Below are 56,792 nucleotides of genomic sequence, written 5' to 3' on the forward strand. Positions count from 1 at the left end.
ACCTTCGATCGGTGAACGAAGGTCGATATGCGACCCCTCACAGGCGGAAACGGTCGTGAGACACGTCCGGCCGGCCCCGAGGAGGGACCGGCCGGCGATGAAAAGGGTTACGCGAACTGGCGTACCCGAACTGGCGTTACGCGAACAGACGCTGCAAGCGCTGGATGCCCTCCAGCAGAGGCGCGTCGCCGAGCGCGTACGAGAAGCGCAGGTAACCACTCGGGCCGAATGCCTCGCCGGGCACCGCAGCCACCTCGGCCTGGTCGAGGATCAGGTCGGCCAGCTCCAGCGACGTGGTCGGCGTGACGCCGCCCCAGGTGCGACCGAGCAGACCCGAGACATCCGGGTACACGTAGAACGCGCCCTGCGGCGTCGGTGTGATCATGCCGGGAATCTTGTTGAGCTCGCCGACGATCAGCTTGCGGCGGCGGTCGAAGGCGTCTCGCATCGCGAGCGCGGCATCCTGAGGCCCGTTCAACGCGGCGATCGCCGCGCGCTGCGAGATGTTCGACACGTTCGACGAGAGGTGCGACTGCAGGTTCGAGGCGGCCTTGATGGCATCGGCCGGGCCGACCATCCAGCCCAGGCGCCAACCGGTCATGGCGTAGGTCTTCGCGACACCGTTGACCAGGATGGTGCGGTCGGCGAGTGCAGGAACAGCCTCGACGATCGAGACCGCGCGCACGCCGTCATAGGTGAGGTTCTGATAGATCTCATCGGAGATGACCCAGAGGCCGTGCTCCTCAGCCCATTCGCCGATCGCCTTCGTCTGCTCCGGGGAGTAGACCGAGCCGGTCGGGTTCGACGGCGAGACGAAGAGCAGCACCTTGCTGCGCGGGGTGCGCGCGGCCTCCAGCTGCTCGACGGTGACCAGGTAGTTCTGGTCGCTGCCGGCGAAGACATCGACCTGCACGCCGCCGGCGAGCTTGATGGCCTCTGGATAGGTGGTCCAGTACGGCGTCGGAACCAGAACCTCGTCGCCCGGGTCGAGCAGCGTGGCGAAGGCCTGGTACACGGCCTGCTTGCCACCGTTGGTCACGACGACCTGGCTGGGGGAGACCTCCAGGCCGCTATCGCGCAGCGTCTTCGCGGCGATGGCCTCGCGCAGCTCGGGAAGGCCGGCCGCCGGGGTGTAGCGGTGGTTCTTCGGGTCAACCACCGCGGCCAGCGCGGCGTCGATGATGTGCTGCGGCGTCGGGAAGTCAGGCTCCCCGGCCGCGAAGCTGATCACCGGACGACCGGCAGCCTGAAGTGCTTTCGCTTTACCGTCGACTTTGAGGGTTGCCGACTCTGCAATGGAGCCGACGCGGGTAGAAATTCGCTTGAGTTCGTGTGTCACGGTACGAGCATACGGGGGCGTGCGGCTCTCCCATAGAGCGGTTACGATAGAAGCTGCACCGTGCGTATGGCTCCCCGAAGAATATTTCGGATCAGGAGTGATCCGCCGGGGTTCAGGTGTAGCAACAGCCACGGATGCCCGGGGCTGGGTGACCTGGCCGGCGGCTCAGCTTTACAGAGCCGGCTGAGTAACCTACACTTGACCGAGGTAGTTGAAATCGACCATGCTTTTTTGCGCCCTTTTTGACCTCGTCAAGATTGCGCAGAACGACATACTGGTTTCTCCTCCATAGGGTGGTGGCTCAATTGGTAGAGCAGCGGTCTCCAAAACCGCAGGTTGCAGGTTCGAGTCCTGTCCGCCCTGCAAGTCGGTGGTCTTTCTACCGGCCCATGAAAGGTGTAATAGGTGGCCCGCAAAGTTATCGACGAACCCAGTGAGGAAATCGTCGCCAACGCGAAGACGGCCCGCGACTCCAAACGCGGCCCCTTCGGGCGGTTCTCCGTGTTCATCAAGCAGGTTATGGCTGAACTCCGCAAGGTAGTGACGCCGACTCGCAAAGAACTCCTGAGCTACACCGGCGTTGTGCTGGTCTTCGTGACCATCGTGATGGCCCTGGTCTACGCAATGGACTGGGTGTTCGCGCTTGCCGTGACATGGGTGTTCGGAACTCCGGGCGGTTAACCAACCGCTGCCTGCGGCGGCTTGCGAACGATCGTCAACCGTAGTCATGGCAACGCTGTTCGGGACACGCATTCGTGCCCTGTGCAATAGAGAAGAATTGAGATTTTGTGTCTGAGACGAATCACGACGACGTTGACTGGGCCACTGCTGCTGAGCAGTCTGCCGAGGACGACGAAGCGCAAGAGGGCAACATCCTTGCGGCCGACGAGAAGTCTGTAGAGGCCGCCGAGCAGGTTGCCGTACACATCATCGACGAGAGCGAAGACGGCCTGGACGGCCTCGACGCCGCGCTTGACGCACTCGCCGGGTCAGCAGATCCCGAAGCCGACGCCATCGTCAACGATGCGCTCGACATCGACTCCCTCGACGAGGCGAACGCCGCCGTCGAAGCCGTCGAAGACGAAGACGAAGTTTCCGACGACCCCTACGACGAGTTCCGCAAGGAACTGCGCTTCGCACCGGGCAAGTGGTACGTGATTCACTCCTACGCCGGCTTCGAACGCCGCGTGAAGTCGAACATCGAGAACCGCAAGCAGTCGATGGCCATGGAAGATTACATCTACCAGGTCGAGGTCCCGATGGAAGATGTCGTCGAGATCAAGAACGGCCAGCGCAAGATGGTCACCCGCGTGCGCATCCCCGGATACGTGCTCGTTCGCATGGACCTGAACGAAGACAGCTGGTCTGTTGTTCGTCACACGCCCGGCGTCACCGGCTTCGTGGGCAACGCCCACAACCCGACGCCGCTGCGTTTCGAAGAGGCCTTCGGCATGCTGAAGAGCCTGGTTGAGATCAAGGATGTCCCGTCGGCCAAGGGCGGAAGCGCTCAGGGCGGCAAGGCTCCGGTTCGCGTCATCGCAGCCGAGATCGACTTCGAAATTGGCGAGACGATCACCATCAAGGAAGGCTCCTTTGCGGGCCTGCCCGGTTCGATCAGCGAAATCAAGCCGGAGAGCGGCAAGCTCATCGTGCTCGTCTCGCTCTTCGAGCGTGAGACCCCGGTCGAGCTCAGCTTCGACCAGGTCACCAAGCTCTAGTACCGCAGGGGCTCATGCCCCACTCGGTTTCTGAACCACCGGGGCCCATCCGGGTACCGGGAGAGCGGTCCTTGTGGCCACTCGAACATCAAAAGAAGGAAGAACAATGGCACCGAAGAAGAAGGTTACTGGTCTGATCAAACTTCAGATCAAGGCCGGCGCCGCCAACCCCGCACCGCCCATTGGTCCGGCGCTCGGTCAGCACGGCGTCAACATCATGGAGTTCTGCAAGGCGTACAACGCAGCGACCGAATCACAGCGCGGCAATGTTGTCCCCGTTGAGATCACCGTCTACGAAGACCGCTCGTTCACGTTCGTTCTGAAGACCCCGCCCGCAGCGGAGCTCATCAAGAAGGCCGCCGGCGTCGCCAAGGGCAGCGGAACCCCGCACACCGTCAAGGTTGCCAAGCTCACGCAGGCTCAGGTCCGCGAAATCGCCGAGGCCAAGATGGTTGACCTCAACGCCAACGACCTCGACGCTGCGTCGAAGATCATCGCCGGCACCGCCCGTTCCATGGGCATCACGGTCGAGGGCTAACCCCTCCACCTCCACCAGCATTCCGCCGACCGGCATTTCGCCGACAGGCACGTGGAAGAGCCAGCCAGGCTCGCACCACACTCTCAAGTTCCATTACAGGAGATTCAAATGGCACAGAAGTCAAAGGCCTACCGGGCCGCGGCCGAGAAGATCGAAGCCGACAAGTTCTACACCCCGTCTGCTGCAGTCGCTCTCGCCAAAGAGACCGGCTCAGCTAAGTTCAACTCGACCGTTGAGGTTGCCCTCAAGCTCGGTGTCGACCCGCGCAAGGCAGACCAGATGGTCCGCGGCACCGTGATTCTTCCTCACGGTACCGGTAAGACCGCCCGCGTCATCGTCTTCGCAACCGGCCCGGCCGCTGAAGCTGCAATCGCAGCCGGCGCCGACGAGGTTGGTGGCGACGAGCTCATCGAGAAGGTTGCCGCCGGTTACACCGCGTTCGACTCCGCCGTCTCGACCCCCGAGCTCATGGGTAAGGTCGGCCGTTTGGGTAAGGTTCTTGGTCCGCGTGGCCTCATGCCGAACCCGAAGACCGGCACCGTGACGCCCGACGTCGCGAAGGCCGTTTCTGACATCAAGGGTGGAAAGATCGAGTTCCGCGTCGACAAGCACTCCAACGTGCACTTCGTCGTGGGCAAGGCATCCTTCTCCGCCGAGCAGCTGGACGAGAACATCTCGGCAGCACTCGAAGAGATCGTGCGTTTGAAGCCGAGCTCCTCCAAGGGCCGCTACATCATGAAGGGTGCAGTCTCGACCACGTTCGGTCCTGGCATCCCGCTCGATGTGAACAGCATCTAAGCAGTCGCATTACAGTTCGAAGGGCCCGTCGCGAGACGGGCCCTTCGTCGTTAATGCCGCTGATTCAACGCCGTTGATTCAACGCCAGCGTGTCAACGCGACCGGATGCGTGCGGTCACGTGCACGGTCGCGTGCGCGTTGCGCGCTCAGTCGGCCAGCGCCCGCAATTTCTCGGCCACGAGGATGGCGTCGCCCTCCGGCGCATCCGACTTCTTGTCAGGCCGGGCGAGGAACAGATAGAGCAGGCCGGTTCCGGCCACGATGCCGAGTCCGATCAACACGACATAGTCGGTGAAGAAGTCGCCGGTGCTTCCCGGGACTGCCAACAGGACGATCGCGAAGATGCCGTAGGCCAGGGCAAGCACATTCACGATGATTCCCCAGCGGCCAAGGGAGAACGGCCCGGCCGGCTTCCAGCCCTTGAACCGTTGGCGCAGCGCGCCGAGCACGACCATCTGGAACGCGACGTAGATGCCCAGCACCGCGAACGAGGTCACGGGAACAAGCAGATCGTTGTTGACCCAGATGAGCACGCAGATGAGGGCGGGCACGGTGCAGGCGACGATGAGCGCGTTCCGCGGCACCTTGCTCGTCGGCGACACTTTGGCGAGCCAACGGTGGCCGGGAATCATCCCGTCGCGGGCGAACGAGAAGAGCAGGCGGCTCGCCGCGGCCTGCAGGCTCAGCACGCAGGAGAGGAACGCGGTGATGGCGATGACGAGGAACAGTTTCGCCCCCACCGGCCCGAGGCTCGCCTCGAGGATGCCGGGGATCGGGTCGGTGTCGGTTCCGTTGACGATCGATGCCAGATCCGGCGCCGCCATCACGTAGCCGCCGAATGCGAGCAGGCCGGAGACCCCGCCGACGAGGATCGTCATCATCATCGCGACCGGAATGCGACGGGCCGGATTCTCGACCTCCTCTGCGACGTCGCCGCAGGCCTCGAAGCCGTAGAACAGGAACAGACCGGCGAGAGCCGCGCCGAGGAAGGCGGGAAGATAGCTGCCGTCGCCCTGCACTCCCATCGGGTCGAAGAAGACGCTGAACTCCTGCTTGCGCTGGAAGATGAGCAGGTAGAGCCCGACGCCGATCACACCAATGAGCTCGGCGGCCAGGCCGATGCGGGCGACCCGGGCGAGTGACTTGGTGCCGGTGAAGTTGATGGCCAGCGCGACAAGCAGAAACCCGAGCGTGATGAAGAGGGTGGTCTCGTTCGTGTGCTCGATGCCGAAGAGGCTCGCGGCGAACCCCGAACCGAACTCGGCCACGGCGGTGATCGTCACGATCATGGCCCAGATGTAGACCCAGGCGGCCATCCACGCATACCGCCGACCCCACAGGCGCCGTGTCCAGGGGTAGATGCCGCCGTGGATCGGATACTGCGAGACGACCTCGCCGAAGACGAGGGAGACGAGCAGCTGCCCGGCTCCGACGATGACGAGCCACCAGATCGAGGGCGGGCCGCCGATCGAGAGTGCCACCGCGAAGAGCGAGTACACGCCGACCAGCGGCGACAGATAGGTGAAACCGAGGGCGAAATTCGACCAGAGAGTCATGGAACGGTTGAAGGAATCGTCGTATCCGAGAACCTTGAGGTGCTCGCTGTCGCCGAGTCCTTCCTGGGCTGGCACTTTCACTGACATGGTGACCTTTCGGTTCAAGCCGCAAGGTGCTGCTGCCGAAAATGCCGGCGACACCTCATTGTGTGTGCCAAACATACTGCCCGTACAGCTCGCAAAGCTATAGAACCGGATGATTGGATTCCTCGGTGGTGCTCCTGCTGGTCGAAAATGCAGCCTCACAGGGCCGCGGCCGGACCGTAGACTCGGGAACGACAACGCGAAGGAGCGAGATGCGCATCGGAATGGCGATCAATTACTCCAGCGGCTTCCGTGAGGCGGCGGCTGAAGTGGCCGAACTCGAGAAGGCCGGACTCGACCAGATCTCGGTGCCGGAGGCGTATTCCTTCGACGCGGTGAGCCAACTGGGCTATCTCGCGGCGGTCACCGACACCATCACCATCGCCTCGGGCATCGTTCAGATCTTCACCCGCACGCCCACGCTGACGGCGATGACCGCGGCCGGCCTCGACTATGTGTCTGACGGGCGATTCGCGCTCGGCCTCGGGGCATCCGGACCACAGGTCGTCGAAGGATTCCACGGCGTTCCCTATGACGCCCCGGTGTCACGCATTCGCGAGATCGTCGAGATCTGCCGGATGGTGTGGCGTCGGGAAAAGGTCGAGTATCACGGCGAGCATTACACGATTCCGCTGCCGGCGGGCCAGGGCACTGGGCTCGGCAAGCCGCTCAAGCTGATCAACCAGCCAGTGCGGGAACGCATCCCGGTCATCATCGCGGCGCTCGGGCCGAAAAGCGTCGCCCAGGCGGCCGAGATCGCCGAAGGCTGGCAGCCGCTCTTCTTCCACCCGGAGAAGGCGCAGTCCGTCTGGGGTGCGTCTCTCGCCGCCGGCGCGGCGAAACGGGATGCCGCGTTGCCGCCGCTGGACATCCATGCCAGCCCGGCACTCTTTATCGGCGAGCACACCGAGGCGCTGCTGGCGGCGCAGAAGCCGCAGCTGGCGCTTTACATCGGCGGAATGGGCGCGCGGGGAAAGAACTTCTACAACGACCTCGTGTGCTCGTACGGCTATGAGGCCGAGGCCGAGGTGATTCAGGATCTCTATCTCGCCGGGCGCCGCGAGGAGGCGGCAGCCGCCGTGCCCGACGAACTGGTCAGGGCGATCTCGCTGATCGGCCCGCAGAGCTTCGTCGCGGAGCGGCTGGCCGCGTTCGCCGAGGCCGGGGTGACCACCCTCAACGTCGCCCCGCTCGCTCCGGATGCCGTGGGTCGGCTGCAGCAGATCTCGCTGCTCAAGGAGCTGACGGACGCTCTGTAGCTCATCACTGATCGAGACGCGTCTGTCGGTCATGCGCGCTCACGCCGGTCAGGGGTCGTGCCTCGGCTCGTGACTGACCAAGCCGACGGTATTGCCTTCGCTGTCGCGGATGAACGCCATCCACTCATCGGTGCCGGCCGGCCCGAGTGAGTCGTCGGTGTGGCTGAAAATGACGTGCGGGGCGTCGACGATCTCCACCCCGCGAGCACGCAGCGCGTCGGTGGTGGCGCGCACATCGTCGACCTGCAGGTAGATCAGCGCTGAGGCGGCAGCCTTCTCGAGCAGCAGCCGGGAGCGACCCACGTTGAAGAAGAGCAGCCCGGGTGGGTCGAATCGTGCGGCGGGCGGGCCACCGAGCAGGGCTTCATAGAACGCGGCGGCGCGGTCGAGATCGTCGGCGTGCTGGGCGACCTGCAGAATCTCCATGGTGACCTCCCTCGAGTCGTCACCCTGATCATCCGCCCCGATGGTGCTGTGTGTCGAGGTCTGCCTGTCGCAGGGACCACCATCTCGTTGGTTGAGGAGCGCCCGACGGAGTCGGCCGCGTCTCGAAACCAGGCGAGCCGATCTCAGAAGTTGGGTTGGGTTTGAGGGTTGGCTCGCGAGGTTTCGAGACGCTCGCTGGCGCTCGCTCCTCAACCAACGAAAGAGCCCGCCCTCTCCGCACGGGGCGGGGAAGACGGGCTCATTTCTGATTCGGTGTTAGCCGATACGGATCATCTTCTTGTTCACGAACTCGTCGGCGCCGAAACGGCCGAGCTCGCGGCCCGAACCGGACCGCTTGACGCCACCGAACGGAAGTTCAGCGCCGTCGGCGCCGACCAGGTTGATGAAGACCATGCCGGCCTCGATGCCGTCGGCGACACGCAGTGCCTGCTCGGGATCGGTCGTGAAGACGTACGATCCAAGGCCGAACGGGGTGTCGTTGGCGAGTGCGATGGCCGCCGCCTCGTCGGCGACACGGAACACCTGGGCGACCGGGCCGAAGAACTCCTCATGGAAGGCGTCGGAGCCCGGCTGAACGTCGGTGAGCACGGTGCCGGCGTAGTAGTTGCCGTCCGCGGTTCCGCCGGTGACCAAGGTGGCGCCCTGGGCGACGGCGCGCTGGACCTGCTCGACGAGCGTGGCGGTGGCCTTCGACGAGGAGAGCGGGCCGAGAACGGTGCCGTCCTTGCTCGGGTCGCCCAACTCGGCGCCGGCGATCGCCGCGGTGAACTTCTCGAGGAACGGTTCGTACAGCTCCTCGACGACGATGAAGCGCTTGGCGGCGTTGCAGGCCTGGCCGTTGTTGTCGAGGCGGGCGAAGGCAGCGGCGCCGACGGTGGCGTCGAGGTCGTCGGTCGACAACAGGATGAACGGGTCAGAGCCGCCGAGCTCCAGCACGACCTTCTTCAGGTTGCGGCCGGCGATTTCGGCGATGGCCGCACCGGCGCGCTCCGAGCCGGTGAGGGAGACACCCTGCACGCGCTTGTCGGCGATGATCGTGGCGATCTGCTCGTGCGACGCGTAGATGTTCGTGTACGCCCCGGCGGGGAAGCCGGCATCGTGCATGATCTGGCCGATCGCAGCGGCCGATTCGGGGCACTGCTCGGCGTGCTTGAGCAGGATGGTGTTGCCGATGATCAGGTTCGGTCCGGCGAAACGGGCGACCTGGTAGTACGGGAAGTTCCACGGCATGATGCCGAGCAACACACCGAGCGAGCTGCGACGGATCAGGGCCGAGCCTTCGCCTGCGAGCAGGTTGATGGCTTCGTCCTTCAAGAGGTCTGCCGCGTTGTCGGCGTAGTAGGCGTAGATGTCGGCGCTGAAGTCGACCTCGCCCAAGGCCTGCTCGAGCGGCTTGCCCATTTCACGCACGATGATCTCGGCGAGCTCCTGACGGCGCTCCAGGTGCAGTTCGCTGACCCGGCGGATGAGCGCTGCGCGCTCCTCAATGGTCGTGCTGCGCGACCAGGTGCGGTGCGCCTCATCGGCTGCCGCAATCGCGGCGTCGAGCTCGACATCCGTGATCGTCGGGTATGTCTTGACGGTCTCTCCGGTGGCCGGGTTGATGACAGCGTAGTCACTCATAGGCTTCTCCTTCTCAGGTCTGTGCGCCCGAGGGAACTGGCGCCGGTGCAAAACTCTCCTGCGTCAAAGATATATCAACGGATGATTAAACTCGCGACTGTGACGCAGGGCTGAGAATAACCCGAAAGGGAACGCCCGAACAGGCCACCGCGCCGCCGTGACGCGGGGCCAGCTGACCGGCCTGCACCGTTGGTTCGGTTGAGATCACTACCCGGTCGACCGCGTTCACGAGGGCGAGCGGGTGGTCAGCCGCGAGAAAAAGCGGGAGCAGGGCGGTTTCGATGCGGCGCACCGAGACATCCGCCCCGACGACGCCGATCATGTCGTCGCCGACCCGCACCGGCATGGTCAGCGTGAAGATGTAGTCACAGGTGCAGAGGTGGTCGACGTAGGGGCCGGTGACGTGGCGTTGGTGCGTCGATTCCGGGATTGAATACCATTCCAGCGCCCGAAAATCACGCAGGTAATCGGTGTAGACCCGAGCGCCGAGGTCGAGGCGCGTCGGCACCGTCGTGATGCCGAGCAACGGATTCGATTCGAGCGGGCCGAGCCACCAGGAGAAGTGCACATCGCGCCCGTGCACGAACTCCGGCGCGGCAATGAACCCTGCGCCGATCAGGACCGGGTTCGGCAGGAGGAGCGACGGAACGACGAGGGCCTCGACCAGGGCATCGAGCGCTGAGGGGCGCGCCGACGGCCCGGTGCGGGCGATCTCCTCGCGCCAGGACTCCAGATCGCGAAAAATTCCGTCGAACAGCTCGCTCATCGCGGCCGCGCACTGTTCAGTCGTCGACGATGGATGCGTCATCCAGCTGGCCTCCTCGCTCAATATGCGCCTTCGCGGCAAGCAACCACTCCGATAAAGCCTGCACCTGGTCACCGACCAGGCGGCGCGCGAGTGCGCTGTCGCCGGCCTCGAGTGCGGGGGCGACCAAACCGAATCCGTCGGCGACGCGCGCACGAAGGGCCGGATCGCCCATGCCCAGAAAGAGAAGGGGTCCGAACTCTGCCTGCACCCGAATCTGCTCGCGCACGAGGCGGGCCGACTGGGTGAGCACTGCCAGTTCGAGAAAGAAGCCGCCGGCATTCGAACGGGCTCCCGCGGTCGACGCGAAATCCGCGTTCTGCAACCAGGTGGCCAGGCGTTCGGCATCGAGCGGCGAGGTGTGCAGGGCGGCCCGCGTGGCGCACCCCTCCGCGATCACGCCGAAATACACCGCAATGTCAGAGAGCTCAACCTGGGCGAGCCCATGGATCCGGGCGCGGAGCAGCGTGCTGTGCGGGGCATCCGCGGCAATCACAAAGCTGCCGCCCTCCCGGCCGCGCCGGGTTTCGACCAGGCCGGTGTCGCGTAGGATCACGAGCCCCTCGCGCACGGTGATCAGAGCGACGCCGAAGCGTCGGGCCAGTTCCGGCTCGCTCGGCAGTCGTTCGCCCGGCGACAGCACGCCGAGAATGATGGCGTCGGTGAGCCGTTGGGTCACCTGTTCGGCGCGCCCGGCGTCATTGAGCTGAGCGAAGACTGCTTCGCGTGCTCCGGGTCGTCGGTCTGCGGCCATGAGGACAATCTACTGGGCGCGCAAAGATTCGGTATAGGATCTATCCCACGCGCCGGGTGAGATGTGTGATCCTGGGCGCAGTGCACGACACGGTTGGCCAATGGTGGAGGACTCGATGCAGAAGAACGCGACGGGCGCCGACGCCGCGCGTGCCGACCTCCGCGGACCGCTCGCCGGCATCCGCGTCGCCGATTTCTCTCGCGTGCTGGCCGGGCCCTACGCCACCATGATGCTCGCCGACTTCGGGGCCGACGTGATCAAGATCGAGAGCCCAGCCGGCGACGACACCCGGCACTGGCGTCCGCCGGTCGATGCACAGGGCGATTCGACCTATTTCGGCAGCGTCAACCGCAACAAGCGCGGGGTCGTCTGTGACTTCGGGGCCGAGGCCGGGCTGGCCGAGGCCCGCCGGCTGGCCGCATCCGCCGATGTGGTGATCGAGAACTTCAGACCGGGTGTGATGGCGAAGTTCGGGCTCGACTACGACAGTGTGCGCGCGCTGAACCCGGGCGTGATCTATTGCAGCGTCACCGGGTTCGGCTCCGGCGCGGGCGCTGCGCTGCCCGGCTACGACTTGCTCGTGCAGGCGGTCGGCGGGCTGATGAGTGTGACCGGCCAGGCCGATTCCGAGCCGAGCAAAGTGGGTGTGGCCCTCGTCGACGTGCTCACCGGGCAGAACGCGCTCGCCGGCATCCTGATCGCGTTGCGCGATCGCGATGGCTCGGCCGATGGCGCCGGGCGCCTGGTCGAGATCGACCTGCTGACCACGCTGCTCTCCGCGCTCACCAACCAGGCGGCCGGCACCCTGGCCACGGGCGTCGCCCCGGCGCGCCTCGGCAACGCGCACCCGAGCATCGCGCCCTATGAGCTGTTTCAGGCGGCCGACCGTGAGCTGGTCATCGCCGTCGGCAACGATCGACAGTTTCGCACTCTGATGCGGCTGCTCGGAGCTCCCGACCTGGCCGATGACGAGCGGTTCGCGTCGAACAGCTCCCGCGTTGCGCACCGGCTGGAGCTACGCGAGAACATCAACAGTCTGCTGGCGGCTCAGGGCGCAGCGCAGTGGGCTGACATTCTGACGGATGCCGGTGTGCCGGCTGGTCTGGTCAACTCGGTCGACGAGGCGTTCGCCTTTGCCGCCCAGCTGGGGCTGGAGGCGGTCGTCGAGATGCAGGCCGGTGCCGCCGGTGATGCCAACGCCGCTGGCGCTGCCGCTTCCGCCGACATCCGTCGGCCCCGGATCAGCCGTCAGGTTGCCAACCCCATTCATGTCACCGGGCTTCCCGCCGGCTATCGCCTCCTGCCGCCTCGGCTGGGCGAGCATGCCGGTGCAGACTGGCTCGATCGACCTGCCACCAACATCGCACCTGCCACCAACATCGCACCCGCCACCAACATCGCACCCGCCACCGCGCCCCCGAAGAACGAAGGAACACCGTGACCACAGCTGCCGCTCCCACGACGTCGAACTCCCCGAACCGCCCTGCCCCGGCACCGCTCGTCGACGCTGTCTTCGACCTCGATGCCCTGCTCAGTAACGAAGAACGCGACTGGCAACTGAAGGCGCGTGAGTTCGCGACAGCGCTCATCCTGCCGACGATTGAACAGGACTTCGAGGACAAGTACTTTCGCCGTGAGCTCGTCGCCGAACTCGGCGCGGCCGGTTTTCTGGGCATGCACCTCACCGGTTACGGCTGCGCGGGCGCCGGGGCCGTGAGCTACGGGCTCGTCTGCCTCGAACTCGAGGCGGCGGACAGCGGCTGGCGCACCTTCGTGTCGGTGCAGGGTTCGCTGGCGATGTCGGCGATCCACAAGTACGGCTCCGAGGAGCAGAAGCAGCGCTGGCTGCCGGGCATGGCCGCAGGCGAGCTGATCGGCTGCTTCGCCTTGACCGAGCCGAGTGGCGGCAGCGACCCGGCCGGGATGCTCACGACGGCCAGGCACGACGGTGACGGCTGGGTGATCGACGGCTCCAAGCGCTGGATCGGCCTGGCCAGCATCGCCGATGTTGCGGTCGTCTGGGCGAAGACCGACGAGGGTGTGCGTGGCTTTCTGGTGCCGACCGACACCGCAGGCTTCACCGCGACCCCGATTGACACGAAACTCTCGATGCGCGCGTCGATCCAATGTGACGTGGTGCTCGACGGCGTGCGGGTGCCGGGCGACGCGATGTTGCCGGAGGCGCGCGGCCTGTCCGGACCGTTCGGCTGCCTGAACGAGGCCCGGTTCGGCATCGTCTGGGGCGCGATGGGGGCGGCCCGCAGCTGCCTCGACGCGGCGATCGGCCGGTCGACCTCGCGCACTGTGTTCGGCAAGCCGATCGGGGCGATGCAGCTGATCCAGGCCAAGCTGGCCGACATGTTCGTCGAATACGAGAAGGGCGTGCTGCTGGCCCTGCACCTCGGCCGGCTGAAAGAACGCGGTGCGCTCACCCCCGCCCAGATCAGCGCGGGCAAACTCAACAGCGTGCGGGAGGCCATCCGGATCGCGGGGGAGGCCCGCGGCATCCTCGGCGGCGACGGCATCACGAGTGAGTTCCCGGTGATGCGGCACCTCGCCAACCTCGAATCGGTGCGCACCTATGAGGGAACCGACGAGATTCACCAGCTGGTGCTCGGTCGGGCGCTGACGGGTCTGAACGCGTTCGCGTAGGCCGCCCCTCTCCATACTTTCCCGCCGCTGCGACGATTGACAGGCTGCGTGTGTGGCTAACTCCGGTAATCGCCGGGACGGGCGGCAGAGTTGCTTGATTTTCCGGGGTGGCAGAATCTGGCAGAGCAGGATTGCCGGAGTTAGCAACCGACAGCCGGGGAGAATGCACGGGCGCGTGCGCGATAATTCTCGGATGGAGACACCRTGTTCGTGAAGATCTGCGGGCTGCGCGAGCCCGTCACCCTCGACGTGGCGCTCGAAGCCGGGGCGGATGCCGTCGGTTTCGTGTTCGCGCCGGGGAGCCCACGCACGATCGAGCCATCCGTGGCGCGGCAACTGGTGCTGGGCGTGCCCGGGTCGGTGCAGACCGTCGGCGTTTTTCGCAGGCAGCCGATCGACGAGGTCCTGCGGATGGCGAGCGAGGCCGGCGTGAACACGGTGCAGCTGCATGGCGGTGAAACCCTGGCCGACTTCGAGCGGGTGCAGGAGGCCGGATTCGGCACGATCCGCGCGCTCTCGATTGACGAGTACTTGCGGGAGGTCGAACACGACCCGCTCGGCATCCGCGCTCATCGACTGCTGATCGACGCCCCGATGCCGGGCGCCGGCGAGGTGTTCGACACGTCGCAGCTGCAGGCGAACCCGCCGCAGGGCGATTGGTTGCTGGCCGGCGGCCTGAATCCGGGCAACGTGGCGGAGCTGATTCGCGCCGCGCGTCCGGGCGGCGTCGATGTGTCGAGCGGCGTTGAAACGACTCGCGGGCAGAAAGACGCCGCACTGATTCGCGAGTTCGTGGCTGCGGCGCGTTCCGCGCTCTGATCGGACTAGTGCCCGGCGCTGCCGGGCCGGCCGGCGTGCGTCGGCTGCCGCATCCGTCTGTTCGGGCGTCGATAAAGTTCAGCTGTGGGCACCCGCAGCCCTCCCCGAGCGATGGGTGCCGCTGGGGCTGAACATTACCGACGAAACCTTCTGACCCGGCACGACGAAGGCCCCGACGCAGTACGCCGGGGCCTTCGAAAGACGAGCTGAGAGTTATGCGCTCGCGCGGGCCGACAGGGCCTTGGCGATCTCGGCGCCGAGTTCCACGTTGCCGCGGTACACGTTGACGTTCACGTTCAGGCTCTCGCCCTTGGTCTCGCGCTGGATGAAGTCGAGCAAGAACGGCGTGGTGTCGTGCCCGATGATTCCGGCGTCAGCGGATGCGGCCCAGGCCTTCTCGAGAACGGCTTCGAGAACGGCGGGGTCGAGCTGCTTGTCCTTCGCAATGGGGTTGGCCACGAGCAGGGTCGAGCTGATCTCGAGTGCGTCGCGGGCCTCGACCATCGCGGCCACCTCATCGGGGCTGTCGACGGAGTACTCGATGTCGTAGCCGGAGTCGGTGATGTAGAAACCCGGGAAGTCGGTGGTCTTGTAGCCGACGACGGCGAGGTTGAGGGTCTCGAAGCGCTCGAGGGTGAGGGGGATGTCGAGGATCGACTTCACGCCCGCACTCACGACGACGAGAGGCAGGGTGGCGAGGATCGGCAGGTCGGCCGACTCGTCGAAGGTGGTCTCTGCGCCGCGGTGCACGCCGCCGAGGCCACCGGTGGAGAAGACGCGGATGCCCGCACGGTGGGCGAGGTAGGCGGTGGCTGCGACGGTGGTTCCACCGTGCAGCTTCTTGCCCATGGCGACGGCGAGGTCGCGCACGGACACCTTGATGACGTGGTCGGCGTTCGAGAGGGTCTCGATCTCGGCGGCGCTGAGGCCGACGGTCGGAACGCCGTCGATGATGCCGATCGTGGCCGGCACGACGCCGAGCTCACGGAGGCGGGCTTCGGCTTCGAGGGCGACCTCGAGGTTGCGCGGACGCGGCAGTCCGTGGGTGAAGATCGTCGACTCGAGGGCGAGAACCGGCTTGCCCTCGGCGATTGCCTGGCGAACCTCGTCGGATACGCGGAATGACTGCGTCATGGAAATGCTCTCAATCTGTCTAGGTGTTTCCACTCTAGGTCGATGCTTTTCACACAACAATCGAAACATTCGCGCCAATTGATAAGATTCATTTATGAGTCTCACCCTGCGTCAAGTGCAGTTTTTCACCACCGTCGCGCGCACTCTGCACTTCGGGCGGGCCGCCGAAGAGCTCTTCGTCTCGCAGCCGGTCGTCAGCCAAGAGATCGCCCGGTTGGAGCGTGTGCTCGGCTTCGAGCTGTTCGACCGGTCAAAACGGCAGATCAGTCTGACCGCCGCCGGCGAAGCACTGCGGGGGCCCGCGCTCGAACTCACGGATGCCGCGCTGCACTTCGAGCAGTTCGCCGTGCGTTTCTCGAAGGGCCGCGCCGCAACGCTGACGATGGTGGGCACCCCGAGCGCGATGGACTATTTCATTCCGCTCATTCTGCAGGGCGCCGAAGCGAGCATTCCGTGGCTGCAGATCGAAGACGTCGGCGTCGAGACCGGCGAGGTGGCGGCGAGTCTGGAATCCGGGGCCGCCGACCTCGGGCTGGGGCGCTACGTGTCGATCTCCGACCGGTTCCGCTCCGAGATCGTGTTTCGGGAGCCCCTGATGGTGGCGCTGAGTGAGAGTCATCCGCTGGCCGGCTCCGGGTCGATCCACCTGGGCGACTTGGCCGACCTGCCTCTGCTGCTCTGGCCGCGGGAGCGCAACCGCGCCTATTACGACCGGCTGATGGACATCTGCTCGGCCGGCGGTCTCGACCCCCTCGTGGTGGTGAGCCGACCGCGAGTCATCGGCACGCGCTCCTACCTGATCGCCGACGGCCGGGCATTCGGCCTGGTGCCGGCGTCGTCGGCGGCCCAACTTCCTGCGGGAATCGTTGCGCTTCCGCTGGATGCACCCGAAGAGCTCCCGTTGTCGCTCGTCTGGCGCGCGGATGACCAACGGCCGGCGGTCAGCGAACTCGTCGCGCTCATCCGTCAGCTCGGGGCGTCGGCGTCGCGGGCGTCGCGACCGGGGTCGTGACAGGGTGCTGACTGCGCTGCCGGTGGTCGAGCTTGTCGAGACCGCGCGTGCCAGTCTTTGAACGTAGGTTGCGTCTGAGGGTCGGCGTGCGTGATTTCGACAGGCTCAATCAACGAACCGCATCCATTGACGGATCTGCCGGATTCATCTAAGAAAGTGAGGTAATCGCCCCACGGCGTGCTCGGCGATCTGCGTAGCGTCGAAGGTGAGCCTTCATCGGTTCCCTCAGGAGGCACCCATCAGAACCCAGCAGAGCCAGACGTCGCCCGCGACATCCGCCGCGACGTCACCCGCAGCATCCGCCACAGCCCTCAGCTCCTTCATCGGCTTGGCCGGGCGGGCCTACTTCCCCATCGCCTTCTTCAGCCGCCTCCCCGCGGCGATGGCGATCGTCGGCGTGCTCATGCTCGTGATGAGCACCCGCGGCTCGATCGCCGAGGCCGGATTGGTCTCCGCTGTGGCTGGAATCGGCACCGCTCTCGCCGCTCCCTTTGTCGGACGCCTCGCCGACCGCCGCGGCCAGCGCTGGGTGCTCGTCGTCTGCGCCGCCGTCAACACCGCGGCCCTGGCCGGATTCGTCGTCCTCGCCTACGCCGACGTTCCGATCGCCCCGCTGCTGATCGGCGGTCTCGTGATCGGCGCCAGCGCCCCGCAGGCCGCCCCGATGTCCCGCTCACGCCTCGTATCCCTGGCCGCGGCCAAGGCCGATCCCGGCCAGCGCACCACCCTCACGAAGATGATCATGAGCTACGAGTCGGTGGCCGATGAGTCGGCGTTCGTGCTCGGGCCGGTGCTGGTCGGCGCCCTCGCCTCCACCCTCGGCGCTTGGGCGCCGCTCGTCGCGGCCGGTGCCATCACCCTGATCTTCGTCACCCTGTTCGCCTTCCATCCGACAGCCGTGCTGGCGGATGCGACGTGGGAGGACGAACTGCAGACAGAGCCGCCGGCATCCCCCTTCACCCCACGCTTGTTCGTGCTCGTCGCCGGAATGTTCGCGGTCGGCGCGTTCTTCGGAACCACGCTCACGTCACTGACCACGTTCATGTCGGCGCAGGGCAACGAATCGCTCACCGGAATTCTCTATGGCGGGCTGAGCGTCGGCTCGGTGGTGTTCGCCGTCGTGATGGCGATTCTGCCCGCGCGGTTCAGCCTGCGCAGCAGATGGCTGGTGTTCGCCATCGTGGTTCTCGGTGCCGCACTCACCTTCCCCTTCATCACCGGGCTTCCGCTGATGGCCGTGATGCTCATCGTCGCCGGCTGTGGTGTGGGCGCCGTGCTCGTCTCGCTGTTCAGCCTGGCTGCCGCGGGGGCACCGACCGGCCGATCGACCACCGTCATGACGATGATGGTCGGCGGACTCGTCGTCGGTCRGGCCCTCTTCACCGCGATCGGCGGCGCCGTCGCCGAGGCCTCCGGTTCACAAGCGGGATTCTTCGTCACGGTGGCGGCCGGAGCGGCACTGCTGCTGCTGGCCCTCGGCAACCTGGCGTTTCGGCGCATGCCTAACGCTGTCGAGCCCAGCGCCGTCTAGCCCGACGCCGTCTACTTGGCCAGGCTCGCCCGGGCGCCGGCAGCAAGCAGCTCCCAGAGCTGCATGGTGCGCACATTGTCGCGGGCGCTGCTCGACGGGGACACTCCAGTGTCGACGGCATCGCGAAACGCCTGAAGTTCGCCCACGAATCCGCGCAGCTGCAGGTCGCGCTCGACCCCCGACATGGCGCTCTCCGCCGGAGCGCGGGTCGTCGTGACCTCGCTGAGCGCGCGCCAGGATGCAACGTCGCCGGGTTTCTGCAGATGCGTCGTCAGGCGGGACACCTCATTGACGACGGCCCAACCCTGATCGCCGGAGACCCGCAGCGTCTCGGTTTCGCTCGAGTACGAGGGCAGCCCGGAGAGCGCCAGGGTGCCGACGACCCCGGCCCTGGTGCGCACAGTGATCGCGAGCGACACATTCGGACCGCTTGAGCTGGACAGGGTGTGAGCCACTTCGACCTCGCCGAAGAGAAAGCGCACGAGGTCGACGACGTGGATGGCCGCGAGCAACAGGTACTCGGCATCGTCGGCGCAGAACGGGGTGCTGTCGCAGCCGAAACTCAACTCGAACGAGCGGATCGTGCCCAACTCGTCCTCGTCGAGCAGTGCCTTCAGCTCTCGGTAGGCCGGGGCATACCGTTTCATGAACCCGACCATCGCGATCACACCGCGGGAGTCGGCTTCCGTCGCAATCTGCTGCGCTTCGGCCGCGGTGCAGCCGAGTGGTTTGTCGATGAAAACGTTCTTGCCAGCGCGAATCGCCGCCAGGGCCAGTTGCGCTTGGTCGGCCGGCTGGGCGACGATGACGACGTCGCGCACGCCGGGGTCGGCCAGAAGCGCGGTCGCACTGTCGAACGGCCGACCGCTTGAGCCGAAGCGGCGGAGTGCTGCCGCCGAGCGGGCCGTGTCACGCGTCGCGAGCGCCAGAATCGGGATGCCGGCCAGCACGATCGCGGGAAGGATGTTCGACGTCGCGTGGAACCCGGCCCCAATCATCCCGATGCCCGGCGAGGTGGTGGAGATCTCGGTCACTCGGGGTCCTTCAGATCGGGGATGGCGGATGCCGCACCAGCATGGTGCGCGAGAAGGCGGGCGGCCTGAAGCCTGATCACGGCGATCAGCTCGCCGACGAACGGACGCGGATCTTCACTGCGGGAAAGCATCTCCATCGGAAGCAGTCCCGGAACGGAGAGCGGCACGGCACGCAGGTCGTCGGGCAGGTGCGCCCGAGCCGAGCCGGGCACCAACGTGAACGCCCGGTTCTCACCGATCAGATAGGAGCGGGATCCCACGATTCGAGCCGGAGCCTCGATCACTGCCGGGTCGAGCCCGCGCTCGCCGCAGAGGGCAAGGATCGCATCGTAATAACGGGGGCTCCGTTCCCGCGGCCAGAGCAGGAGCGGTAGCCCGGCCAGGTCGGACAGGGTGAGGGTCTGATCGGCGGCGTGGGGGTTGCCGCGGCTGAGCACGACGAACACCTCCTCCTGCGCGAGGGTTTCGACCTGAAACCCGGGGAGCGGGTCGAGAAAACGACCGAGTCCGATATCGGCGTCCTCAGCCGACAACACGGCGGTGACGGTTCCGGTGTCGGCGGAGATCTCATCGATCACGAGATCCGGCAACGCCTTCTCGGCCTTGCCGATCACGGCCGGAAGCAAACGGTCGATCACGCTGGGCGAGGCCACCACCTTGACCGTGCGGTCGGACATCCGGGCGAACAACCGGGCCGAGTCTTCGAACGAGACCAGCTGCGCGTGAATCCGGTCGGCCTCAGCGAGGAGCGCCGATCCGGCCTCGCTCAGCAGGGTGGTGCGGGTGGATCGTTCGAAGAGCTCGACGCCGAGCGCCTCCTCCAGCTTGCGAATCTCCAGGCTCACGGTCGGTTGAGACAGGTGCAAGGCCTTGGCGGCGTGGGCGAAGTGCAGTTCCCTGGCCATCACGATGAAGACCTCGAGCTGCCGAACGGTGATGTGAACCTGACGCATCGCGGCATCACCCGGCCTAGCCATGGTGGGTCGCGCGCAGGGTGTCAGGGCCGGCAGCAGTGACCGCGGCGTGCGGGGCGGCCGGGCCGGTGGATGCGCGCACGACAAGACGTGAACGCCAGATCACGCTGTCCGCCTTCCCGGTCGACACACGCTCGCGCAGTGTGCGGCCGGCCGCCTCACCCAGCGCACGCGCATTGAAATCCACGGTGGTCAGGGGCGGATTGGTGAGTGCCGAAAACTGAAGGTCGTTGAATCCGCTCACGCTCAGCTGCCCGGGAACGCTCACCCCGGCGGCGGCGGCACCGAGCAGCACCCCGTAGGCCACGAGGTCGTCGGCGCAGACGACCGCAGTGATGCCGTCGGCCAGCCAGCCGGCGGCATGCGCCTCGGCGTAGTCGGTTGCGGTGGCGATATCGGCCACCCTCACCCGGTCAACGGTCATTGTTGCTCCGCCGGCGGTCAGCGCGGTGTTGACCACCGTGCGCCGCTGCTGGAATGTTGATTTGGCCCGATCCACGTCGAGGTAGGCCACCCGGCGGTGACCGAGTTTCAACAGGTGCTCGGCGAGCTCCGTCGCTGCGCCACTCACATCGGGATTCACCGTGGGGATTCCATCGAACCGGGCGAGTGAATCGATCAGCACCATCGGAACGGAGGGATGCAACGAGTCGAGTACGCGCGCCGACGGGCTGGCCAGAATCAGTCCGCTGATCTTGTTGGCTTGCACTTGACGCACGGCAGCGGGCCCGTAGTCGAAATCCTCGGTGCCGACGACGATGTTGACGACGAAATCGGGCGCGAGCGCATCGGTCAGGCCATGAAAGAGCTCACCGAAGAACGGATTGCGGATGTCGGGGCAGAGCAATGAGACCTGATTCGGGTGCGACGAGGCGAGCCCCTGGGCCTGAGCGTTCGGCGCATAGTTCAGCGCTTCGACGGCGTCGAGAATGCGCGCGCGCAGCTCGGGGCTGATCCGGCCGGCGTCCCGCCCGTTCACGACGAGCGAGACCGCGGTGGTCGAGCAGCCCGCGCGGCGAGCGACATCCTGCGCTGTGGAGATGGCCATCAGATCAGAGTATCCGCACGGCGGATGCCGTCAGTCGGCTTTGACCGCGTGTGCGAGCAGAGTGGCGCCCGGGTTCTGCAGAACCTGGGCGGCGACGGTGGCCCCGGTCTCGACACAGGTGCGGGTGGAGGCGCCGAGGATCGCCTGCGAGAGATAACCGGCCGCGAAGCTGTCGCCGGCACCCGTGCTGTCTTTCACATCGGTCACCGGAGTCACCGCCACCTCGAAGTTCTCGACGTCGCTCTGCACGAGCACGGCGGAGGCACCGCGCTTGAGGATGAGCGTGCGCCCGGCCACATGTGGCCAGGAGTCCATCTCAAGGTGGGCGGCCTCGTCGGCGTTGGCGAAGATCACGGCGGGGTTGATCTCGGCGATCAACCGGGGAGCCTCCTCGGCTCCGAGGTGTTCGAGCAGCGACACGGAGGACACGTCGATGCTGACGCTGATCCCGCGCGCATGAGCTGTCGCCGTCAGCGCGAGCAACGCGCGACGGGTCTGCGCGGTTTCGAAGCCGTACATCGGCAGGTGCAGCCAGTTGACGCCGTCGAGCCAGGCCGGATCGATCGCATCCATCTCGGCCGCCGCGGCGCGGTCGGGGTACATGGTGCGCTCGCCGCTCGGATCGACGAGGATCACGACGGTGCCGGTGGAGCCGCCTCGCTGCAGGCGCACATCGACGCCCAACTCGGTCAGGCCTGCGCCGAGGCTGTCGCCCGACGCGTCGTTGCCGACCTTGCCGATGAAACGCACCGGCATCAGGGCGGCGGCGATGGCCGCCACGTTGGCGGCGCTGCCGCCACGGGTGCGGAAGATGCGGGCGGGATTGTCGGTGGCGTGCTTCTGCACACCGTTGCCCCACACGATGACGTCTTCAAGCAGATCGCCGGCAACGGCCAAAACGGGGGAACTCGACACTGTGCGCCCTTTCACGTAGCCCTCGTAGAGGGCGTTGAATCACCGCTTCAACGTCGAGCGGCTTATCCATTGTGCGGAGCAATGCGCGGGAAAGTCAAGCGCTTGATGTGTTGCAAATGCTGGGAGTTTGTCGTTTTGCTCAGGCTCGCCCGGGGTGGTGCGATTTTCCGTAATGAACTTCAGGGTCATATGAGCCTGAAGTTCATTACGGAAAATGGGCCACCCTCGGTCGACGGGCTGGCCGGGAGCGGCGGGGGTGAGGGAAAACGAAAACGCCGGCGGTGGGAGCGTGTAGCTCCCACCGCCGGCGTTTTGGTGTGGCAGGTGTCTGCGTTAGACGACGTAGCCGTCGGCCACGGTGAGCGCCTCGTCGATGATGGCGAGACCGCGCACCAGCTCCTCCTCGGTGATCACGAGCGGCGGCGCGATGTGCAGGCGGTTGAAGTGCACGAACGGCCAGAGACCGGCTGCCTTGCAGGCGGCGGCAACAGCGTTCATCGGAGCCGCAGCGGCACCCGACGCGTTGAACGGCACGAGCGGCTCGCGGGTCTCCGGGTTGCTCACGAGCTCGAGAGCCCAGAACAGTCCGGTACCGCGCACGTCGCCGAGCGACGGGTGCTTGTCGAGCCAGCCGCGCACGGTGGGCTCGACGATGCGGCTGCCGAGGTCCTTCACGCGCTCCAGGATGCCGTCACGTTCGAAGACGTCGAAGGTCGCGACGCCCGGCGCACAGGCCAGCGGGTGTCCGCTGTAGGTGAGCCCGCCCGGGAACGGCACGTCATCGAAGAACGACGAGATGGTGTCAGAGATGACGACGCCGCCGAGCGGAACGTAACCCGAGTTGACGCCCTTGGCGAAGGTGATCAGATCGGGAGTGACGTCGAACGCGTTGACCGCGAACCACTCGCCGATGCGGCCGAAACCGACCATGACCTCGTCGGCGATGTAGACGATGCCGTACTTGTCGCAGAGCGCGCGCACGCCGGGCAGGTAGCCGGCCGGCGGCACCAGAACGCCGTTGGTGCCGACGATCGTCTCGATGATGATTGCGGCGATCGTCTGGGCGCCCTCGAGCACGATGACCTGCTCGAGGTGTTCGAGCGCACGGGCGGACTCTTCAGCCTCGGTGCTCGCGTGGAACGCGGAGCGGTAGAGGTAGGGGCCGAAGAAGTGAGCGACCGAACCGTCGCTCGGCTCGTTGGCCCAGCGACGCGGGTCGCCGGTCAGCGAGATGGCGGTCGCCGTCGACCCGTGGTAGCTGCGGTACATCGAGAGCACCTTGCGCTTGCCGGTGACCCGGCGAGCCATGCGCACGGCGTACTCGTTGGCATCCGTTCCACCGTTGGTGAAGAACACCTTGTTGAGGTCGCCGGGGGCGACCTCGGTGATGCGGCGGGCGAGTTCGCCGCGCACATCGTTGGCCATGGCCGGCTGGATGGTGGCCAGGCGGCCGGCCTGGTTCTGGATGGCCGCGACGAGGTCGGGGTGCTGGTGGCCGAGGTTCAGGTTGACCAGCTGCGAGCTGAAGTCGAGGTAGGAGTTGCCTTCGTAGTCCCAGAAGGTGGAACCCTGGCCCGAGGCGACGGGCAGCGGGTTGATCTGGGCCTGTGCGCTCCAGGAATGGAACACGTGGCCGCGGTCGTTGGCGCGAACTTCGGCCTCGGTGGCGAGATCGTCGGCCTGGGTGGTGGTGACGTCGATGGTCATCAGGCGCTCCTTAGTGGTTGCTCGGGAAGCCGAGGTTGATCTGCGACTCGGACGGCTTCGGCCAGCGGGTGGTGATGACCTTGTTGCGGGTGTAGAACTTCACGCTGTCGGGGCCGTAGATGTGGGCGTCGCCGAACAGCGAGTCCTTCCAGCCACCGAAGGAGTACACGCCGGCCGGTACGGGGATCGGCACGTTGATGCCGACCATGCCGACCTCGATGTCGAACTCGAACTGGCGAGCGGTGGCACCGTCACGGGTGAAGATGGCCACGCCGTTGCCGAACTGGTTCGAGTTGATCAGCGCGACGGCCTCGTCGTAGTTCTCGACGCGGACCACGGCCAGAACCGGTCCGAAGATCTCGTCCTGGTAGACCTTCATGTCGGTGGTGACGTTGTCGATCAGGCTGACGCCGACGAAGAAGCCGTCGTTGTCGAACTGCTGCTTGGTGCCGTCGACGACGACGGTTGCGCCCTCGGCAGGAGCGTTGGTCACGTAGGAGGCAACCTTGTCGCGGTGCTCGCGGGTGATCAGCGGGCCCATCTCGCTGGCGGAGTCGGTGCCGTCGCCGATGACGAGGCCGCCCATGCGCGAGCGCACGGCTTCGACGAGCTCGTCGGCCACGTCGCCGACGGCGACGAGAACGCTGACGGCCATGCAGCGCTCGCCGGCCGAGCCGTACGCGGCGGAGATCGCGGCGTCCGCGGCGCCCGGGATGTCGGCATCCGGCATGACGACCATGTGGTTCTTGGCGCCACCGAGAGCCTGAACGCGCTTGCCGTTCTCGGCTGCACGCTTGTAGATCGACTTGGCGATCGGGGTGGAGCCGACGAAGCTGATGGCCGCGACATCGGGGGAGTCGAGGATGGTGTCGACGGCGAGCTTGTCACCGTGAACGACGTTGAGCACGCCGTCGGGCAGGCCGGCCTCCTGGAACAGCTTGGCGAGGAAGAGCGCGGCGGACGGGTCCTTCTCGCTGGGCTTCAGCACAACGGTGTTGCCACAGGCGATGGCTGAGGCGATCATCCACAGCGGAACCATGACCGGGAAGTTGAACGGGGTGATGCAGGCGACGACGCCGACGGGCTGCTTGACCGAGTGCACGTCGACACCGGTGGAGACCTGCTCGGAGTGCTCGCCCTTCAGCAGGTGGGTGAGGCCGGATGCGAATTCCACGTTCTCGAGGCCGCGCGAGATCTCGCCCGCGGCGTCGGAGAGAACCTTGCCGTGCTCGCTCGTGACGATGGCGGCGAGCTCAGGGGTGCGCTCCTTGAGCAGGTGACGCAGACGGAAGAAGACGTCGGAGCGCTTGACCAGGCTGGTGCGGCGCCACGCCGGCAAGGCTGCCTTGGCAGCGGCGATGGCGGACTCGACATCGGCGACCGAACCGAGCACCAGATCATGCTGGGCCTCGCCGGTTGCCGGGTTGTAAATGACGCCGGTGCGGGTCGGCTCGCCGACCTCCTGGCCGTTGATGAAATGGCGCACAAGTGCCATGGGGTCTCCTCTGATCTGGATTGCGTCTGCCCGCCGCATGAATTGCGCAAGGCGGAGCCGGCTGCCGGACACTCTGCCCGATTGGGCGCGTATCCTTATTCTGCAATGCTTGCAGACTGACTGAGGTGGAATCGATGCCAGACCGTCCCGTATTCGGCCGCGATCAAACAGATCGTCCGGACGCCTCGAGCGCCCAGAGGGTCGGTCTGCCGACCGTGCGCGACATTCTTCGTCTGCCCGTGCTTTCCGCGGCCCTTCCCGAGGTTCTGGCCGGCGAGGAATCGCTCGGTGTGCGGGTGCGCTGGGTGCACGTCAGCGACAGTCTGGGAGTCGCCACACTGCTCGACGGTGGGGAGTTGCTGCTCTCGACGGGTGCCGGCTGGTCGGCTGACGACGCCCTGCTCACCCAATACGTCGAGGACCTCGTTCAGGTCGGCGCCGCCGGTCTGGTTCTGGAGCTGACCCACGGGCTCGAGCGGGCTCCGCGCGCGGTGCAGGATGCCTGCACTCGGCTCGGCTTCCCACTGATCGTCCTGCACAAGGTGATCAAGTTCGTCGCTGTCACCGAGGCAGTGCACAGCCGCATCATCACCGACCAGACCGAGGCGCTGCGGGCGCGCGATGCCCTGCACGACCTGTTCATCGGGCTGAGCCTGCGCGGCAGTCCCGCCGACTACATCGTCTCCCAGCTCGGCCGGGTGCTGAATGCCCCGGTCGTGCTCGAAAACATCAATCACCAGGTTGTCGCCGTGGAGACCCTGGCGGCCGGCGATGAGCTGCTCGCCCAGTGGGAGCAGCGTTCCCGGGCCGCGCGGCGTGAGGTTGCGGCGCGCGCGGCGGGCCGCAGCGCGAGCGGTGAGCTGACCGCGGTTGAGCGATCGGGCCAGGTCGGTTCGTCGGGCGCCCGCACCTCGGCCGGCTGGGACATTGTTCCCGTCGAGGCGCGCGGGGTGCGCTGGGGCTACCTGGTCGCCCTACCGGGCGAGCCGCATCCGGCCGGTCGGCTGCAGGTTATGGAGCAGGCCGCCGTGGCCCTGGCGCTCGGCCGGTTGGCCGACCGTGATGCCGATGAATGGACCAGGCGCGGCCACGAACAGCTGCTCGTCGGCTTGCTCGGCGGACGTTACGTCTCCGAGCTCGGGGTGACCCTCCGGCTGGAGGCGGCCGGACTGCGCGTGCGCGATCGGATGCTGCTCGGCTTGGTTCTGGCCGTCACCCCCGACGGCGCCGCCGTGGCCGCAGCGCTCGCCGCGGCCGAGGCCAGTGGCGCCGACGCCATCGCCGCCGCCTACCCCAGTTCGAACCCGAACGGCAGGTCGGCCCAGCTGATGGTGGCGCTGTCACTTCCGGCCGAGGCACGGTTTCCGGATGCCGCCGCGTCGGCCTTCGCCAAGGATGTCGCCCAGGCGCTGCGTCCGTCGGTCACCGACATCGCCATCGCGGTCGGTGGTGAGGCGCACGACGCGGCAAGTCTGCTCGCCTCACTCGAAGAGGCCGCGGAGCTGCTGCGGCGCAATTCCGCCCTGCCCCGCCGTGGAGTCGCGGTGCACCGGGTCGAGAATCGACCGCTGCTCCGGCTCGTCACCGCGCTCGGCAGTGATCCGCGATTGCAAGCGCACAGTGAACAGATGCTGCGCCCGCTGATCGATCACGATCTTGAGTTCGGCAGTGGCCTGCTGGCCGTGCTGACCGCTTTCGCGGCGCATCCGGGCAACCGCACGAAGGCCGCGACGGCCAGCCACCTCTCCCGCTCGGTCTTCTACCAGCGCATCGCGCTGATCGAAGACCTGCTCGACGTGGACCTCGATGACGGCGAAACCGTGAGCGCCCTGCACACGGCCTTGCTCGCCAGGGGCTCGGCGCGCTGATTCGGCGGTCGAGCCGATCCGGTGGTCGAGCTTGTCGAGACCCCGCCGGCCGTTCCTCAGACGTAACCAGCGTTCAGAGATTGGCTCGCGTGATCTCGACAGGCTCGATCACCGGTCCGGTGGTCGAGCCTGTCGAGACCCCGTACGACGCTAGACGAGCGCCGGCGACGCGGCCGACGTGGTCGACGGATCCGGCACCTGTTCCGACGATGGGTTCGCCACCGCGACGGCGCGCGGCAGATCGAAGCTCACGCTGACCCGGTCGCCGCGGCTCGCGACGGTCGCGGCATGCACCGTGCAGCTGATCGGCCGGGCGACCCCTGGCACCTCGACCGAGACGGTCGAGGATCCGCCGAGAAAGAAGGTGTCGACCACGGTTCCGACGAGCGCCGGCCCCGTCGGCCTGCCCGCTTCGCCGAGAGGCGCTAGACGCACATCTTCGGGGCGCACCACGAGCGTGGCGTTGCTGCGTGTCGGAAGCGAATGCGCGACCGGAAAGACTCCCAGGCCCGCAATCTCAACGGCATTCTCGAGCGCCACCCCATCGAAGAGGTTCGCCGTACCGATGAAGCTGGCGACGAATCGGCTTGACGGTCGTGAGTAGAGTCCGACCGGGGTGTCGAGTTGCTCGACGGCGCCGCGATTCAAGATCGCGACCCGGTCTGCCATCGACATGGCCTCCTCTTGGTCATGGGTCACGACGACGAAGGTCATCCCCACTTCGTGCTGCATCCGCTTGAGTTCCTGCTGCATCTCAGCACGCACCTTGCGGTCGAGCGCGGAGAGCGGTTCGTCGAGCAACAGCAGCCGGGGGCGTTTGATGATGGCGCGAGCCAACGCCACGCGCTGCCGCTGGCCGCCCGAGAGCTTGGCAGGACGTCGCTTCGCGAATTCCTGCAGTCCCACGACGTCCAGCGTCTCGCCGACGCGTCGCCGGATCTCCACACGATCGACCCCCTCGGCCTCGAGCCCGTACGCCACGTTCTTCTCCACGCTCATGTGCGGAAAGAGCGCATACGACTGGAACATCATGTTCACCGGTCGTTTGTGCGCCGGCTGAGCGATCAGGTCTGTGCCATCGAGCAGGATACTTCCCTCACTCGGCGTCTCGAACCCGGCGATCGAGCGCAACAGGGTGGTCTTTCCGCACCCGGATGGCCCAAGCAGAGCGAAGAACTCATTGTCGGCGATCGCGAGATTCACGTTGTTCAGCGCGACGACATCCCCATAGGAATGACGCACTCCGCGGATATCGAGCAGGGGAGCGGCGGAATCGGTTGTCACGTGTGCGGTGGTCATAGGGCGTCCGTTACTTTGGCGAAGCGTTGCGCGCCGATCACGGCGAACACGCTGACGAAAAGGAGCATGGTGGCGAGAGCGTTGATCTCGGGGGTGACCCCGAATCGCACCATCGAGTAGATCGCGATCGGCAGAGTCGGCGTGGTCGGCGCCGTCGTGAAGAATGCGATCACGAATTCATCGAGCGACAGGGTGAAAGACAGGAGTGCGCCGGCAACCATCGCCGGTGCGAGCTGCGGGAGCGTGACACGCAGAAACGTGCGCACGGCGCTGGCACCGAGGTCACGCGAGGCTTCCTCCAAGCTCGGGTCGAGGTTGGCCAACCGGGCCAACACGATGGCCGTGACAAACGCCATCGCGAACGTCGTGTGGGCGATGATGACGGTGTGCAACCCCAGGGTGATCGACAGCAGCGAGAAGAGGCTGAGCAGCCCGATCGCGAGAAGTAGATCCGGGAGGAGTGCCGGCGCGATGGCGAAGGCCCGAACCAGCCCGCCACGGGTGTAGCGGTGGATGCCTACCGCCAGCAGCGTGCCCAGCACCGTCGCGAGCAGGGTCACCGACGTCGCAACGATGAGGGTATTGCGAAGCCCCACCATCACCGCCTCGTCGGCGAAGACCGCCGGATACCATTCGAGCGAGAATCCCCGCCAGACGAAGAGATTCTTCGACGAGTTGAACGACATGATGACGACCACGAGGATCGGCAGGTAGAGGAAGGCGTAGGTCAGCCACAACGGCACCTTCATCAGTCGGGAGTTACGCACGGGTAGCCACCTTCTTTGTGCGGGATCCTTCGGTCAATCGCCGCGAGGCGCTCTGCTGGGCAACGAGCAAGGCGATGAGTAGGATCGTCAGCACCAGTGCGAGCGCCGCTCCGAACGGCCAGTCCCTGGCCTTCAAGAACTGGTCGCGAACCAGGTTGCCCACCAAGACGGTCTTGCCGCCGCCGAGCAATTCGGGAATCACGAAGTTGCTCATCGCCGGCACGAACACGAACACGCATCCGGTCAATGCACCCGGAATCGACAGTGGCAGCGTCACGGTACGAAACACCCTCCACGGGCCGGACCCGAGATTGGTGGCGGCCTCGGTCAGCTGCGCATCCTGGGAGGCGAGTGACGCGTAGAGCGGAAGGATCATCAAGGGGAGATACATGTAGAGCAGCCCGACGACAACCGCCGGCTGTGTGTAGAGCATCTTGATCGGCTCATCGATGAGTCCGATCGCCTCCAGGCCTTGATTGATCCAGCCTGCGTTGTTGAGCAACAGGATCCAGGCGTAGGTGCGGATCAAGAAGTTTGTCCAGAACGGCAGGAGCACTGCGACCAGCGCGATGGTGCGCCATTTGTCCGGAAGCCGCACGATCGCGAGTGCGGTCGGATAGCCGATCAGAAGGGCGAGAACGGTCACGACCGTGGCGATGCCGACGGATGTCGCGATCACGTTCAGGTAGAGCGGATCGGCGAGGCGAACGAAGTTGTCGAAGCTGAAGGTGAACAGGACGCCGCCGAAGCGACCCCGCTTGAAGAACGAATAGCCCAGGATCAGGAGGAGGGGAACGAGAACGAAGAGGACGAGCATGAGCGTTCCCGGGGCCAGGAACGGCAGCGCCGCCCACCCCCGGCGCGTTCTGCGAGGAACGACGCCGGGGGAGGTTGGAGTGGTCGAAGTCACGATTCGAATGCCTGAATTCTCTAGCCGGCGGCCATGACTTCGGTGGCGAGCTTCGTGTACTGCGGGCTGAACTCGCCGAGGTCCACGATGACTTCCTGCTTCGTGAGTTCGGCCGGGGTCATCGCCAGGTTCGGGTAGGCCGCGATCACAGCGGGGTCAACCAACTTCATCGCCGCTTCGTTCGGAACCTTGTAGAGGATGTTCTCGGCCACCCAGGCCTGCACCTCCGGCTCCATGATGTAGTTGACGAAAGCCATTGCCGCTTCCTTGTTCTTCGACGTCTTCAGCACCGTCATCGTGTCTGTCCAGAGGTCGCTGCCTTCAGAGGGAACGACGAACTTGATGTTGGGGTCGTCGGTGATGCCGTAGTTGCACCAGCCGTCCCACGCCTCTGTCATAGCTGCTTCGCCGGAGACGAGCTTCGTGTAGAAGGTCGTGTCGTCGAAGGCGAGGAGGGTGTCCTTTGTCTCCATCAGCTGCGTCTTCGCCTCGGCGAGATCGGCGGGTTCGGTGGAGTTGACCGACTTGCCGTTTGCCTTGAGTGCGGGCAGGGCCATCCACCGCTCCGTCGAGAGCATGGTGGTCTTGCCGACGAGCTCGGGTGCCGGTTTCAGAAGGTCGTTCCAGGATGTCGGTTCGGCCGGCACGAGGTCAGAGCGGTAGCAGAGGCCAGTGGTTCCCCAGGCATACGGCTCTGAATACTTGTTGCCCTTGTCGTAGGCGAGCTCCGTCGCCTCGGGGTAGAGGTTCTTCTCGTTCGGGACCAGGGTCTTGTCGATCGGCTCGAGCAGTCCCGCCTCGTTGAGGGCCTGCGCATACTGACCGGACACGAAGGCCACGTCGATGCCGGAATCCGCTCCGGTCGTCAGCTTGCCCATCACGTCTTCATTCGTCGCGTGGTTCACGATCGTGACGGGAACGCCGGTCGCCTTCTCGAAGGTCTCGGCCAGGTCTTCGGGGTAGTAGTCGGCCCAGATGCTGACGACAAGCTTCTGCTTGGTGATGTCAGCTTTCGGATCGAGGGTCTGCTCACTCGATGCGCCGCTCGCGCATGAGGTGAGGGCGAGAGTCGCAACAGCCAGAGTTGCAAGGAGCGGAACTGCTTTGTACCGCATGGTGCCTCCTGTGATTGGGGACGCAAAGTCCCTCAGTGGACGTGCCTGCTTGTGTGTGAGTAAGTATGGCCACGCCACGCCGACATATCAACAAGTTTTTCGACTTCTTTTGCGCATTGCGCAAATCTTTCATCATTTGATTGCGTATTCTTGTTGACATTGGGTGTGGAGTCATTAGTGTGAGAATCCGGCAGACGGCACAACAGCGTGTCGGCCGATCGCGAGGCAACGGAGCTTCGCTTTGACAGAGAGGTAGCTCGTGAATTCAACGCCCATTCCACCGAGGCAGCAGCTCTACATCGACGGCCAGTTCACCGATGGCACGTCTGGCACGTCAGTGGATGTGATCAGCCCCGTCACCGGAGAACGCATCGCGACGCTCCCCGTGCCCAGCTCTGCCGATCTGGATCGCGCCGTCACGGCGGCCCGCGCCGCACAACGCGAATGGCGTCAGGTCGGGGTCTGGCAGCGCGCCGCGGTGTGCCACCGCATCGGAGACGAGCTGCTGAAGCGCGTCGACGAACTCGCTCGCCTGCAGACTCTGGAGCAGGGCAAGCCCCTCGCCGAGTCGATCGCCGATATCAAGGAAGCCGCGCAGCTGTTCCACCTGCACGCCGAAGACGCCGTGCGTCTGCACGGTGAGACGTTCCCCTCGAACGACACCCACAAGCGCATGTTCAGCTTCTACAAGCCGGTTGGTACCTGGGCGATCATCACCCCCTGGAACTTTCCGCTGCTCATGATGGCCGAGTTCGTGGCGCCCGGCCTTGCCACCGGAAACGCTCACGTTCTGAAGCCCCCGACCCACACCTCGTTGACGGTGCTCGCCGCCCTCGAGGCGTTCGACGCGGCCGGCGTCCCGAAGGGGCTCGTCAACGTGCTCCCTGGCGAGGGCGACTTCGGTTCGAAGCTCGTGTCGCACCCGGGCATCGACGCCATCGGCTTCATCGGTTCATCGGCAACCGGTGAGCGCATCAACGCGATCTCGGGCCTCAAGCGCTCGATCATGGAGCTGTCCGGCAACGGACCCGTCATCGTTCTCGAAGACGCCGACCTCAAGCGTGCCGCGCAGGCCGCCGCCGACGGTGCGTACTTCTGTGCCGGTCAGGTTTGCTGCGCGACCGAGCGTGTGCTCGTGCACGAGAACGTGCACGACGCCTTCATCGAGGAACTGCTGAAGACGGTCCCGGGCGTCACCCTCGGCAACCCGTTCGACCCGGCCGTCAACCTCGGCCCGCTCAACAACGAGGGCGTCGCGGCGAAGATGGACCGTCACATGGCGGACGCCCGCACTCGTGGCTTCGACATCCTCGCCGGTGGCGGCCGTCGTGCCGGCTTCCAGACGAACCTCTACTACGAGTTCACGATCGTCGACGGTGTCTCCGAAGACAGCCTGCTCAGCGTCGAAGAGTCGTTCGGCCCGGTCGTCCCGGTGATTACCGGGAAGTCAGACGACGACCTGCTGCGCATCGCCAACGCCGACGCGCTCGGTCTGCAGTCGGCCGTCTTCACGAACGACATCTCTAAGGCCTACCGCTTCATCGAGGAGATCGAGACCGGCCAGGTCGTCGTGAACGACAGCAACGGCTTCTGGGACGTCAACATGCCGTTCGGCGGCGCCGGCGGCAAGAACACCGGATGGGGTCGCATCGGCGGCAAGCACACTCTGATCGACATGAGCGATCTGCGCACCGGCGTTATCCACCTGAACAACTAGCACCACGCGCGGGCTCCACGTGCCGGTGCACGCGGAGCCCGCGCTGTCTTCTCACGCAACAAGAAAGTGAATTATGGCCGCCACATCACTGGGCCTCGAACAGGCTCGACCGCTCCCAATCTGGATGGACAGCGCCCCGGCGCCGACGCGCCAGCCACGGCTCAGCGGCGAGATCGAGGCCGACCTCCTCATCGTAGGAGGCGGCTACACCGGACTCTGGACGGCCATCCTGGCCAAAGAAGAGAACCCCGAAGCGCGCGTTGTGATTCTCGAAGCCGAAAGCCTTGGCCACGCGGCGAGCGGCCGCAACGGCGGTTTCTGTTCGCCGAGCCTGACCCACGGCTTGTCGAACGGTCTCGAGCGCTGGCCGAAGGAGATCGACACCCTGGTGCGCCTGGGCCTCGACAACCTGCGCGAGATCGAAGAGACGATCGCCAAGTACAACATCGACGCCGACTTTCGGCTCACCGGAAAGGTCGCCTTTGCCCGCACGGCGTGGGAGGCAGAGGGGCTGAAGCACGCTGCCGAAGCCGCCACCGTGCACGGTGACCCGGCCACATTCATCCCGCAGTCCGAGATCGGCAAGTGGACCACCTCCACCGCCTATGTGGCAGGCATGCACTCCGTGAACTACGGTCTCGTCGACCCGTACAAGCTCGTTGTCGGCCTTCGCCGGGTGTGCCTTGAGCTGGGAGTGCAGATCTACGAAGACTCCGCGGTCACCCGTCTTGACACCACCGACAAGGTGCAGGTCGTCGCAGGTACCGCGTCGGGGGCCGTGCGCGCGCCTCGCGTCGCCCTCGCGACCAATGCCTTCCAGCCGCTGCTGCGTCGTCTCTCCCTGGTCACGATCCCGGTCTACGACTACGCCATCGTCACCGAACCGCTGACCGACGAGCAGTTCGCGAGCATCGGCTGGACCGCGGACTACGGTCTCACCGACGCCGGAAACCAGTTTCACTACTACCGCAAAACCGAGGATGGCCGCATTCTCTGGGGCGGGTACGACGCGATCTACCACTACGCCTCGGCGCGGGGCGAAGACCTCACCCAGCGCCCCGAAACCTTCGACAAGCTCGCCGCCCAGTTCTACGAGACCTACCCGCAGCTGGCCGGCGTCACCTTCACGCACAAATGGGGAGGCATCGTCGACTCGTCGACCCGGTTCTGCCTGACCACCGGCACCGCGGCCGGAGGTCGCATCGCCTATGCCCTCGGTTTCACCGGGCTCGGGGTGACCGCGACCCGCTTCGGTGGCCGGGTGATGCTCGACTTGCTGGCCGGTCGGAGTACCGAGCGCACCCGTCTGAGCATGATCCGGCGTCGTCCGGTGCCGTTCCCACCCGAGCCCGTTCGCTACATCGGCGTTCAGCTCACTCGGTGGGCGATGGCCAAGCAAGACGAGACCGGGCGTCGAAACCTGTGGCTGCGTCTGATGGACGCCCTGGGACTGGGCTTTGATTCATAAGCCCATCCACGGCGCTAACGTGGGAAGCATGAGCCCCGCACCGACCATGGATGACATCGACCGCCAGATCATCACTGCGTTGCAGTCTGATGGTCGACGGGCATTCACGCAGATCGCCGAGGACCTCGGCATCCCGGCCTCCTCGGTGCGCTACCGCACGAGGAGGCTCGAGGAACTCGGCATCCTGCAGGTCGTCGGCATTGCCAACCCGTTGGCGATCGGCTTCGACCGACTGGCGATGATCGGTATCCGCACGGCGCCGGGCAAGGCACGTGCGGTGTGCAGCGCGCTCGCTCTCCTGCCGGAGACGAGCTACGTGATCTTGACGACCGGCCAGTTCGACGTGATGGCCGAGGTGATCTGCCGCGACATCGAGCACTTCACGAACGTGGTCAACGACCGGATGCATGAGATCGACGGTGTGGTCTCGACCGAATCGTTCTTCGTTCTCGAGGCGCATAAGCTGGCCTACGGCTGGGGGGTCGGCAACGTGCCGGGCCCGGTCGAGGCCGACGTCGTCTAACACAGAGCCGGCGGTCGAGCAGCGCTCAGGCGAAGTAGACCTTGCGCAGCGTCTGCGTGACGGTCCAGACCGTGCGCTGGCCCTCGCGCAGGCGCATCACGTCGCCGGCCCCGAGCAGCACGGTTTCGCCGGTCTCTTCGAATTCGACGGTTCCGGCGCCGAAGAGCACGATGAAGATCTCGTCGGCTTCGACGTCGCTCATGGCACCGGGGGTCATCTCCCAGACGCCGATCTCGCTGCCATTGAACTCGCCGAGCGTGGCGGAGCCGGTGTGCGGCTGGCCGGCCAAACGCTGCTCAGCCGACACGGCTTCGAGTTCGATGCCGAGTTCGGTCGCGGCAATTTTCAGGGTGTTGTCGAAGTTCGCGGTGGTGTCAAGCATGGGCATCCGTTTCTCGAAGGGCGACGAAGCAACGCTGCGGTTGCAGCGATGAGCAAAAACTAGGCGGCGGCCAGCGTCTTGGCGATCTCTTCGGGCGACTGGTCACTGCGGCGCAGCACCATGGCAACCACGAAGAGCGCGAAGAGGGTCAGCAGGAACATCACCGTCGAGACGGCGGCGATCTCGGGCCGGAGCCCGACCCGCAGCGCGCTGAAGATGTAGACCGGCCACGGGGTGGAGCCGGGCACCTGGATGAAGCTGGAAATGATCGTGTTGTCGAGGCTCAGCGTGAATGACATCAATGCACCGGCCCAGATCGCCGGGGCGGCGACGGGCAGCGTGATCTGAGTGAACCGGCGGTACGGCGTCGCATACAGGTCGGCTGCCGCCTCCTCGAGCGAGGCATCCAGGCCCTGCATGCGTGCCCGCACGATGAACGTGACAACCGCCACCGACAAGACGGCGTGGGCGATCACGAGACGCACCATACCGTTGTTGAGTGGAGCGATGCCGGCGTCGGTGCCGAGGCTCACGAACCAGGGAAGCATCGACACGGCGTCAACGATTTCAGGCGTGAACAGGGTGATGCCGAGCAGTCCGGTCGCCAGCAGCACGCTGAGCGACCCGACGCGCGAGCGGGCCAGAGCGATGCCGCCGAGGGTGCCGAGAAACGTCGACACGATCGCCGCGCCGACCGCCGCGCCGATGGAGGTCATCACCGAGCCGCGAATGATCGGGTTGTCGATCGCCGACAGGTAGGAGTCGAAGCCGAAGCCTTCCCACGACGCGAGCAGGCGGCCCGTGTTGAAGGAGTAGGCGATCATCACGATGATCGGCAGGAACAGGAAGATGAAGACGAGCACGCCCCACACTGCGAGTGCGATGTGCACCGGGTCGCGGCGTTTGCGGTGCTGGGTTACTGCCTGACTCATGCCGCACCTCCTGAGAACACGACGCGGCGTGAGCGCCGCACGAAGTGACCGATGACAAATGCCACGAGGGCGCAGACGCCCACCGCCGCACCGATGAAGAGCATCAACAGCACGGCCATGGCCGAGCCGAGTGCCCAGTTTTGCGCGGTGTTGAACTGGCTCGCCACGAGCTGACCGATCATGTTGCCCTGCGCCCCACCGAGCACCGAGGCGGTGATGTAGTCACCCATCAGCGGGATGAAGACGAGAAGGCTGCCGGCGGCGATACCGGGGGCAGCCAGCGGCAGCGTCACCTGAAAGAGCGTGCGAATTCGGTTGGCGCCGAGGTCGGCACTTGCTTCGCGCAGCGGCCGGCCCGCCCGGTCGATCGCCACGTAGAGCGGCAGAATCATCAGCGGCAGGTAGTTGTAGACGACACCGAGTTGCACGGCCGTCTGCGTATAGAGGATGTCGAGGCGACCGTCGATGAGACCGACGTTCTGCAGGAAGTCCGACAGGAACCCGCGCGGCGACAGAATGATCTGCCAGCCCAGGGTGCGCACGAGAAAGTTGGTCCAGAACGGCACGAGCACGAGCGCGAGCGCGAGTGGGCGCCACTTCGGGTTCAGCTTGACGGCCAGCCAATAGGCGAACGGAATCGCGATGATCAGACAGAGCGCGGTTCCGATGAAACCGATCTTGAGCGTGTTCCAGAACGTGCCGATGAACGTGGCGTCGAGTGCTTCGGCATAGCGATCGAACGACAGGATGTCGTTCGCATGTGCGGTGAACAAGTCAGGCTTGTAGCCGAAGCTGTACCAGAGCACGAGCAGCAGCGGCATGACGAAGAAGAACACCACGAAGGCCCAGGTGGGAAATCCGAGCATCGAGGCTCGATCGAATTTCTTGCGTCTCATCACGAACCTGCCTTTGCCATCATCCGGTTCATAATCGCGACGAGGCGTTCGGATGCCTCGTTGACGACGGCGGGAGTGAGTCGCTGCACGACCTCCGCCGAGGGGAAGACCAGATCAGGACGCTCGAACTCACGCTCCCTCGCCATCTTCTCGACGCCCGTGACTCCGGTGTTGTAGCCGATGTAGTCGAGTTCGCGGAATGATACCTCCGGCTCGAGCATGAAATCGATGAACGCATAGGCGGCATCCATGTTCTGGGAGCCCATGGCAATCGCCCAGGTGTCCATCCAGATGTTCGCAGTCGGCGTCGGATAGACGAACTTCCACGCTTCGGGAACGTCACTGACGAGAAGACCCTGCCGCACGTCTCCATTGAAAGCCTGCATCAGCACGAAGGTCTCTTCCGGCATACCGCTTTGCACGGCCGACGAGTTGAAGGCCTTGATGTGCGGCGCAAGCTTGTTCACGAGAAATTCTTCGGCGGCATCGAGGTCGGCCTTCTTCGTGGTGTTCGGGTCGATGCCGTTGGCCGCGAAGTACATGCTCGTCACCTCCCACGGGTCTTCGAGCACCGACAGATTCTTGCTGGCCTCGTTCTGGGCGACCTCCAAGAAGTCGGCCCAGGATGTCAACTCGCGGGTGATCACACGGCTGTCGTAGACATACCCCGTGGTTCCCCAGTTCTTGCACACCGAATACTTGTTTCCCGGGTCCCAGGACTGGTCGCGGTAGAGCGGGTCGATGTTCTCGAAGTTCGTGAGATAGGAGTGGTCGAGCTCCTGCAGCAGGCCGTTGGCCGACATCATCGGAATGTAGTTTCCGGTCGGAACCACCACGTCGTAGCCACTGGTGCCGCGGGTGGCGCCGAGTTTGGCGATCAACTCTTCGTTCGAGCCGAAACTGTCGAGCTGCACCGTTGTTCCGGACTTCTGGAACTTCGCGATGTTCGCCGGGTCGCTGTAGTCGCCCCAGCTGTAGACGTTGAGGTGGTCTTCGACCGCGCCGTCTGGCAGCGCCGAGGAGGCGAACGCGGTGCTGCGGCTGCACGACGTCAGAGCGCCGGTGGCGCCGAGCACCACGAAGCCGGAGAGCACGGCACGCCGGCTGATTCGGCCGACACTGGCGGCGGGAACGAGGGCGCGCAGCCCTTCGGGGCCGGCCAACTCAGGCCACCGGTTCGGGTTCGAAGACCCGCAGGTCGGCGAGATCCCAGGCGCACCACACCGGCGCGCCGGTGCTGAGCGGCTCGGACTGGGCCGGCGCCGTGCGGGCGATGATCTCCTGACCCGATGGGGTGATCACGACGTACTGCATCACATCACCGAGGAACGAGATTCCGGCGAGCGTGCCCACAAGGGCGGGGATGCCGGAGGCCGGCTGCCCACTGGTCACGCGCACTGCTTCGGCGCGCACCGCGGCGCGCACCGCGGTGCCGGGGGCGAGCCCGTCGGGCATCCGGCTGGTGATCAATTCTGCGTCGGCGCTCTGCAGCACACCCGGGCTGACGACGACGGCGTCGATGAAGTTCTGCTTGCCGATGAAGCCGGCGACGAAGGCGTTGGCCGGCTCCGAGTAGACCTGCTCGGTGCTTCCAAGCTGCTGGATGGCCCCGCCCTGCATCACGACGATGCGGTCGCTCATCGAGAGCGCTTCCTGCTGGTCGTGCGTGACGAAGATGAAGGTGATTCCGAGCTGACGCTGCAACAGCTTCAACTCGATCTGCATCTCTTCGCGCAGCTTGCGGTCGAGTGCGCTCATCGGCTCGTCGAGAAGCAGCACCTTGGGGCGGTTCACGAGCGCGCGGGCGAGGGCGACGCGCTGCTGCTGACCACCGGAGAGCTTCTGCGGGGTGCGGTCGGCGAAAGTCTCCATGCGGGACAGGGAGAGCGACTCGTAAACGCGCTCGGCGATCTCCGCCTTCGGGACCCGCTTCTGGCGCAGGCCGTATGCCACGTTCTCGGCCACGGTCATGTGCGGAAACAGAGCGTAGGACTGGAACACGGTGTTGACCGGGCGCTTGTGCGGCGGGACATCAAGCATTGACTTGCCGGCGACGACGATGTCGCCCGCGTCGGGGTGCTCGAATCCGGCGATCATACGCAGCAGGGTGGTCTTGCCGCAGCCAGAAGGTCCGAGCAGCGAGATGAATTCACCGGACTGAACGTCAAGATCAACCCCCGCGACAGCCGGGGCGTTCCCGTAGCTCTTAGTGACGGAGCGCAGGTGCACCGACCCGGTGTCATCGTTCACGACGCTGTTCACGATGGGTTTGACTGACGTGTCACTCACTAGATATCACTCCTTGGGAGTTCGCCGAAGCGGGGTGGGGGCACCGGCCGGAAGGCCGGTGCCCACTGTGTGGATGGAGGTTCTGACGAAGACGCGCGAAGCGCCGGGATCGCCGGTTAGGAATCGAAGCCGAGGCCGAGGGCATCCAGGGTTTTCAGGATGACGTTGCGCTTGCCCTTGTTGTGGTCGGCACGGTTGAGCGACCAGCGGGTCACCTGCACGCCCATGGATGCGATGGGCTCGGGCGGGAAGGGAAGCGGGGTCTCGCGCACCATCGCCAGGCGGGTGCGTTCAGTCTCTTTACCTTCGAGCTTGTCGAGCATCACATCGGCGGCGAAGTGCGTAGCCGCGACGCCGAGACCGGTGAAGCCGGTTGCGTAGGCGATGCGTCCGCCGCGAGCCGTGCCGAAGAAGGCGCAGAATCGGGTGGATGTGTCGATGGCGCCGGCCCAGCGGTGGCTGAACTTCAGGCCTTCGAGCTGCGGGAACGTGGTGAAGAAGTGGTGGCCGAGGGTGTCGTAGGTCTCCTGGCGGTCTTCATACTCTTCGCGCACGCGGCGACCGTAGTGGTAGATCGCGTCGTAGCCGCCGAAGAGGATGCGGTTGTCGGCGCTCATCCGGTAGTAGTGGAACTGGTTGGCCATGTCGCTGAGGCCCTGGCGGTTGGTCCAGCCGATGTCCGCGAGCTGCGTCGCATCCAGTGGCTCGGTCATCAGTGCGTAGTCGTAGACCGGAACGGTCGAGAGACGGTTGCGCTTCAGCAGCGACGGGAAGACGTTGGTCGCCAGGGCGGTCTTTTTCGCCAGGACGCGAGCCTTGCTCGTGCGCACGGCGGTGCCCTGGGCAGGGGTCAATCCGGAGGTGTCCAGGTCGGTGACCGGGGAGTGCTCGAAGATTTCGACACCGAGCTCGGTGGCTGCACGCGCGAGTTCGGAGGCGAACTTGGCGGGGTGCACCAGCGCCGACGAGCGCTTGCTCCAGACGGCGGCGAGGTAGGTGGGGGAGTTGACCTCTTTGCGCACCGCGTCAGCGTCGAGGTAAACCTCGTCGGTGTTGCCGTGCTGGGCAGCCTCGGCGGCCATCTCTTTCAGCCAGTCGACCTGGTGGTCTTCGACGGCGAGGGAGAGGGTGCCGGTGCGTTCGAAGTCACAGTCGAGGCCGAGGTCGGTCACGGCCTGCTCGATTGCGTCGAGGTTCTCGAGGCCCAGCTCGTTCAGGCGGTCGATTTCCTTCGGCCAACGAGTCTGGCCGTTCTCCTCACCGTGGGTGAGGCTGGCTTCGACGAATCCGCCGTTGCGACCGGATGCGGCCCAGCCGACGGTCTTCGCTTCAAGCAGCACCACGCGGGCGGAGGGGTTGCGCTGCTTGGCCTTGATGGCCGTCCAAAGACCGCAGTAGCCACCGCCGACGACGGCGAGATCGCAGTCGATGTCGGCCGTGAGCGTGGGGTAACGCTGAGCGGGAGCGATGTCGTCAAGCCAGAAGGGTGAGAGCTTGGAGCCGCTCAGGGCGTGATCGACGACGGAGGTCTTCGGGCGAGACCTCTCGAAAACTGTGCTTTCCACGGGGGAATCTCGCTCTCTCTGTCTCAGCTTTGAGACCGTTGGTGGAGCCCGATTTCCGGGCTTCTGCCCATTCTGCCAACACCGGAGAGCCCGTGTCTGCGCAAAACGTCGGGAAACGTTGTGCAATCCGCGCAATCCGTGCGAATCCGTGGCGGACGTACCGGGAAAGTATCGAAATCGTAACTTCACTGACACAATCCTGCTCGTTGGTCGAGCCTGTCGAGACCTGGTGCGCGATCCGCTCGTGTGTCGCGTCTAGAGGTCGGCCGGCGGTGGTCTCGACAAGCTCGACCAGCGGTCGGTTCGACCGGAAGAGCCGCACTCAGCGTGGCGCGTGTGCCTCGAGAAATTGGTAGACCTCGGTGGGGTCGACGCCGGGGAACGTTCCGGTCGGCAGAGCGGCGAGCAGGCTCGTCGGGGTGCGGGCGGCCGGCCACGATTCCCCGGCCCAGCGCTCGGCGAGTTCGTCGGGGGCACGCCGGCAGCACGAGTCGTCGGGGCAACGCGACACCGCCCGGTTCGTGGTCTCGCGGCCGCGGAACCACTTGACGTGCGCGAACGGCACGCCGACGCTCACCGAGTAGTCGCCTTCCTTCGCCTTCTCGATACGCGAGGTGCACCAGAAGGTTCCGGCCGGGGTGTCGGTGTATTGGTACCAGGGGCTGAACCGGTCGGCCACATCGAACACGGTGCGGGCCGTCCAGCTGCGGCACACCGTCGTGCCCTCGACCGCGCCGAGCGCATCGCTCGGGAATCGCACGGCGTCGTTCTCGTAGGCCTTGATGATGGTGCCCGACTCGTGCACCTTCATGAAATGCACTGGGATGCCGAGCCGGGCCGTCGCCAAGTTCGTGAACCGGTGCGCGGCCGTCTCATAGGAGACAGCGAACGCGTCGCGCAGGTCTTCCATCGAGATGCGCCGCAGGTTCTTCGCCTCGGTGAGCAGCTTCACGGCCGGCTTTTCCGGCAACAGGATGGCGGCGGTCAGGTAGTTAGTCTCGACCCGCTGGCGCAGAAATTCGGCATAATTTCTCGGTTCCTCATGACCGCAGAGATGGCTGGAGAATGCCTGCAGAATCGGCGAACGCGAATCGCGGGACGCGGACTGTTCGGTGGGGAGATAGATGCGATGGTTACGTTTGTCGGTGACCGACCGGGTGGAGTGCGGCAGGTCGCTCACGTAGTGCAGCGAGTAGCCCAAGTGGGAGGCCATGTCGGCGACGACCTGGTGCGAGACCGGGCCGCCCGTGTGGCCGACGGCGCTGAGGAGTTCGGCGGCGAGCTGCTCGAGTTCAGGAAAGAAGTTGTCGTGGTCACGCATCTCGGTGCGCAGCGCCGAGTTCGCCCGCCTGGCTTCTTCGGGGGTGGCCGCCCGCTCGCGATTCAGTCGATCGATCTCATTGTGCAGAGTGAGGATCGTCTGCAGAACGTCGTCGTTTTGGCTTTTGYCGACCCGGATGCGCGGCAGGCCGAGCGCGGTGAAGACCGGTCCGCGTTGCGCTTTCTCGACGGCGATTTCAAGGGCGGCCCGCTCCGACGGCGCATCCGTCTTCAGCAGATCGTCGACGGTTGTGCCGAGCGCCAGCGCGATCAGACGCAGCATCGACAGGCGCGGCTCGCGGTTGCCGTTCTCAATCATCGACACCTGCGACGGTGCACGGTCGACGGCCGTCGCGAGCTGCTCGAGGGTCATCCCACGCTGCGTGCGCAGTTCACGGATGCGCCGCCCGAGAGTGAGCGCATCGAGCTCGGTCTCGTCGGCGTCACTCTGGGCCTCACTCTCCGGGGCGAGCGCCCGGGCGCGTGAAGGTTCAGAGCGAGTGGCGGAAATGGCTGGATCGGCGGCGACCATGATTCATGCTCACATGGCGGCTCAGGTCGCGCAAACAGAAATTGTGCGATCTTTCTGTCTCGTCCTGACAGAACGCCCGCCGGGCAGCACGATTTCTGCGCGGGAGAAGAACGGCTCTATTTCTGCCCGGCAATCTTCACCAGGCTCTGGCCGGGCGGCGCAGAGTTGCCTCACAGACGAAGAAGGCCGGGTCAGGAAGACCCGCCTCGCACATCCTGGAGGCACTGATGAGCACGACCCCGAACCCGAACAACTCCGCATCGACTCGACCGGGACAGCAGACCCAGACCGCGGAAGAGCTCGCACTCGAGTGGGCCGCCGACCCGCGCTGGGAAGGCATCCGTCGCGACTACACCGCAGACGACGTGATCGCACTGCGCGGCACGGTGCGCGAGGAGCGCACGCTGGCCCGCCGCGGTGCGGAGAAGCTGTGGGAGCTCGTCAACCAGAACGGCACCCCCGAGAACCCCGAATGGGTTTCTGCGCTCGGTGCGCTCACCGGCAACCAGGCCGTGCAGCAGGTGCGCGCCGGGCTGAAGGCCATCTACCTGTCGGGCTGGCAGGTCGCCGCCGACGCCAACCTGTCGGGACAGACCTACCCCGACCAGTCGCTCTACCCGGCCAACTCGGTGCCGGCCGTCGTGCGCCGCATCAACAACGCGCTGCTGCGCGCCGACCAGATTGAGGCGTCGGAGGGCGACACGTCTCGCGACTGGCTGGCTCCGATCGTGGCGGATGCTGAGGCCGGGTTCGGTGGTGCGCTGAACGCCTACGAGCTGATGCAGTCGATGATCGAGGCCGGCGCCGCCGGTGTGCACTGGGAAGACCAGCTCGCCAGCGAGAAGAAGTGCGGCCACATGGGCGGCAAAGTTCTCATCCCCACCGGTCAGCACATCCGCACCCTCAACGCGGCACGCCTCGCCGCGGATGTCGCGGGCGTGCCCTCGATCGTCATCGCCCGCACCGATGCGCTCGCCGCGACGCTGCTCACGAGCGACATCGACCCGCGCGACGCCCCGTTCCTGACCGGCGAACGCACCGCCGAAGGCTTCTACGAGGTGACGAACGGCATCGACACCGTGATCGCGCGCGGACTCGCCTACGCTCCGTACGCCGACCTGATCTGGGTAGAAAGCTCCGAGCCCGACCTCGAACTGGCGCAGCGCTTCGCCGCTCGCATCCACCAAGACTTTCCAGGCAAGAAACTCGCCTACAACTGCTCGCCGTCGTTCAACTGGAAATCCCACCTCAACGACGAGCAGATCGCCGCGTTCCAACGGGAACTCGCGGCCTGTGGCTACACCTTCCAGTTCATCACGCTGGCCGGTTTCCACTCGCTCAACCACTCGATGTTCACGCTTGCCGCCGACTACGCGGAGCGCCAGATGAGTGCATATGTCGACCTGCAGGAAGCCGAGTTCGCATCAGAGAGCGCCGGCTACACCGCAACCCGCCACCAGCGGGAGGTCGGCACCGGCTACTTCGACCGGATTGCCACCGCGCTGAACCCGAACAGCGCAACTCTCGCCCTCGTCGGTTCGACCGAGGCCGAGCAGTTTTAGCCCTACTTTCGAAGGAATGACGACATGAATACTGCAACGACCGCGACCCTGGACCGGGCTGCGACAGGCACGACCACCGCGACAGGATCGGCTCGCGGGGTCTCGACAGGCTCGACCACCGGGGGAGCCCACCTGGAGGTGATCGGCGAGTTCGGGGAGCGTTACGCCGAGATCCTCACTCCCGCGGCGCTCGACTTTCTGGCCGAATTGCACGACCGGTTCGCCGGCACCCGGCACGACCTGCTGGCCGCCCGGCTTCAGACGGGAGTGGACGCCGCGAACGGTCGCGACCCTCATTTTCTGAGCGAAACCGAGCACATCCGTGTCGACCGCACCTGGCGTGTGGCCGGCGCAGGGCCCGGCCTCGAAGACCGCCGTGTCGAGATCACCGGACCGACCGACCGCAAGATGGCGATCAACGCGCTGAACTCCGATGCGAAGGTCTGGCTGGCCGACCAGGAAGACGCGACAAGCCCGACCTGGGCGAACGTCATCGAGGGGCAGATCACGCTCTTCGACGCCGTGCGCGGGCAGCTGAGCTTCGACAGCCCGGAGGGCAAAAGCTACCGGGTCACCGGTGGCGCGAGGGGTGCGACCCCGACCATCGTGATGCGCCCCCGTGGCTGGCACCTGGCCGAGAAACACATCATGTTCGTTGATCGTTCGAAGAGACGGATGGCCGCATCCGGCAGTCTGATCGACTTCGGACTGTATTTCTTTCACAACGCACAGGCGCTGATCGACTCCGGCAAGGGGCCGTATTTCTACCTGCCGAAGCTCGAGAGCCACCGTGAAGCCCGACTCTGGAACGAGATCTTCACCTTCGCCGAGGAGCGCGTCGGAATCGCCCACGGCACGATTCGGGCGACGGTGCTGATCGAGACAATCCAGGCCGCCTTCCAGATGCAGGAGATTCTCTACGAGCTGCGCGAGCACTGCGCCGGCTTGAACGCGGGCCGCTGGGACTACATCTTCAGCATCATCAAGACGTTCCGTGCCCGCGGTCGGCGATTCGTTTTCCCCGACCGCAAGCAGATCACCATGGCCGTGCCGTTCATGAGGGACTACACCGAGCTGCTCGTCGCCACCTGCCACCAGCGTGGGGCCTATGCCATTGGCGGCATGAGTGCGTTCATCCCGAACCGGCGTGACCCCGCGGTCACCGAACGCGCCCTCGAGCAGGTCGCTGCCGACAAGCGCCGCGAGGCGATCGACGGCTTCGACGGCACCTGGGTGGCCCACCCCGACCTGATTCCGACCGCGCAGGCCGAGTTCGACCGGGTGCTCGGCGAGCGGCCGAACCAGCTCGAGCGCACTCGTGACTGGGTGCGGGTCACCGCGGAACAGCTGCTGGATGTCGCGGGCATCGGTGGCGAGATCACCGAAACGGGTGTGCGCGACAACGTCGTGATCGCCCTGCGGTACATCGAATCGTGGCTCCGAGGGATCGGTGCGGCGGCGATCGACAATCTGATGGAGGACGCGGCAACCGCCGAGATCTCCCGCTCCCAGATCTGGCAGTGGATTCACGACAACTCTGTCACCGCCGAGGGGCGTCGGATCGACGAAGCCTGGATCGAGACTCTGGTCGCCGAGGTCTTCGCGGGCCTGTCGCGCACGCCGGGGGACCGCTTCGACGACGCGCTCGAGGTGTTTCGGGCATCCGCTCTGGAGCCGGAGTTCCCCGCTTTTCTGACGGTGGGGGCGTACGCCCGGTTCCTGTAGCCGCACCCTCTCCGCACGATCCGTTTCACCGCGGTACCCAATTCAGGAACGGAGGTGTGTCGTGCCGCTCGCGGCCCCGGAACTTCCCGGGTCGGTCGGACCGACACACACTCCGTTCCTGAATTCGGTACCCCTTCCGCGCATCGCTAGCTATGCTGGCGCGATGACGGCGATCATCCGGGCCGCCGAACCGGCCGATGTTGCAGAGCTAGCCGAGGTTGCCGCTGCAACCTTCGTGCTGGCCTGCCCGCCGGGAACGCCACCGGCCGCGATCTCCGCGTTCATCGCCGAGCACCTCTCACCGGCCCGCTTCGCCTCCTATCTCACCGACCCTGCCCGCGACATCCGCGTGGCTGTGCGGGGCGGCGACATTGTCGGCTACACCATGCTGGTTTTCGGTGAACCGGGCACCCCCGCCGTGGCCGCCTCGCTCAGGTTTCGGCCGACGGTTGAGCTCAGCAAGGTCTATCTGCTCGGCGACCACCACGGGGCCGGGTTGGCCGCCACTTTGATGAACGCGACTCTGGATGCCGCTCGCGCGCGAGGCGCTTCGGGCGTCTGGCTCGGCGTTAACAATCAGAACATTCGGGCGATCCGTTTCTATGAGAAGAGCGGGTTCGCCATCGTCGGCGCCAAGACGTTTCAGGTCGGCGATCAGACCTACAACGATCACGTGATGGAGCGTTCGCTCTAGCGACGCTTGCGTCTCCCGGCACGTCTCTCCGGCCTGCTTCTTGGGCAAGGCTCTGTCGCTCGCCGTCGGTTCGCCGCCATGCGCTTCGACGTCGTTCCATCGCGCCCGCCGGAAACCCTTCTAGGGGCTCACCACCGGTCCCCGGGGAGCCGACCGCGCCACTCTTCAGCGTTCTTCGCTTCGCCTGCCTCAGTTGGCGGGTAGAACGTTCCGTCTGTGAAAACTTGCGCGAGCGCAATGAGGGGGCAAAATCTGTGCTTTTCGTCGTGATGCTACGTAGAAACGCGCGAAATCGTGAGATCTCGCTCTCACGATGCCTGAAATCTGAGCCCCGCACTGGGGGTATTGGCGGGACAGACAAATCGGTCTGTCCGCCAATAGAGTCTGAAGGCCGGATCGGAAACTTTCTCACTTTTGCCTCGCATCCGGCTCTCACGCATTTGTCCCTCTGCCCGAACAGCAGGCCACAATCGGCATCTTTTGCGATGCTTCGAAAGGATTCTCATGAACAAGCTCCTCAAAGGTTCAATCGCGGGCGCGGCCGGCATCGCACTCCTCATGGGCGGCGCCGGTACCTTCGCCCTCTGGAACGACACGGCGGCTCTCTCGGGTGGCACCGTATCGGCCGGCACCTTGACGGCCGTTCCGGCAGCGACCGGTTCCTGGTCGGTGACGCACGGCTCATCGACATCCGCCACGACGATTGCCGACATCAACACCTTCAAGATCGTTCCGGGCGACAAGCTGACCTACACGCAGAACGTCGCGATCACCGCAACCGGCGCGAACCTGACGGCCGCCGTGTCCCTTGCTCCCGGATCGATCACTGCCGCAACGGCGCCCGTTGGCACGCCGCAGTTGGCCGCGAATACAGCTCTCGCCGGGTTCCTCAACACCACGGGTGCGCAGGTCAGCGCAGTCATCCAGGGCACGGCCACGCCGCTCCCGACAGCGGTTCCCCAGGGGACGACGAACGCGACAGTCACGGCCGTTCTGACCTTCCCGAGCGGCGCAGTCGGCGCTGAAAACGCGTCAAAGACCGGCATCGTCAACTTGTCCGGACTGGGCCTGACCGTCACCCAGAACTAGTCAGTGACTCGGCGTGCCCGTCGTCTTCGGCGGGCGCGCCGCCGCCCCGTTTTCTCGTTCTGAATCATCCCCCTCTTCTCGCGAAAGGCGGTGTCCCTCATGCTCGGTTCACGTGAAGCTCCCCAGAAGGCCGGCAGTGCACGCACAACTGCTGCGAGACTCACCGCCGCATTCTCCATCCGCTCGATGAGCATCACCGCTCTCTCACTTCTCGCCGCCGTCGGCCTGGCGACTGCCGCCGCGGGTGGCAGCTATGCCTACCTCAATGCAGCTGCGCCGCTCTCCGGAGGCACCGTCATTGCCGGAACAGCCTCACTCACGATCGCCTCGCCCGTTCAGATATCGACGAACAAGCTGTACCCGGGACAATCGGTCTACGGCTCAGTGACTGTGACAAACACCGGCAACGTAGCCCTGGCTCTCGATGCGAAGGTGACGGGAAGCACCCCCCTGTCCCAGGAGCTCACGATCGCGCTGCGGGTGGTTTCATCAGCGTCGGACTGCGCTGCTACTCCGGTCACTCCCGCCTGGTCGGTGGGAACCATCCCGGCGCCGGGATTGCCAGCCATGGGCACGCTCCCCGCTGGCAGTTCGGCATTCCTGTGCGTGTCGGCAGCCCTGCCGCTCGTCACCAACGCAGGGCAGGGGCAGACGACCTCATTCAATGTTCAGCTTGACGGGACACAGGTCTAGACGATGACACAGGCACCGAGCACGAAGCCGCGCACGCGTTTCACGAGGTTCAACGTCTCGGTCGCAGCGGTCGTCTTTCTGACCCTTGCCGGAACCAGCGCGGCCACCGCATCCTGGACCGCGCCAGCAGCGATCACGTCTGCCACGGTGACGACAGGAACTCTCACCGTCTCGCAGGCAACGACACCGTCACTCAACAAGGACTTCAACTCCACCGGAACAGCGACGCAGTTAAGGACTGTCGCCGTCACTGTGACGAATAGCGGTTCAATCCCCGCCCCGTTCACCCTGACTCTCGGTGGTACATCAGCAAACGGACTCGCCGCGGCAATCACCGTGAACTCGTGGCCGGCCACATCCGCCTCACAATGCACCGACGCGGCAACGCTCGGCGGCGCTGCGAAGAATTGGACGACTGCGGCGTCACAGACGGGCACTCTCGCCGCCGGGGTGTCGGCATTCTTCTGCGTTCGCACGTCGTTGACCCCGAGCCAGATCTCGGAAACCGTCATCGGAACGGTGGCAGCCACAGTGACTGTTGCGTCGAATATCGGCAGCTGGACATCGGGCAACTCGACAGCGGTCGTTCAGAAGGCACTCGACACGACAGCCCCGACAGTGCCGGGCAAACCGGTGGCCTCGGCCACCACGGGCTCACAAACGACTCTCACCTGGGCTGCGTCGACCGACAACGTCAAGGTCGTCGCATATGACATTTATCGAAACAACGTCTTGGTCGGGAGTTCGACGACGAACTCGTACACCGACGCGGGGCTCACGGCTTTGACGGCGTACAGCTACACAGTGAAGGCGCGCGATGACGCACCGCTCTCTTCGGCGGCATCCGCAGCGACGAGCGTGACCACGGGGCCCCCGGTGTACACGGTGACGAGCCCGGCCAGCGGCTTCTGCCTCGACGCCGAAGGGGCAGGCACCACTTCGGGCACTCGGGTGATCGCCTTCCCCTGCCATGGCGGGTCCAACCAGAGCTGGACATTCGCTGCCAGCGGCAAAATCTCTGCGCTATACGATCCGTCGTTGTTCATCCGACCCGATTCGAATTCAACCAGTGCGTCAATCGAGGTTGTCGATACTGGCACGACACGGACCGCATGGACGCTTGTTCCCGTCAGCGGCGCAGCAGGCCAATACCAGATCAAAAACAATTCCACTGGTTACTGCCTCGACATGGGGGCGAACCCAACCCAGACCCCGATCACCCCGGTGACGCAAAAGAATTGCACCGGCGCTCCGTCCTCACAACGCTTCACACTGACGGTGGTGAACTCGTCATGATCGGGTCACGAATCATCAACAAGGTCGCAGCGGTGGCTCTCGCCGCTGGAGTTACCTCGGCTCTCGCGGTGGCGGGAGTCGCGGCTCCCGCCTCGGCGGCATCCGATCAGATTCTGGTCAGTGCCGATGGGGTGAGCTGGTCGACGTCGCTGAACGCCGATCTGTTCGCTGGGGCCGGGCTGCTCATTCCGGAGGGCTCCCAGAGCGCATCGCTCTGGGTCAAGAACCCCACTGACCGGCCGGTCGAAGTGCGATTGAGCGCACGCAACGTCAGTTTCTCGTCACCTGACTTTTCGGCGAATCTGTCGCTCGCCTCCTGGAACTCGGTTGACGACGAGACGCTGACAACGCAGGGTGACGCTGTCACGAAATGCGAAATCTTGGTCAATTCGCAGTCTCTGGCCGCAGGCGGCGTGCTCAAAGCCATTGTCACGTTGACGATGGCCGATGTCTTCGATCTAGTCGCTCAGGATGCTGATGCGAACGTCAACGTGATGGTTTCGATGCGCGACGCCGCGGCGGGGGCATTCCCTGCTTCTGCCTGCGACGATGATGGAGTCATCGTGGGTCCAACGACGCCAACGGCCCCGACGCCCGGGCCCACGACGGCGCCTTCCACGCCGACTGGAACGATCACCGGGAGCGGAGCCGTCACCACGAAGCCTTTGGCACAGACGGGTGCGGATGCCGCGACTCCCGCGCTCGTCGTCGCCGGGCTACTGGGCGGAGGCCTCGTGTTCTTCCTGATTGGGCGCCGACGTCGCAAGACCGACGCCTCGTAGCTGAGATGTCATGAACGGTGCAACGAAAGTGAACGAAACCGGCGACGCATTCCACGTCGCGATCGCAGCCGAGGCTGCCCCCTCGGCCTCGGCTGCGATCGCGACGGGAGCGAAGGCAGTGCCGGAGAAGAGTCTGTGGAGTTACATCGGGCTCTCCGTGAGCGCAGTTCTTCTCATTCTCGTTGTTGCACTTGGGGCCGTCGCCATCGTCATCCCGAAGCTCACCGGGGCAGTGCCGATGACCGTCCTGACCAGCTCGATGGAGCCCGGACTGCCGCCGGGCACCCTCATCATTGTGAAGCCAGTGAACCCGGACGACTTGGCCATCGGCGATGTCGCGACCTATCAGATGGAGTCGGGCAAGCCAGGAGTGATCACCCACCGCATTATCGCGATCAACCTGATCGCCTCCGGAGAGCGCACCTTCGAATTCATGGGCGACAACAACGGTGTCGCGGATGCTGAGGCTGTGCGGGAAATTCAGATTCAGGGCAAGCTCTGGTACTCGATTCCGTTGATCGGTTGGGTCAACAACCTCGTCAACGGTGCAAACAAAGTCTGGATCGTGCCGGTCATCGCCGGACTTCTCTTTGCATACGCCGGGTACATGCTCCTCAGCAGCGTGGCCGCGGCCAGCCGTACACGTCGCAAACGTCAGTACAGCGCGAAGGCTGAACGTGCACGCACCGCACCAACGGCTGGTGTCCCGAGGGCTGAGCCGACGCCGGACCCGCTAGGCGGCAGCGACCCGCAGCACGATCTTTCCGCGCGTGTGCCCCTGCTCCAGAACCCGGTGAGCCTCGGCTCCGTCAGCGAGTTCGAACACCTGCCCGACATGCGGACGCACGACTCCTGAGTCGATCAGTGCGGTGATCGTGTCGAGCACCCGCGCGTCGGCCGGCACTTTGTAGCCGGTGGCACGGATGCCTGCAGCCTCAGCTTCGGCCCTCATCGTCGGCCAGCTGCCGGTCGGGGCATTGACCAGGATGCCGCCGGGCCGCAGCACGCCGAGCGACCGGCTTCCGGTGTTGTCGTGAACGTTGCCGATCAGATCGATCACGGCGTCGACATCCGTCACGACGTCGTCGAACCGGGTGGCCGAATAGTCGATGACCTCGTCGGCGCCGAGCTGCCGCAGAAAGTCGAGATTGCGGGCGGAGCCGGTGGTGATGACATGCGCGCCGAGGTGCCGCGCGAACTGCACGGCGAAATGGCCGACGCCGCCGCTGCCGGCGTGGATCAGAACGCGCGTTCCTGGCCCGATTTCGGCCAGTTCGATCATGCCCCAGGCGGTCAGGGCGGCAACCGGAACCGCTGCTGCCTCTTCGTGGCTGAGCGTGGCGGGCTTGCGGGTGACGCTCATGCTGGTCACTGCGACGAACTCGGCGTAGCTGCCGCTCGTGCGCGGAACGCGGCCCATGCCGTAGACGGCATCGCCGGGTCGCAGCCCGAACGCCTCATAAGGGGAGCTGACGACAACGCCGCTGAAATCGAGGCCGAGCACGGCAGGAAAGCCAGTGATTGCGCCGGACGAGCCGCCACCGGCGCGGGTCTTCGCATCGATAGGGTTGATCCCCGCAGCGATCACCCGAACGAGCAATTCGTCGCCGACGGCAACCGGGATCGGCACCTGAGCCAGGTGCAGCTCGTCCGTCGCTCCCGTGCGGTCGATCACGAGGGCGCGCATGGTTGTCGGCACGTCGTTGGCAGTTTCCATGTGCATCATTCTCCGGCATGGCTAGGCTTCAGATGACACCCGCGGGGTGGGCAGATCGCTGCCAGGCAGTGAAGAGACGGGAGAGCCACCGTGAGAAGAACCTACGGCGCAATTCGGATCGTGGCGGCAGCGGGAATCATCGTGGCGGTGATCGGCCAGCTGGCCTACAGCCTCGGGTTCAACCCGCCCGACGTGTCGAACTTTCTCTGGAACTTTTTCAGCTTCTTCACGATCCTCTCCAATTGCCTGGCCGCGATCGTGCTGCTGATCGGCGCTTGGTACTGCTTCAGGGTCGAGATCGATCCGCCCTGGTTCAACCTGGCCCACACCTCCGTCGCCACCTACATGGTGACCACCGGGATTGTGTACAACCTGCTCCTGCGCGATATCTCGCTCGACCAGGGCACAACGCTCGGCTGGTCGAATGAAATTTTGCATGTCTGGGCACCGCTCTACTTGCTGCTCGACTGGCTGTTCGCCGCCGGGCGCACGCCGCTGCCGTGGAAGCGGCTCTGGGTGGTGGTCGTCTTTCCCGTCGTCTGGCTGATGTACACGATGATCCGCGGCGCACTGCTCGACTGGTACCCGTACCCGTTTTTGAATCCTGACCAGCCGAGCGGATATCGTGGCGTGGTCTTCTACGAGATCCTGATCGCGGTGGTGATCCTGGCGGTGGCCGCCGGGTTCTTCGCGCTCAGTCGAGTACGCAAGTTGCAGCCGCCGGCCTGACCGGCGATTAGCGCCGTTGGTTCGCCCGCGCCTGGTGGTCGAGAAGATCGATCAGTTGATTGGCGAAACCGACGAGGATGGCGATCTGGTCTTCGTCGCGGTCGATCCACTGGCACTCTGGCACATCACTGATCGGCACGAAGTTGTCGTGTTGCTCCCAGACCAGCAGGGTGCGCTCGGCGCCCAGCACGTATTGCTGCCACCACACCTGACGCAGGTATGAGCGCGGGATGCTGCGCCACGGTTTGCTTGTCGTCTTGATTTCGGCGAGCTCGAGGTCGCCGTTCGGGGCGAGCACGACGCCGTCCGGCGTGGCCAGATGACGCGGGTGGCCGGCGGCACGAAACAGGGCGGTGCTCGGTTCGATTCCGTAGTTGCTGCGCACCCACGCCGCGATCTCAGGCTCACGCGCCCGTCCGTGATCGGTGTAGCTGTTGCCGCTGAAACTCGTGCCGTGCATCTTGTCGTAGGCCGCGTTCTGCACCGATTTCACGGTCGCGAGCTTGGCGACATCCGTTGCCGTGATTCCTTGATTGCGCGCGCGCAGCCAGGCCACGCGATCGGTCGAATCGGCGACAATGCGCTGCAGGTGAGAAGCCGGACGCGCTGGCGGTGCGGCATGGGTCACCGCGCTGCGCAGCGATTCCGACGGATGCTTCGCCTCGTCGAAGAGGGGGAGCATGAAGTCGGTCACCCCTCCATTCTCCCTCGCTCGACGCAGGTTACGTGACGGCTGGCGTGAGTTGGCGGTAGATCGGCAGCGACGGTGCGACGAACCGGTGGCCGTTCTCCGCCTGGTCAACTCTCCGCTTGATCGGCCAGCAACTCGGCCAGGGTCTCCAGATTCGCACGCACGGTGCGTGCTTGCGCGCGGGCGACAAACGGGTCGGCGAGACGGCCGAACACGCCGCCCAATCCCGATGCGGCGTCGATCCGGTAGGTCAAGTTTGTGCCGCCATCGGTCGGCTCGAGCACGTTGGTCACCGTGAACTCCATGCTCCCGCCGACCGTATGACTGCTGTAGCGCCGGGGCGGGTCGAAGTCGGCGACGGTGACAGACCAGTCAAAGTGCCGGCCCATGATCTTGCTGGTGCCATTCGCCCGCGTGCCGACGCCGATCGGTTCGTCTCCGACCTGGGAAGCAGAGATGATCGACGAATCCCAGACCGGCAGATTCTCCGGCTTGACGACAAAATCGAAAACCTCTTCCGGCGGGCAGGCGATGAATACACTCTCTTCAATGACTGGCATGGCGTCCTCCTCGGGGCTCAGTTTTTCCCAGCCTCGACCCGCCCTCTGCGACTGTCAACGGGCGGAGCGGCAGGCGATTTGGGTCGGCGCTTCGCGGTCCCGGCGCCGGTCATCCATCGTGGTGATTCTCGTCAGTCGGCGCACGCTGTTCACTCCCTTATATAGAGGGCGGCGATTGTCGTGTCGAAATCGCGTGCTCGTGCCGTCGTTGCACGGGGTTTCGTGGCCTCCAACTCGCCTCAGGAAGCACCCAATCAACTCATAGACTTCTCATAGCTTCGCGAGTGATACTTGCACGATGAGCACACGAGCGTCTGATCGACCGGCCCAGGGTCCGCGGCTGAGCAAAGCCGACGGCAGCGCTATCCGGGTGCTCGTCGTCGACGACGAACCGACCCTCGCTGATCTGCTCGCGATGGCACTCCGCTACGAGGGTTGGGATGTGCGCACCGCCGGCGATGGGCAGAAGGCCCTCACCATCGCGCGCGAGTTTCGCCCCGACGCCATCGTGCTCGACATCATGCTTCCCGACATCGACGGCCTCCAGGTTCTGCAGCGGGTGCGGGCGAGCGGATCGGAAACTCCCGTGCTCTTTCTCACCGCCAAGGATTCCCTCGACGACCGCATCGCCGGCCTGACCGCGGGCGGCGACGACTACGTCACCAAGCCCTTCAGCCTGGAGGAAGTCGTCGCGCGCTTGCGTGGGCTCATCCGTCGGTCGACCCTGTCGGTCGCCGAGGCGAACGACCCCCTGATCCGGATCGGCGACCTCACGCTCGACGAAGACAGCTACGAGGTGTTTCGCGGGGGAGACCAGATCGAGCTCACCGCGACCGAATTCGAACTGTTGCGCTTTCTGATGCGCAATCCGCGACGGGTGCTGAGCAAGGCACAGATTCTCGATCGGGTCTGGAGCTACGACTTCGGCGGGCGTTCCTCGGTCGTGGAGATCTACATCTCCTACCTTCGCAAGAAGATCGATGCCGGGCGCACGCCGATGATCCACACCGTGCGCGGTGCCGGGTACATGCTGAAAACCGCGCAATGACCCAGCCCGATTCTGAGGCGACTGACCCGACTGACGCTCCTGTGTCGACAGAGCCGACTGCTTCGACCGACCCAATGCCTTCGTCGACGCCGGATCCCTCACGTACTGATCCTTCACGTCAAGGAGGAGATTCGGCGACACGCCGCGACGAAGAGGCAGCTGGCCTCGGCGAGTCGCAGAATCTCCTCCCGGACGGTGAGCCGAACGCCGAGCCGAACGCCGAGCCGAACGCCGAGCCGAACGCCGAGCCGAACGCCGAGCCGAACGCCAAGTCGACCAGTGAGCCGGATGCCGCCTCCGACGCGGGGGGTGCGCCGCCCGCGGGCACCCCAGACACTCGCGCCTCACAGACGCGCGCTCCGTGGACTCTGCGGCGCCGGCTCGTGCTCTCCGTCGTGGGACTGTTGGCGCTCGTCAGCATCATCATCGGACTCGTCAGCGTCACGATTCTGCGTGCCTCCCTCGAGGCCCAGCTCGACCAACAGCTGAATTCGGCCGTCGAGCGCTCGCGTTCGGTACTCGAGGGTGGCCCCGACCGCCCCGGAATCCTTGCTTTCACCACGCCGTCGGTCACGGACATCCTGAACGGGCGCGCCCAGCCGCCCGGAACCCTGGCACTCGTCTTCGACGGGGCCACCATCACCGCGGGGTACACCGACGACGTCGGCGACATCCATCAGCTGACGACCCCACAGGTGCAGCAGCTGGTTGACGGGGCCACTCAAACGGCGCCGGTCACCATCGACCTGGGCGGCGAGGTCGGCAGTTACCGCGTTGTCACGGCCACGACCCGCACCGGAATCGCCTACATGATCGGCCTACCGCTCGCGAGCGTCAACAGCACCGCTGCCACTTTGGGGCTGACGATTGCGCTCGTCTCGCTGGCCGGTGTGCTCGGTGTTGCCGCGCTCGCTGCGTGGATTGTGCAGCTTGCGCTCCGCCCACTGCGGCGAGTCACCGAGACGGCGATGCGTGTCTCAGAGCTTCCACTCGACCATGGAGAAGTCGCGCTGGTCGAACGGGTCCCCGAGAGCGACACCGACCCGCGCACCGAAGTCGGTCGTGTCGGCTCGGCCGTGAACCGAATGCTCGACCATGTCGATCTCGCCCTGGAGACCCGTCAAGCCAGTGAGGCCAAGGTGCGCCAATTCGTCGCGGATGCCAGCCACGAGTTGCGCACGCCCCTCGCGTCGATCCGCGGCTACTCCGAACTCACCCGCCGAAGCGGGCAGGCTCTGCCGCCCGACACCGTGCATGCGCTCTCTCGCATCGAGTCGGAATCGGTGCGAATGACCGCACTCGTCGAGGACCTGCTGCTGCTCGCCCGCCTCGATGAGGGGCGTGAGCTCGATCGCGGGACGGTCGACCTGACCATGCTGCT

At 65.4% G+C, this 56,792-nt stretch carries 51 protein-coding genes, 1 tRNA gene and 1 pseudogene (1 of these 53 running past the window's edge); 26 read left to right on the plus strand and 27 right to left on the minus strand.

Features of this window, described 5'->3' with window-relative positions:
- Positions 1-136 precede the first annotated feature (136 nt).
- Complete coding sequence (locus AB4Y63_RS18445) at positions 137-1,339, minus strand: pyridoxal phosphate-dependent aminotransferase (protein ID WP_441792526.1); 1,203 nt, start codon at positions 1,337-1,339, stop codon at positions 137-139.
- 290 nt (positions 1,340-1,629) lie between these two features.
- Here AB4Y63_RS18445 and AB4Y63_RS18450 point away from each other — a divergent pair.
- From AB4Y63_RS18450 to rplA, 5 genes are all read left to right on the plus strand, one after another.
- Positions 1,630-1,702: transfer RNA gene (locus tag AB4Y63_RS18450), tRNA-Trp, on the plus strand.
- Between the two features lie 42 nt (positions 1,703-1,744).
- Entirely contained in the window at positions 1,745-2,020 is a 276-nt protein-coding gene (gene secE, locus AB4Y63_RS18455; RefSeq protein WP_441792527.1) for a preprotein translocase subunit SecE, read from the plus strand.
- Between the two features lie 107 nt (positions 2,021-2,127).
- Positions 2,128-3,057 carry a transcription termination/antitermination protein NusG gene (nusG, locus tag AB4Y63_RS18460; RefSeq protein ID WP_441792528.1) on the plus strand — a complete coding sequence of 310 codons (930 nt, stop codon included), beginning with the start codon at positions 2,128-2,130 and terminating at the stop codon, positions 3,055-3,057.
- 106 nt (positions 3,058-3,163) lie between these two features.
- Complete coding sequence (rplK, locus tag AB4Y63_RS18465; RefSeq protein ID WP_441792529.1) at positions 3,164-3,595, plus strand: 50S ribosomal protein L11; 432 nt, start codon at positions 3,164-3,166, stop codon at positions 3,593-3,595.
- Positions 3,596-3,703: 108 nt separating this feature from the next.
- Entirely contained in the window at positions 3,704-4,393 is a 690-nt protein-coding gene (gene rplA, locus AB4Y63_RS18470; RefSeq protein ID WP_441792530.1) for a 50S ribosomal protein L1, read from the plus strand.
- Between the two features lie 146 nt (positions 4,394-4,539).
- Here the strand turns inward: rplA and AB4Y63_RS18475 are convergent, their stop codons facing one another.
- Complete coding sequence (locus tag AB4Y63_RS18475; protein ID WP_441792531.1) at positions 4,540-6,036, minus strand: APC family permease; 1,497 nt, start codon at positions 6,034-6,036, stop codon at positions 4,540-4,542.
- Between the two features lie 209 nt (positions 6,037-6,245).
- Between AB4Y63_RS18475 and AB4Y63_RS18480 the strand changes: the two genes are divergently transcribed.
- Positions 6,246-7,292, plus strand: coding sequence for an LLM class F420-dependent oxidoreductase (locus AB4Y63_RS18480; RefSeq protein ID WP_441792532.1), 1,047 nt, complete (start codon positions 6,246-6,248; stop codon positions 7,290-7,292).
- Between the two features lie 48 nt (positions 7,293-7,340).
- Here AB4Y63_RS18480 and AB4Y63_RS18485 read toward each other — a convergent pair whose 3' ends face one another.
- The 4 genes from AB4Y63_RS18485 to AB4Y63_RS18500 form a co-directional block, all read right to left on the minus strand.
- Complete coding sequence (locus AB4Y63_RS18485; RefSeq protein WP_441792533.1) at positions 7,341-7,718, minus strand: VOC family protein; 378 nt, start codon at positions 7,716-7,718, stop codon at positions 7,341-7,343.
- Positions 7,719-7,994: 276 nt separating this feature from the next.
- Positions 7,995-9,362, minus strand: a complete 1,368-nt coding sequence (locus AB4Y63_RS18490; protein ID WP_441792534.1) for an NAD-dependent succinate-semialdehyde dehydrogenase — start codon at positions 9,360-9,362, stop codon at positions 7,995-7,997.
- A gap of 85 nt (positions 9,363-9,447) precedes the next feature.
- Positions 9,448-10,170, minus strand: coding sequence for a cache domain-containing protein (locus tag AB4Y63_RS18495; protein WP_441792535.1), 723 nt, complete (start codon positions 10,168-10,170; stop codon positions 9,448-9,450).
- Complete coding sequence (locus AB4Y63_RS18500; protein WP_441792536.1) at positions 10,145-10,921, minus strand: FadR/GntR family transcriptional regulator; 777 nt, start codon at positions 10,919-10,921, stop codon at positions 10,145-10,147. Before AB4Y63_RS18500 ends, AB4Y63_RS18495 begins: the two co-directional genes overlap by 26 nt.
- A gap of 115 nt (positions 10,922-11,036) precedes the next feature.
- Here AB4Y63_RS18500 and AB4Y63_RS18505 point away from each other — a divergent pair, with 115 nt between their 5' ends.
- The 3 genes from AB4Y63_RS18505 to AB4Y63_RS18515 all read left to right on the plus strand — a co-directional run bounded on the left by AB4Y63_RS18505 (position 11,037) and on the right by AB4Y63_RS18515 (position 14,392).
- Entirely contained in the window at positions 11,037-12,362 is a 1,326-nt protein-coding gene (locus tag AB4Y63_RS18505) for a CaiB/BaiF CoA transferase family protein (RefSeq protein ID WP_441792537.1), read from the plus strand.
- A gap of 86 nt (positions 12,363-12,448) precedes the next feature.
- A complete protein-coding gene (locus AB4Y63_RS18510) occupies positions 12,449-13,573 on the plus strand; it encodes an acyl-CoA dehydrogenase family protein (RefSeq protein ID WP_441792576.1) in 1,125 nt (374 codons plus the stop codon).
- A gap of 210 nt (positions 13,574-13,783) precedes the next feature.
- Positions 13,784-14,392, plus strand: a complete 609-nt coding sequence (locus AB4Y63_RS18515) for a phosphoribosylanthranilate isomerase (RefSeq protein ID WP_441792538.1) — start codon at positions 13,784-13,786, stop codon at positions 14,390-14,392.
- Between the two features lie 213 nt (positions 14,393-14,605).
- Here AB4Y63_RS18515 and AB4Y63_RS18520 read toward each other — a convergent pair whose 3' ends face one another.
- Positions 14,606-15,526 carry a pseudouridine-5'-phosphate glycosidase gene (locus AB4Y63_RS18520; RefSeq protein WP_441792539.1) on the minus strand — a complete coding sequence of 307 codons (921 nt, stop codon included), beginning with the start codon at positions 15,524-15,526 and terminating at the stop codon, positions 14,606-14,608.
- Positions 15,527-15,620: 94 nt separating this feature from the next.
- Here AB4Y63_RS18520 and AB4Y63_RS18525 point away from each other — a divergent pair, with 94 nt between their 5' ends.
- Positions 15,621-16,538 (plus strand): LysR family transcriptional regulator, encoded by a 918-nt coding sequence (locus AB4Y63_RS18525; RefSeq protein ID WP_441792540.1) that lies wholly within the window; start codon positions 15,621-15,623, stop codon positions 16,536-16,538.
- Positions 16,539-16,743: 205 nt separating this feature from the next.
- Positions 16,744-18,069: an MFS transporter gene (locus AB4Y63_RS18530; protein ID WP_441792541.1), complete on the plus strand. Its 1,326-nt coding sequence runs from the start codon at positions 16,744-16,746 to the stop codon at positions 18,067-18,069.
- An 11-nt stretch (positions 18,070-18,080) separates the two neighbouring features.
- Here the strand turns inward: AB4Y63_RS18530 and AB4Y63_RS18535 are convergent, their stop codons facing one another.
- From AB4Y63_RS18535 to AB4Y63_RS18560, 6 genes are all read right to left on the minus strand, one after another.
- A complete protein-coding gene (locus tag AB4Y63_RS18535; protein WP_441792542.1) occupies positions 18,081-19,103 on the minus strand; it encodes a Gfo/Idh/MocA family protein in 1,023 nt (340 codons plus the stop codon).
- On the minus strand, positions 19,100-20,080 hold the full coding sequence (locus tag AB4Y63_RS18540; RefSeq protein ID WP_441792543.1) for a LysR family transcriptional regulator: 981 nt from the start codon (positions 20,078-20,080) through the stop codon (positions 19,100-19,102). The genes AB4Y63_RS18535 and AB4Y63_RS18540 overlap by 4 nt, the downstream gene beginning before the upstream one ends.
- A complete protein-coding gene (locus AB4Y63_RS18545) occupies positions 20,073-21,125 on the minus strand; it encodes a LacI family DNA-binding transcriptional regulator (protein WP_441792544.1) in 1,053 nt (350 codons plus the stop codon). Before AB4Y63_RS18545 ends, AB4Y63_RS18540 begins: the two co-directional genes overlap by 8 nt.
- A 30-nt stretch (positions 21,126-21,155) precedes the next feature.
- Positions 21,156-22,040 (minus strand): carbohydrate kinase family protein, encoded by an 885-nt coding sequence (locus tag AB4Y63_RS18550; RefSeq protein WP_441792545.1) that lies wholly within the window; start codon positions 22,038-22,040, stop codon positions 21,156-21,158.
- A gap of 333 nt (positions 22,041-22,373) precedes the next feature.
- Complete coding sequence (locus tag AB4Y63_RS18555) at positions 22,374-23,747, minus strand: aspartate aminotransferase family protein (RefSeq protein ID WP_441792546.1); 1,374 nt, start codon at positions 23,745-23,747, stop codon at positions 22,374-22,376.
- A gap of 10 nt (positions 23,748-23,757) precedes the next feature.
- Positions 23,758-25,242 carry a CoA-acylating methylmalonate-semialdehyde dehydrogenase gene (locus tag AB4Y63_RS18560; protein ID WP_441792547.1) on the minus strand — a complete coding sequence of 495 codons (1,485 nt, stop codon included), beginning with the start codon at positions 25,240-25,242 and terminating at the stop codon, positions 23,758-23,760.
- Positions 25,243-25,376: 134 nt separating this feature from the next.
- On the opposite strand from AB4Y63_RS18560, the gene AB4Y63_RS18565 reads away from it, so the two are divergent.
- Entirely contained in the window at positions 25,377-27,110 is a 1,734-nt protein-coding gene (locus AB4Y63_RS18565) for a PucR family transcriptional regulator (RefSeq protein WP_441792548.1), read from the plus strand.
- A gap of 150 nt (positions 27,111-27,260) precedes the next feature.
- On the opposite strand, the gene AB4Y63_RS18570 is transcribed toward AB4Y63_RS18565, so the two are convergent.
- Genes AB4Y63_RS18570 through AB4Y63_RS18585 form a run of 4 tightly spaced genes read right to left on the minus strand, consistent with a single transcriptional unit; the run spans position 27,261 to position 31,201 of the window.
- Positions 27,261-28,409: an ABC transporter ATP-binding protein gene (locus AB4Y63_RS18570; protein ID WP_441792549.1), complete on the minus strand. Its 1,149-nt coding sequence runs from the start codon at positions 28,407-28,409 to the stop codon at positions 27,261-27,263.
- Positions 28,406-29,176, minus strand: coding sequence for an ABC transporter permease (locus tag AB4Y63_RS18575; RefSeq protein ID WP_441792550.1), 771 nt, complete (start codon positions 29,174-29,176; stop codon positions 28,406-28,408). The genes AB4Y63_RS18570 and AB4Y63_RS18575 overlap by 4 nt, the downstream gene beginning before the upstream one ends.
- Complete coding sequence (locus AB4Y63_RS18580; protein ID WP_441792551.1) at positions 29,169-30,086, minus strand: ABC transporter permease; 918 nt, start codon at positions 30,084-30,086, stop codon at positions 29,169-29,171. Before AB4Y63_RS18580 ends, AB4Y63_RS18575 begins: the two co-directional genes overlap by 8 nt.
- Positions 30,087-30,106: 20 nt before the next feature.
- Entirely contained in the window at positions 30,107-31,201 is a 1,095-nt protein-coding gene (locus AB4Y63_RS18585) for a polyamine ABC transporter substrate-binding protein (protein WP_441792552.1), read from the minus strand.
- Positions 31,202-31,460: 259 nt separating this feature from the next.
- Between AB4Y63_RS18585 and AB4Y63_RS18590 the strand changes: the two genes are divergently transcribed.
- From AB4Y63_RS18590 to AB4Y63_RS18600, 3 genes are all read left to right on the plus strand, one after another.
- Positions 31,461-32,918 (plus strand): aldehyde dehydrogenase family protein, encoded by a 1,458-nt coding sequence (locus AB4Y63_RS18590; protein WP_441792553.1) that lies wholly within the window; start codon positions 31,461-31,463, stop codon positions 32,916-32,918.
- 73 nt (positions 32,919-32,991) lie between these two features.
- The gene (locus AB4Y63_RS18595; RefSeq protein ID WP_441792554.1) at positions 32,992-34,386 is read left to right on the plus strand and encodes an NAD(P)/FAD-dependent oxidoreductase; all 1,395 of its coding nucleotides are present in this window, start codon (positions 32,992-32,994) and stop codon (positions 34,384-34,386) included.
- 28 nt (positions 34,387-34,414) lie between these two features.
- The gene (locus tag AB4Y63_RS18600) at positions 34,415-34,909 is read left to right on the plus strand and encodes an Lrp/AsnC family transcriptional regulator (RefSeq protein WP_441792555.1); all 495 of its coding nucleotides are present in this window, start codon (positions 34,415-34,417) and stop codon (positions 34,907-34,909) included.
- Between the two features lie 25 nt (positions 34,910-34,934).
- Here the strand turns inward: AB4Y63_RS18600 and AB4Y63_RS18605 are convergent, their stop codons facing one another.
- The 7 genes from AB4Y63_RS18605 to AB4Y63_RS18635 form a co-directional block, all read right to left on the minus strand.
- Complete coding sequence (locus tag AB4Y63_RS18605) at positions 34,935-35,291, minus strand: cupin domain-containing protein (RefSeq protein ID WP_441792556.1); 357 nt, start codon at positions 35,289-35,291, stop codon at positions 34,935-34,937.
- A 59-nt stretch (positions 35,292-35,350) separates the two neighbouring features.
- The gene (locus AB4Y63_RS18610; RefSeq protein WP_441792557.1) at positions 35,351-36,223 is read right to left on the minus strand and encodes an ABC transporter permease; all 873 of its coding nucleotides are present in this window, start codon (positions 36,221-36,223) and stop codon (positions 35,351-35,353) included.
- The gene (locus AB4Y63_RS18615) at positions 36,220-37,119 is read right to left on the minus strand and encodes an ABC transporter permease (RefSeq protein ID WP_441792558.1); all 900 of its coding nucleotides are present in this window, start codon (positions 37,117-37,119) and stop codon (positions 36,220-36,222) included. Before AB4Y63_RS18615 ends, AB4Y63_RS18610 begins: the two co-directional genes overlap by 4 nt.
- On the minus strand, positions 37,119-38,282 hold the full coding sequence (locus AB4Y63_RS18620) for a polyamine ABC transporter substrate-binding protein (protein ID WP_441792559.1): 1,164 nt from the start codon (positions 38,280-38,282) through the stop codon (positions 37,119-37,121). The genes AB4Y63_RS18615 and AB4Y63_RS18620 overlap by 1 nt, the downstream gene beginning before the upstream one ends.
- A gap of 1 nt (position 38,283) precedes the next feature.
- Positions 38,284-39,408 (minus strand): ABC transporter ATP-binding protein, encoded by a 1,125-nt coding sequence (locus AB4Y63_RS18625; protein WP_441792560.1) that lies wholly within the window; start codon positions 39,406-39,408, stop codon positions 38,284-38,286.
- 116 nt (positions 39,409-39,524) lie between these two features.
- Positions 39,525-40,973, minus strand: a complete 1,449-nt coding sequence (locus AB4Y63_RS18630; RefSeq protein ID WP_441792561.1) for an NAD(P)/FAD-dependent oxidoreductase — start codon at positions 40,971-40,973, stop codon at positions 39,525-39,527.
- Positions 40,974-41,295: 322 nt separating this feature from the next.
- Positions 41,296-42,825, minus strand: coding sequence for a helix-turn-helix domain-containing protein (locus AB4Y63_RS18635; RefSeq protein WP_441792562.1), 1,530 nt, complete (start codon positions 42,823-42,825; stop codon positions 41,296-41,298).
- A 227-nt stretch (positions 42,826-43,052) separates the two neighbouring features.
- Here AB4Y63_RS18635 and aceA point away from each other — a divergent pair, with 227 nt between their 5' ends.
- The 8 genes and pseudogenes from aceA to AB4Y63_RS18675 form a co-directional block, all read left to right on the plus strand.
- Positions 43,053-44,387, plus strand: a complete 1,335-nt coding sequence (gene aceA, locus AB4Y63_RS18640; protein ID WP_441792563.1) for an isocitrate lyase — start codon at positions 43,053-43,055, stop codon at positions 44,385-44,387.
- 24 nt (positions 44,388-44,411) lie between these two features.
- Complete coding sequence (gene aceB, locus AB4Y63_RS18645) at positions 44,412-46,112, plus strand: malate synthase A (protein ID WP_441792564.1); 1,701 nt, start codon at positions 44,412-44,414, stop codon at positions 46,110-46,112.
- A gap of 163 nt (positions 46,113-46,275) precedes the next feature.
- Positions 46,276-46,806 carry a GNAT family N-acetyltransferase gene (locus AB4Y63_RS18650; protein ID WP_441792565.1) on the plus strand — a complete coding sequence of 177 codons (531 nt, stop codon included), beginning with the start codon at positions 46,276-46,278 and terminating at the stop codon, positions 46,804-46,806.
- A gap of 504 nt (positions 46,807-47,310) precedes the next feature.
- A complete protein-coding gene (locus AB4Y63_RS18655; protein ID WP_441792566.1) occupies positions 47,311-47,895 on the plus strand; it encodes an alternate-type signal peptide domain-containing protein in 585 nt (194 codons plus the stop codon).
- Positions 47,896-47,994: 99 nt separating this feature from the next.
- On the plus strand, positions 47,995-48,588 hold the full coding sequence (locus tag AB4Y63_RS18660) for a TasA family protein (protein WP_441792567.1): 594 nt from the start codon (positions 47,995-47,997) through the stop codon (positions 48,586-48,588).
- A 3-nt stretch (positions 48,589-48,591) separates the two neighbouring features.
- Positions 48,592-49,884 carry a ricin-type beta-trefoil lectin domain protein gene (locus AB4Y63_RS18665; protein ID WP_441792568.1) on the plus strand — a complete coding sequence of 431 codons (1,293 nt, stop codon included), beginning with the start codon at positions 48,592-48,594 and terminating at the stop codon, positions 49,882-49,884.
- Positions 49,881-50,666, plus strand: a complete 786-nt coding sequence (locus tag AB4Y63_RS18670; protein WP_441792569.1) for an LPXTG cell wall anchor domain-containing protein — start codon at positions 49,881-49,883, stop codon at positions 50,664-50,666. Before AB4Y63_RS18665 ends, AB4Y63_RS18670 begins: the two co-directional genes overlap by 4 nt.
- Positions 50,667-50,676: 10 nt before the next feature.
- Positions 50,677-51,246, plus strand: a pseudogene (locus tag AB4Y63_RS18675) (signal peptidase I); the annotation flags it as partial.
- Positions 51,247-51,399: 153 nt separating this feature from the next.
- Here the strand turns inward: AB4Y63_RS18675 and AB4Y63_RS18680 are convergent.
- Positions 51,400-52,383 (minus strand): NADP-dependent oxidoreductase, encoded by a 984-nt coding sequence (locus tag AB4Y63_RS18680; RefSeq protein WP_441792570.1) that lies wholly within the window; start codon positions 52,381-52,383, stop codon positions 51,400-51,402.
- 90 nt (positions 52,384-52,473) lie between these two features.
- On the opposite strand from AB4Y63_RS18680, the gene AB4Y63_RS18685 reads away from it, so the two are divergent.
- A complete protein-coding gene (locus tag AB4Y63_RS18685) occupies positions 52,474-53,112 on the plus strand; it encodes a Pr6Pr family membrane protein (protein WP_441792571.1) in 639 nt (212 codons plus the stop codon).
- A gap of 7 nt (positions 53,113-53,119) precedes the next feature.
- On the opposite strand, the gene AB4Y63_RS18690 is transcribed toward AB4Y63_RS18685, so the two are convergent.
- Positions 53,120-53,806: a YqaJ viral recombinase family protein gene (locus AB4Y63_RS18690; RefSeq protein WP_441792572.1), complete on the minus strand. Its 687-nt coding sequence runs from the start codon at positions 53,804-53,806 to the stop codon at positions 53,120-53,122.
- 104 nt (positions 53,807-53,910) lie between these two features.
- Positions 53,911-54,363 carry an SRPBCC family protein gene (locus AB4Y63_RS18695; protein ID WP_441792573.1) on the minus strand — a complete coding sequence of 151 codons (453 nt, stop codon included), beginning with the start codon at positions 54,361-54,363 and terminating at the stop codon, positions 53,911-53,913.
- 298 nt (positions 54,364-54,661) lie between these two features.
- Between AB4Y63_RS18695 and AB4Y63_RS18700 the strand changes: the two genes are divergently transcribed.
- Together AB4Y63_RS18700 and AB4Y63_RS18705 are read left to right on the plus strand one after the other, a co-directional pair.
- Positions 54,662-55,411: a response regulator transcription factor gene (locus AB4Y63_RS18700; protein ID WP_441792574.1), complete on the plus strand. Its 750-nt coding sequence runs from the start codon at positions 54,662-54,664 to the stop codon at positions 55,409-55,411.
- Positions 55,408-56,792 carry the 5' portion of an ATP-binding protein gene (locus AB4Y63_RS18705; protein WP_441792575.1) on the plus strand. 442 nt of this gene lie beyond the right edge of the window, so the window shows 1,385 of its 1,827 coding nt (coding positions 1-1,385); the start codon lies at positions 55,408-55,410; the stop codon falls past the right edge of the window. The genes AB4Y63_RS18700 and AB4Y63_RS18705 overlap by 4 nt, the downstream gene beginning before the upstream one ends.

The organism is Leifsonia sp. YAF41, from assembly GCF_052113185.1.
Taxonomy (GTDB): Bacteria; Actinomycetota; Actinomycetes; order Actinomycetales; family Microbacteriaceae; genus Cryobacterium.

What these genes read in the sequence shown, in the direction of transcription:
- rplK (WP_441792529.1), top strand. Translation starts at nt 3,164, where the DNA reads ATGGCACCGAAGAAGAAGGTTACTGGTCTGATCAAACTTCAGATCAAG.
- rplA (WP_441792530.1), top strand. Translation starts at nt 3,704, where the DNA reads ATGGCACAGAAGTCAAAGGCCTACCGGGCCGCGGCCGAGAAGATCGAA.
- AB4Y63_RS18475 (WP_441792531.1), bottom strand. Translation starts at nt 6,036, where the DNA reads ATGTCAGTGAAAGTGCCAGCCCAGGAAGGACTCGGCGACAGCGAGCAC.
- AB4Y63_RS18480 (WP_441792532.1), top strand. Translation starts at nt 6,246, where the DNA reads ATGCGCATCGGAATGGCGATCAATTACTCCAGCGGCTTCCGTGAGGCG.
- AB4Y63_RS18485 (WP_441792533.1), bottom strand. Translation starts at nt 7,718, where the DNA reads ATGGAGATTCTGCAGGTCGCCCAGCACGCCGACGATCTCGACCGCGCC.
- AB4Y63_RS18490 (WP_441792534.1), bottom strand. Translation starts at nt 9,362, where the DNA reads ATGAGTGACTACGCTGTCATCAACCCGGCCACCGGAGAGACCGTCAAG.
- AB4Y63_RS18495 (WP_441792535.1), bottom strand. Translation starts at nt 10,170, where the DNA reads ATGACGCATCCATCGTCGACGACTGAACAGTGCGCGGCCGCGATGAGC.
- AB4Y63_RS18500 (WP_441792536.1), bottom strand. Translation starts at nt 10,921, where the DNA reads ATGGCCGCAGACCGACGACCCGGAGCACGCGAAGCAGTCTTCGCTCAG.
- AB4Y63_RS18505 (WP_441792537.1), top strand. Translation starts at nt 11,037, where the DNA reads ATGCAGAAGAACGCGACGGGCGCCGACGCCGCGCGTGCCGACCTCCGC.
- AB4Y63_RS18520 (WP_441792539.1), bottom strand. Translation starts at nt 15,526, where the DNA reads ATGACGCAGTCATTCCGCGTATCCGACGAGGTTCGCCAGGCAATCGCC.
- AB4Y63_RS18525 (WP_441792540.1), top strand. Translation starts at nt 15,621, where the DNA reads ATGAGTCTCACCCTGCGTCAAGTGCAGTTTTTCACCACCGTCGCGCGC.
- AB4Y63_RS18540 (WP_441792543.1), bottom strand. Translation starts at nt 20,080, where the DNA reads ATGGCTAGGCCGGGTGATGCCGCGATGCGTCAGGTTCACATCACCGTT.
- AB4Y63_RS18545 (WP_441792544.1), bottom strand. Translation starts at nt 21,125, where the DNA reads ATGGCCATCTCCACAGCGCAGGATGTCGCTCGCCGCGCGGGCTGCTCG.
- AB4Y63_RS18555 (WP_441792546.1), bottom strand. Translation starts at nt 23,747, where the DNA reads ATGACCATCGACGTCACCACCACCCAGGCCGACGATCTCGCCACCGAG.
- AB4Y63_RS18560 (WP_441792547.1), bottom strand. Translation starts at nt 25,242, where the DNA reads ATGGCACTTGTGCGCCATTTCATCAACGGCCAGGAGGTCGGCGAGCCG.
- AB4Y63_RS18565 (WP_441792548.1), top strand. Translation starts at nt 25,377, where the DNA reads ATGCCAGACCGTCCCGTATTCGGCCGCGATCAAACAGATCGTCCGGAC.
- AB4Y63_RS18570 (WP_441792549.1), bottom strand. Translation starts at nt 28,409, where the DNA reads ATGACCACCGCACACGTGACAACCGATTCCGCCGCTCCCCTGCTCGAT.
- AB4Y63_RS18585 (WP_441792552.1), bottom strand. Translation starts at nt 31,201, where the DNA reads ATGCGGTACAAAGCAGTTCCGCTCCTTGCAACTCTGGCTGTTGCGACT.
- AB4Y63_RS18595 (WP_441792554.1), top strand. Translation starts at nt 32,992, where the DNA reads ATGGCCGCCACATCACTGGGCCTCGAACAGGCTCGACCGCTCCCAATC.
- AB4Y63_RS18600 (WP_441792555.1), top strand. Translation starts at nt 34,415, where the DNA reads ATGAGCCCCGCACCGACCATGGATGACATCGACCGCCAGATCATCACT.
- AB4Y63_RS18605 (WP_441792556.1), bottom strand. Translation starts at nt 35,291, where the DNA reads ATGCTTGACACCACCGCGAACTTCGACAACACCCTGAAAATTGCCGCG.
- AB4Y63_RS18610 (WP_441792557.1), bottom strand. Translation starts at nt 36,223, where the DNA reads ATGAGTCAGGCAGTAACCCAGCACCGCAAACGCCGCGACCCGGTGCAC.
- AB4Y63_RS18615 (WP_441792558.1), bottom strand. Translation starts at nt 37,119, where the DNA reads ATGAGACGCAAGAAATTCGATCGAGCCTCGATGCTCGGATTTCCCACC.
- aceA (WP_441792563.1), top strand. Translation starts at nt 43,053, where the DNA reads ATGAGCACGACCCCGAACCCGAACAACTCCGCATCGACTCGACCGGGA.
- aceB (WP_441792564.1), top strand. Translation starts at nt 44,412, where the DNA reads ATGAATACTGCAACGACCGCGACCCTGGACCGGGCTGCGACAGGCACG.
- AB4Y63_RS18650 (WP_441792565.1), top strand. Translation starts at nt 46,276, where the DNA reads ATGACGGCGATCATCCGGGCCGCCGAACCGGCCGATGTTGCAGAGCTA.
- AB4Y63_RS18655 (WP_441792566.1), top strand. Translation starts at nt 47,311, where the DNA reads ATGAACAAGCTCCTCAAAGGTTCAATCGCGGGCGCGGCCGGCATCGCA.
- AB4Y63_RS18660 (WP_441792567.1), top strand. Translation starts at nt 47,995, where the DNA reads ATGCTCGGTTCACGTGAAGCTCCCCAGAAGGCCGGCAGTGCACGCACA.
- AB4Y63_RS18665 (WP_441792568.1), top strand. Translation starts at nt 48,592, where the DNA reads ATGACACAGGCACCGAGCACGAAGCCGCGCACGCGTTTCACGAGGTTC.
- AB4Y63_RS18670 (WP_441792569.1), top strand. Translation starts at nt 49,881, where the DNA reads ATGATCGGGTCACGAATCATCAACAAGGTCGCAGCGGTGGCTCTCGCC.
- AB4Y63_RS18680 (WP_441792570.1), bottom strand. Translation starts at nt 52,383, where the DNA reads ATGGAAACTGCCAACGACGTGCCGACAACCATGCGCGCCCTCGTGATC.
- AB4Y63_RS18695 (WP_441792573.1), bottom strand. Translation starts at nt 54,363, where the DNA reads ATGCCAGTCATTGAAGAGAGTGTATTCATCGCCTGCCCGCCGGAAGAG.
- AB4Y63_RS18700 (WP_441792574.1), top strand. Translation starts at nt 54,662, where the DNA reads ATGAGCACACGAGCGTCTGATCGACCGGCCCAGGGTCCGCGGCTGAGC.